This window comes from Streptomyces sp. NPDC086077 (assembly GCF_040686175.1).
Lineage (GTDB): Bacteria > Actinomycetota > Actinomycetes > Streptomycetales > Streptomycetaceae > Streptomyces.
Window position 1 is genome coordinate 1 of record NZ_JBFBJT010000006.1, and the last position, 55,492, is coordinate 55,492.

Sequence of the window (55,492 nt, forward strand, 5' to 3'; positions counted from 1 at the left end):
CCTTGCCGGCGAAGGCGTTGCCGAAGAAGTTCAGACGGGGTTCCATGGCGATCTCCTGGTCGGGTTCCGGATACGCACTTCAGACCGGACAGCCCCGCCCCCTGTGACACCGAGAGGTGTGGCCTACGTCACTCGTGGCCCCCTGGGTGACGCCGGGCGAGGGATGCGGGCCCAGTGATCGGCCCGCCGAGCCCGCACCCCCGTGCTCACTGGGTCTGATCGGTCGGCCGGACCAGGATCTCGTTGACGGCGACGTGCTCGGGCTGGGTGACCGCGTACAGAACCGCGGCGGCGATGTCCTCGGACTGGAGCGTGCGCATGGACCCGGCCATGTTCTTGGCCGCGGCCTGCATCGCCTCATCGGTGATGTGGCTGGTCAGCTCCGTCGAGACGAATCCGGGCTCGACGACGACGACGCGCACGCCCTGGGTCGTGACCTCCTGCCGCAACGCCTCGGAGAAGGCGTTGATGCCGAATTTCGTGGCCGCGTACGCGCCGCTCGCGGGAGATGCCGTACGTCCCGACGTCGAGGAGATCTGCACCACCGCGCCCTTGGAGCGGAGCAGGTGGGGCAGCGCCGCGTGGACCACGTACATCGAGCCGAGCAGGTTGGTCTCGACCATGCGCGTCCACTCCCTGGTGTCCGCGCCGAGGATCATGCCGCTGAGCATGACGCCCGCGTTGTTCACCACGATGTCGAGTGCGCCGAAATGCCCGACGGTCGCCGCGACCGCGTCCTGCACCGACCGCTGGTCGGTGACGTCGAGCGCGAGGGGCAGTATCTCGCCGGGGGCGTCCTTCGCCAGCGCTTCGAGCCGGTCGGTCCTGCGTGCGCCGGCGACCACCTTGGCCCCCGCCTCCGACAGGGCGAGTGCCGTCGCCTGGCCGATGCCTGAGGACGCGCCGGTGACCAGGGCGACTTTTCCTGCAAGGGTGCTCACTTTTTCCTCCGGGGTGAGTGGATGCGGCGGGCGACCGAATGGGTGGCCGAAGCGGCGCATCGGAAGATGACCGATGGGTCATGTTGAGCGTAGCACCCAACATGACCAGCTGGTCATATTGCTGGTAGGCTGCTCTTCACGGAGGAGGAAGACATGACCGAGACGACGACGCCTTCGAGTCCCAGGGCGGACATGGTGCGCAACCGCCGTCTCCTGCTGGCGGCCGCCACCTCGGCGTTCGCCGAGCGCGGGATGGAGGTGTCGATGGGTGAGATCGCCCAGCGCGCCGGCGTCGCCAAGGGCACCGTGTTCCGGCACTTCGCCTCCAAGGAGGAACTGCTCGCGGCGATCATGCTCCAGGTGCTCGATCAGCTGCTCGACACGGCGGACCGGCTCAAGGCGGCCGACGACGCGGGCGAGGCACTACGGGAGTTCATGACGGCCGGTGTCGAGGCGCTCGCCGCCGACCGCGCGTTCTGCGAGGTGATCGGACGGCCTTCGCTGCAGCATGCCGAGGTGCGGGATGCCATCGACCGTCTCTGCGGCATCGTGGAGACACTCACCGTCCGCGCCCAGGACCAGGGTGCGATCCGCGGCGACATCACGGGAACGGACATCGTCCTGCTCCTCGGCGGTATTCACCAGACGGCGGAGCCTTTGCTGGCCACGCAACCACAGGCCTGGCGCCGCTACCTGGAGCTGGCCTTCGACGGCCTGTTCGCTGCCGGCGCCCGTACCCTGCCCCATCCGCCTCCGTCGCGCCTGAACCTCACCGACTCTCCGGCCGGCCCTTCGGTCGGCTCTTCGGCCTGACGCACGGCGGGCGCCGGAGCGCGCCGCGTCGCCTCATTGCCGTCGATCAGAGAGCGAGGACGACTTCGGTGGCCGGTTCGCTGCAGCAGACGAGGACGGTCCCCGGCTCGGGGAGTTCGAGCGGTGGGGTGGTGTAGGCGACGTCGCCTGCCACAAGGGTCTCACGCAGGTGTGGCAGACGCCGGTGCGACAGGACCAGCGGGTGGGGATGTCGCAGGCTTCGGCGAGGTCGAGAAGTCAGGCGTGGGCGGCTGACCAGGGGGTGGTGATGCCGCTGCGGGCGAAGGTGATGAGGGGCCGGTCCCCGTGGGCCCCGAGCGGCTGGTGCGGCCGCACCGCGGCAGTGGCGGTGACGCCGGGGTTGATGGCGGTGAGGGCGCTGAACTGTTCCGCATGGATCCGCTCGGGGCGCAGGCCGTGCTCGTGCAGGAGGCCGCTGAGACCGTCCATGAAGGACGTCGGCCCGCAGAGGTACGCGTCGACGTCGGCCGGAATGCCGATGGCCTTGAGCGAGGGGTGGTTGGGCGACCGTAGCTGATGTGTGATTCCCCGTCATGCGGGGTCTCGGCGGTGTAGAAGGTGTCCTCGTGCGCGTCGGGGGACCCCCTGTGGGACGGCCGGCCGAGGCAGCTCCACTGGCGCGGTGATCTGTGCGCTCGGCCCGATCCTGGTTCCGGGACCGGTGAGACGGCGGCGGGAGCCGCTATGCGGACGTGGCGCCCTTGGTGCGCTGATAGTGGCGCCTTGCTTTCATGCGGTTGCCGCAGACCGCCATGGAGCACCAGCGGGCCATGTTCGTCTTGCTGCGGTCGATGAGGAAAAGGCGGCATTCGGGGTTGGCGCACGGTCGCAGCCGGCCCGGGAGCGCCTGTTGCGCCTCGCTCCACGCCAGCACGGCTTCCACGGCCAGCCGTCGCTCCGCGGGGGCGTCCAGCTCCCACGAGACCCCCTCGGAAGAGAGGCGCGGACGCGAAGTCACGCCCTTCAGCACCGGCGCCAGCGACGTCGCGGGGCGAGTGCCGCGCACCACGTCCTGGAGGGCCTCGCGTGCCTGCATGAGGTTGCGGAGCTCGTCCAAGGTTCCGGTGCCGCCGTGCGCGTGCTGCCAGCGCTCGGCCGCTTCCGGGTCCGCCAGCTCGTCCTGCACGGCACCGCTGACCAATGGTGTGCTGTTCAGGAGTGCCAACAGCGTCTCCTGCGGTTCTCGGTCGGCCACCGCCATACCTCCTAACCGACTCGATCTGCTTCGCAGGTTACATGAACGGTCCCACCCTGGACGGCTCCCGTCACTATCTAACCGTCGATACTGTCTTGACAGGTTAGGTCACGCGTGCTCGACTGGCGATGGAACCAGTGAAGGGCGAGAGAAAGGTTAGAAAGATGGCTGCCGCAGTCCACCACCGCACCGCCACCGTCGACGGCCTCGTTGTCTTCTACCGGGAGGCCGGCGATCCACAATCGCCGGTCGTGGTACTTCTGCACGGCTTCCCGACCAGCTCACACATGTTCCGCGGGCTCATCCCGGCCCTCGCCGACCGCTACCGCGTGATCGCTCCCGACCACATCGGGTTCGGCCAGTCCGCGATGCCCACGCCGCAGGACTTCCCGTACACCTTCGACGCCCTCACCGACGTCACCGCCGGCCTGCTCCAGCAGCTGGGCGTCGACCGGTTCGCGATGTACGTACAGGACTACGGCGCCCCCATCGGCTGGCGTCTGGCCCTCCAGTCCCCGGACCGTGTCACGGCGATCATCACCCAGAACGGAAACGCCTACGAGGCGGGCTTCGTCAAGCCCTTCTGGGACGGCGCCTTCGCCTACGCCCAGGCCCCGGGGCCGGACACCGAAGGTCCCATGCGGGCCGCGCTGACCCTCGAGATCACCCGCTGGCAGTACGTGAACGGTGTCGCCGATCCCAGTCTGGTCAGCCCCGACAACTGGGTGCACGACCAGGCGCTGCTGGACCGCCCGGGCAACGACGAGATCCAGCTCAAGCTCTTCCGCGACTACCCGACCAACGTGGACCTCTACCCGCAGGTCCACCAGTACTTCCGCGACTCCCAGGTCCCGCTGCTGGCGGTATGGGGCGCCAACGACGAGATCTTCGGCCCTGCCGGCGCGGAGGCGTTCCGCGACGATCTGCCCGATGCCGAGGTCCACCTGCTCGAGTCCGGGCACTTCGCCCTGGAGAGCCACCTCGAGACCATCACCGAGCACATCCGCGACTTCCTCGCACGGGTCCTCGCATGACGTCAAGCGCGTGCGTGAGAGCGGCTGCGGCGGCCGCGGACCATCGCCTCGGCCGCCGCTGCCGGCACATGGCCCGGCAACACCAGAAGGCCGGGCCTCGCGCACCCTGCCCCCCTCACACACCCGAGGGAGCACGCCATGGGACTGTCCTGGCAACAAGGCCCCCTCGCCCCAGGCGCCGTCGGACACTTCCTCACCCCGGCGTCTCTCCCCGAACGTCTGCTGTTCGCCGAGCGGTTGCGCCGCCGTATGCGCGTGAGGTTTCACGACACCTGGATCGCCGACAGCGAGCAGGTGACGCTGCTTCACGAACCGGGCCGCTACCCCGTCGCCTACTTCCCCCGCGAGGACATCGACGAGCAGGCCCTGGTCGAGAGCGGCAAGGTCACCCGGCACAAGGACCTCGGCGACACCGCCTGGTACGCGGTGCGGGCCGACGGCCGTAGCGCCGAGCGGGCCGCCTGGGAGTTCACCGCGCTGCCCCCGCACGCGGCCGCTCTCCAGGGGCACATCGCCTTCGCCTGGCGGGCGATGGACGCCTTCTACGAGGAGGACGACCGCATCCTCGGCCACGCCGCGGACCCCTACCACCGCATCGACTTCCGCCACACCTCCCGCATCCTCGAGGTCCGCCTCGGCGACAGCGTGATCGCTCGCTCCGATCACCCCCTGGTCCTCTTCGAGTCCGGATTCGCCCCGCGCTGGTACGTCCCGCGCGCCGACATCGACGAGACGCGGCTGCGCGCTGCCGACGGCCAGACCTTCTGCCCCTACAAGGGCCTGTGCGACTACTACGTCATCGGCGAGGCACGTCGCGCCGCGTGGGCGTACCGCGACGCGTACCAGGAGGTCGGCCTGGTCAGCGATCTGGTGTCCTTCGAACCGGACAAGGTGGAGGTCTCCCTCGACGGCGTGCCGCTGCGCCTCGAACCCGGTCAGAACGTCGTCCCCCACGGCATCGACCGAGGCCTGGACGCCCACGAGGCCGCCTGAGACGCACCGCCCCGGCAGCCCGGCGAACACCCGCAACGTACGACGTCCCGCCGCCCCGCCCGGCCCGGTCCTCCGGTGTCACGTCACCCCCCATGCGCCTTTCGTGCAACGGCACGCCCCGAACGTGCAGGAGTTCACACGCCCGTAACCCGCACACTCGGTGGCCAGGCACAACCGTGATTGGACCGACACGCGGAGGCGATGGACCCATGCGGACGTTCGTGCACACTTCCCATCCGGCACGGGTGATCTTCGGTCCCGGCACCGTCGGGGAACTCGCCGAAGAAGTACGGCGGCTCGGCGGTTCCCGGGTGCTGCTGCTCTCCAGCCCACCGCTCGCGGACGCGTCGGCGCGGGTCCGGGACGCTCTCGGCGGCCTGCTGGCGGCGGAGTTCGACGGCGCCGCCATGCACACGCCGTCCGAGGTGACGGAAGCGGCGCTCGCCGTACTGAGGGAGGCGGGCGCCGACTGCCTCGTGTCCGTAGGCGGCGGCTCGACCACGGGTCTGTCCAAGGCGCTCGCGCTGCGCACGGACCTGCCCCAGGTCGTCGTACCGACCACGTACGCCGGATCCGAGGTGACCCCCGTGCTGGGGGAGACGCGTGACGGGCACAAGGTCACCCGGTCCTCGGCCGCGATCCTGCCCGAGACCGTCGTCTACGACGTCGACCTCACTCTCTCGCTTCCGCTGCCGATGTCGATCACCAGCGGTGTGAACGCCATGGCGCATGCCGTGGAGGCCCTGTACTCCGCCGACGCCGACCCGGTCACCGACCGGCGGGCCCTCGACGCGATCTCCCTCATCGCCCGGGCGCTGCCCAGGCTGGCGGCCGACCCCGCGGACCAGGAGGCCAGGACCGACCTGCTGCAGGCAGCATGGCTCGCCGGCACGTGCCTCGCGACGGTGGGCATGGGCCTGCACCACAAGCTCTGCCACACCCTCGGCGGCAGCTTCGGCCTGCCGCACGCCGAGACACACACCGTGATCCTTCCGCACGCGATGGCCTTCAACGCGCCCGCCGCCCCGGACGCCATGCGCCGCATCGCCCGGGCACTGGACGTGCCCGACGCACCGAGCGGCGTGTACGACCTGATCACCTCGCTGGGCGGGCCGACCTCGCTGCGGGATCTGCGCATGCCCGAGTCCGAGCTGGCCCGCGCGGCCGGGTTGGCCGTGGCGACGCCGTACCCGAACCCCCGGGAACTCACCGCCGAAAATGTCGAAGGCCTGCTGGCCGACGCCTGGCACGGCCGCCGCCCCCGGGAGTCCGACACCACCGACGCCACGACGGCCCGGCTCACCCATCAGGTCGTGGCGAGCTTCGCGCAGGCATCCGACGCCCGTGTCCGCACCCTGCTCACCGCCCTCGTACGGCACCTGCACACCTTCGTGTCCGAGCAGGACGTCACCGAGACGGAATGGCAGTACGCGATCGACTTCCTCACCCGGACGGGAGAGGTGTGCGGCCCCACCCGGCAGGAGTTCGTGCTGCTCTCGGACGTGCTGGGCGTCTCCAGCGCCGTGGACCTGCTGACCAACTCCCGCACCCCCGACACCACCCCGTCCGCCGTCCTCGGCCCCTTCTACGTGGAGGGACCGCCCGAGGCGGAGCACGGCAGCGACATCTCCGGCGGCCTGCCCGGCACCCCCCTGTGGGTGGACGTCCGCATCACCGACACGGCCGGCGCGCCGGTCAAGGACGCCGTCGTCGACGTATGGCAGTCCAACGAGGACGGCTTCTACGACGTGCAGCTGCCGGAGCTGGACGGCCCCGTCCTGCGGGCGCGGCTGCGCAGCGACGCCGAGGGACGGCTCACCTTCTGGTCGATCCTGCCCTCGGAGTACCCGATTCCGCAGGACGGCCCCGTGGGACAGATGCTCGCGGCAGTCGGCCGCCACCCCTACCGGGCGCCGCACCTGCACTTCATGATCGCCGCGCTCGGCCACCGCCGGCTCGTCACGCAGCTGTTCGTGGCCGGCGGCTCCTACCTCGACAGCGACACCGTGTTCGGCGTGAAGGACCAGCTCGTCGTCGACTTCGCCCCGCAGGCAGGCCCCACCCCGGACGGCCGGAGCCTTGACGGGGAGTGGCGCCGCCTGGACCACGTCTTCCGCATCGCCCCCCTGACAGACTGACCGAGGAGAAGGCCACTCATGACCCGCACGGACACCTACGACACCGACGTCCTCGTCGTCGGCAGCGGCCCCGCCGGGGGCTCGGCCGCCCTGTTGCTGGCCACCTACGGCATCCGCACCCTCCTCGTCACCAAGTACGGCTGGCTCGCCAACACCCCCCGGGCGCACATCACCAACCAGCGCACGATGGAGGTCCTGCGGGATCTCGGCGTCGAAGCCGAGGCCCTGGCGCAGGGCAGCCCGTCCCAGGTCATGGGGGACACGGTGCTGTGCACCGCGCTCACGGGCGAGGAGATAGGCCGGATCCGCAGCTGGGGCACGGGGCCCGGCTCCCTGACCGAGTACGCGTCGACCAGTCCCTGCGAGATGATCGACCTGCCGCAGACCTACCTCGAGCCGATCCTCACCACCAACGCCGCGGCCCGGGGCGCCAAGGTCCGCTTCGACACCGAGTTCCTGAGCCTCACGCAGGACGAGGACGGGGTCACCGCCCTGCTGCGCGACCGGATCCGCGGCGACGAGTTCACCGTACGGGCCCGCTACCTGATCGGCGCCGACGGCGGACGCAGTGCCGTCGCCGAGCAGATCGGCCTCCCCATGGACGGGCGCATGGGCAAGGCCGGCAGCATGAACATCGTCTTCAAGGCCGACCTCGCCCGGTACTGCGCCCACCGCCCCAGCGTCCTGTACTGGGTGCTGCGGCCCGGCGCGGCGACCGGCGGCATCGGCATGGGCCTGGTCCGTATGGTCCGGCCGTGGAACGAGTGGCTGCTGGTGTGGGGCTACGACATCGAGCAGCCGCCGCCCTCGGTGGACGAGGAGGAGGCGCGCCGGATCGTACGGGATCTGATCGGCGCTCCGGACCTGCCCGTGGAGATCACGTCCACCTCGCTGTGGACCGTCAACCACACCTACGCATCGGACTATTCGTCCGGGCGGGTGTTCTGCATGGGCGACGCCGTGCACCGCCACCCGCCGTCCAACGGGCTCGGCTCCAACACCTCGGTCCAGGACGCGTACAACCTGGCCTGGAAGCTCGCCATGGTCGTGCGCGGTGAGGCCGAACCGGAGCTGCTGGACAGCTACTCGGCCGAACGCGCCCCCGTGGGGCGGCAGATCGTCGAACGCGCGAACCTCAGCCGCGACCAGTTCGGACCGGTCTTCGAGACGCTCGGCGTCGGCGCGGACAGCGACGAGCGGACCATCGCCGAGGGACTCGCCGCACTGCGGGCCGGCACCGCCGAGGGCGCCAAGCGCCGCCGGCTGCTGGAGGACGCGATCCAGCTCAAGAACTACGAGTTCAACGCGCACGGCGTCGAGATGAACCAGCGCTACGTCTCCGGCGCGGTCCTCGCCGACGACTCTCCCGCCGAGCACTGGCTGGACGACCAAGAGCTGGTGTCGCGTCCCACGACCCGCCCGGGCGCCAAGCTGCCGCACGCCTGGCTCGTGGACAGCGCGGGGCAGCGGCTCTCCACGCTCGACGTCGTCGGCAAGGGCGAGTTCACTGTGCTGACCGGACTGTCGGGCGGGGTCTGGGAGGCGGCGGCGGAAGCCTGCCGCGACGAACTCGGCATACAGCTGCGCCTGGTGCGCATCGGCGACGACGACTCCCGTGACGCCTACGGCGAATGGAGCAGGGTGAGCGAGACGCCCGAGGAGGGGGTGCTCCTGGTGCGCCCGGACGGCTACGTGGCCTGGCGCCACGGCACCGCACCGGAGACCGCCGCGGAGGCACGGGACGAGCTGCGTGCCGCACTGCGCCGGATCCTGGGGCGGTGACCATGGACAAGCAAGTGGCCACGGCCGCGCAGGCCCTGGCAGACGTCATGGACGGACAGTCCTTCGCCGTCGGCGGGTTCGGACTGAGCGGTGTCCCCGAGGTGCTCATCGGCGCGCTGTACGAGTCCGGCGCGGGCGACCTCACCGTCGTGTCGAACAACTGCGGCGTCGACGGACGCGGTCTCGGCGTGCTGCTGGCGGCAGGCCGCATCAGCCGGGTCACCGGCTCCTACATCGGTGACAACAAGGAGTTCGCCCGCCAGTACCTGGGAGGTGAGCTCGAGGTCGAGCTGATTCCCCAGGGCACGCTCGCCGAGCGCATGCGGGCGGGCGGCAGTGGCATCCCGGCGTTCTTCACACCCGCCGGTGTCGGAACCGCGGTGGCGGAGGGAGGCCTGCCGTGGCGGTACGCCCCCGACGGCTCGGTCGCGGTCGCCTCACCACCCAAGGAGGTGCGGGTGTTCCACGGCGTCGAGCACGTTCTGGAACACGCCGTCACCACCGACTACGCCCTCGTCCGTGCCGCCCGCGGCGACCGGCACGGCAACCTCGTCTTCCACCGGGCGGCCCGCAATTTCAACCCGCTGGCCGCCATGGCCGGCCGCATCACCGTGGCCGAGGTGGAGGAACTCGTCGAGCCGGGCGAACTCGACCCCGACGAGGTCCACCTGCCCGGCGTGTTCGTCCAGCGGGTCGTGGCACTGACCCCGGAGCAGGCGGCCGACAAGGGCATCGAGAAGAGGACGGTACGCGAGCGATGAGCTGGAGCAGACAGGAGATGGCGGCACGCGCCGCACATGAACTGCGCGACGGCGACTACGTGAACCTCGGCATCGGGCTGCCCACGCTGGTGGCTGACTTCCTGCCGGCCGGCGTGGACGTCGTCCTGCACTCCGAGAACGGCCTGCTCGGTGTCGGACCGTACCCGGCGCCGGACGAGGTCGACCCCGACCTGATCAACGCCGGCAAGGAGACCGTGACGGTGGTGCCCGGGGCGGCGTTCTTCGACTCCGCGCTGTCCTTCGGCATGATCCGCGGCGGCCACATCGACACCGCCGTACTCGGTGCGCTGCAGGTCTCGGCACGTGGCGACCTGGCCAACTGGGCCGTCCCCGGAAAGATGATCAGAGGCATGGGCGGCGCCATGGACCTCGTGCACGGCGTGGGGCGGGTCATCGTGCTGATGGAGCACACCGCGAGGGACGGCAGCTCCAAGATCGTCGAGGAGTGCACGCTCCCGCTGACGGGACGGGCCTGCGTCGATCGCGTCATCACCGACCTGTGCGTGCTCGACGTCACCCCGCGGGGACTCGCGCTCGTCGAGACAGCGCCGGGCGTGACGGCGGAGCAGGTCGTCGACCGCACGTCCGCATCTCTCATCGTGAGGAGCCCCCGATGATCGAACAATCGCGTGACGTCTACATCGTCGACGCCGTACGCACCCCCTTCGGCCGATACGGCGGCGCGCTGTCCGGCGTACGCCCCGACGACCTGGCCGCCGGCGTGCTGCGCGCCCTCGTGGAACGCAGTCCCGGCCTCGACCCGGCCCGCATCGACGACGTGCTGTTCGGCAACGCCAACGGAGCCGGCGAGGACAACCGGAACGTGGCGCGGATGGCCGTCCTGCTGGCAGGCCTGCCGGTCAGCGTGCCCGGCGCCACCGTCAACCGGCTCTGCGGCTCCGGCATGGAGGCCGTCGTCCAGGCGGCCCGCGCCATCGCCCTGGGCGACGCCTCCGTCGCCGTGGCCGGCGGCGTGGAGTCCATGAGCCGCGCCCCGTGGGTGCTGCAGAAGCCGGACCGGCCCTACCCGGCGAGGGACCAGCAGCTCCACTCCACCACCCTGGGCTGGCGGATGGTCAACCCGCGGATGCCGGGGGAGTGGACGATCCCCCTCGGCGAGAGCGCGGAGCTCGTGGGCGCCAAGTACGGCGTGACGCGCGCCGAGCAGGACGCCTTCGCGCTGGCCAGCCACACCAATGCCGCCGCCGCGTGGCGCGACGGCCTCTACGGCGGCGAGGTCGTCGCCGTCGACGGCGTGGACCTGCCGCGCGACGAGGGCATCCGCGACACCACCTCCCTGGACGCCCTGGCGAAGCTGAAGCCGGCATTCCTGCCCGACGGCACCATCACGGCCGGCAACGCCTCACCGCTGAGCGACGGCGCGTCCGCGCTGCTCCTGGCCGACGAGGAGGGGCTCGCGGCGATCGGCCGCGAACCGCTGGCCCGGGTGCGGGCGGCGGCGGTCACGGGCATCGAGCCGCAGTACTTCGGACTGGGCCCGGTGGACGCCATCCGCAAGGTCCTGACGAAGGCGCGGGTCGACGCGGCCGACCTGCGCACCATCGAGCTCAACGAGGCCTACGCGGCCCAGGTGCTGTCCTGTCTGGCGGCGCTGCCCGAACTCGACCGGTCCGTCGTGAACCCGCGAGGTGGCGCCATCGCCATCGGACACCCGCTGGGCGCCTCTGGGGCCCGCGTCGCGGGTGCGGTCGCCCACCAGTTGGCCGCGGCCGGCACGGGAACGGGTCTGGCGGCGCTCTGCATCGGCGTGGGACAGGCGCTGGCGCTGGTGCTGGAACGCTGAGCGGGAGAGGGGAGGAAAGGGGAGAGGGGGCGGTCGCCGCTCCCTCTCATCCCTCGCGGCGTACGACGGCCGGGGTGGTGCCCAGGCGGGCGCGCATCACCCGGGTCAGGTGCTCCTGATGGGAGAACCCGCACGCGATGGCCACCTGCCCGATGGGCGCCGACCCGGTGCGCAGCAGCCGGGACGCGTGTTCCAGGCGAAGGCGCAACACGTACTGGTGCGGGGACTGGCCCGTACTCGCGCGGAACTGGCGCGTGAACTGACTGACACTGAGCGAGGCGGCGGCGGCCAGATCCGCGATCGGCAGCGGCTCGGCCAGGCGTTCCCCGATGAGGTCCCGCACCGCGGTGAGCTGCCGGTCGGAGAGTCCGGAGCGGACCGGCACCCGCATTGCCGGTCGCGCGGCGTGCCGCCGGGCGAGCTGAGCGGCGAGCATGCCGGTCAGATGGTCCACGTACGTGCGGGCCGACGGTTCCCAGCGGCGCACCGCGGTATCCAGCGCGATCATGAGCTGCTCGGCGAGCGGATCGGTGGAACCCAGTTCCTCGGACAGCTGGACAGGCCGCCCCTCGTTGGCCTCGCACAGCGCCTGGTCCGTGAGGTAGGCGTGGACTGTCTCCAGGGGGCCACCCAGCTCGACGCTGAGCTCCCGGCCGACCGGCTGCAGGAACAGTCCACCGGCGGGAACGGTCCGCGACCGCGCCGCGCCGCCCTCACCCCGGCGCACGGTGACCGGTCCGCTGAGGTGCAGGATGAGCAGATGAGTCGGAGCGGGGTCGAACCTCGCCCGGTAGGACTGCTCCCTCTGCGCGGACAGATACAGGTGCTCCCACCCGAGCCCAGCGCTGCTGTACCGGGGCCGCACACCGGGCAGGCGAAGCATCCCCACCGTGTCGGCCAGTCCGAGCTCTGCCACGGTGCGACCTCCTCGGGCACCACCAAGCTGGTTGAATGCTCAATCATAGCCGACGGGCCCGGCGTCGATCGCGCATTGATCCCCATACTGGATCAAAATGGACGCAACATACGGCCACACTGCGGAGGCGCGGCGATGCACGGTGACGCCGAGAACGACGAGGAACTCATCGAAGAGCGTGACCGGAACGACGGCGAACCCGACGCCGAGGACGATGACGAGTACGACGAGTCCGGGCCGCACGACGAGGAGCAAGACAGCGGGTGGACCGGCGCCCGGGTGGCCGACGCGGACCCCGACGTCTTCCTCGACGTCCCCGTACTGAAGGTCGACGAGATCGACCTGGAGGTCGACGACCTGCGAGCGCGTGTCTCCCTGCAGGCCGAGGTGCTGGATCTGCTGAAGCTCAACGTGGGTGCCGACGTCTCGCTCGGCCGGGTGCACCTCGGCATCTCAGGGGTCGAGGCGCAGGCGCAGCTCCGGGTGCGTCTGGACAATGTCGCGACGATCATCAACCGGGTGCTCACCACGCTCGATCGCAACCCCGAGATCCTGCATGAGCTGGCGCGCGGGGTCGGGTCGGCCGTGCGGGACGTCGGTGGCGGGGCCCGTCAGGCTGTGGGCGAGCTGGGTACGGGTGCCGGAAGAGCCGTCCAGGATGTGGGGCAGGGTGCCGGGGCCGCCGTACAGGATGTGGGCCGGGGGGTCGGCTCCGTGGCGGAGGACGTCGGTCAGGGAGCTGGAAGAGCTCTGGGGGACGTCGGCAGTGGCGCCGGGCGCGCGGTGGAGGGCGTCGGTCACGAGGCAGGTCAGGCTGTCGGAAGGGTGGGGGAGGGGCTCGGCGGCACCACCGGAAGTGTGGTCGAGAAGGCCGCGGACGTGACGGACACCGCGGACGAGGTGGTAGGGGAGGCGGGCCGCGCCCCCGAGGACGCACCCGACGCGGCGGGCGGCAGCGCAGCCGGAACCGAGCCGGCCGAACGGAGCACGGCGCGCAGGCCCGCCGAAGGCCGGGGCCGGGCCGCCCGGAGCCAGGGCGCCACCCGCACGCGCAGGGTGCGCGGCGAGGACGGGAAGCTGCCGCCGCGGACCAGTCGCCGTCGCACCATCGACGAGCGTGAGGAGCCGCCCTGAACGACGAGCGGGGGAGATGAGCGCACGGCAGGAGACGTCTCGTTCCGGTCGACGGTCCACGCCGAACGGCTCCGCTTCACCGACGAACCCCGCACGGCGGTCCGCTTCCCGGGCGCGGGGGAGCGGGAGTCGATGAGCCACAGCGACCGGAGGCACCTTCCCGACAGGGTCGTTCCCGGTCAGGATTACCACGACGTCACCGTGGTTTACCGTCTCGCGACCCGGCTCACCGGTGAGCCAGGGACGGACGGGTAGCGCCGACGGCAAGGCCCGGCGCGGAGCCGGCTGGCCACATGCGCAACCCCGGTCCGATCCCGCCGTCGCCCTCTCGGTGTGCAGCCGTCGCGTACGTGCCCCCCTTGCACTCGGCCCACAGCTTTCACTTAAGGTTAGCCTCGCCTAATTGTTCAAAGCTGGACCACAGCAAGGAGCACCTCCCATGCCACTTCGGCGCCGCGGCTCAGCCGTAGTCACCCTCGCCCTCGCGGCCGCGCTCTCCCTCACGGCGTGCGGCAGCAGCGGTACGTCCGGGAAGGGCGACAGCGCGTCCACCGCGGCCGGGTCCGGTGCCAAGGACTCGAAGTCGGTCGCCATGGGTGGCGAGGACTTCGCCGACGCGGCGAAGAAGACAGCCGAGCTCGGCACGGACGCCAAGCCCGGCGAGTGGCCGCGCACGATCGAGCACGCGATGGGCAGCACCGAGATCAAGGCCCAGCCCAAGCGCGTGGTAGTGCTGGACGTCGGCGAGCTGGACAACGTTGTTTCCCTCGGCGTGAAGCCGGTCGGCCTGGCTCCGAGCGAGGGCTCGCCGGAACTGCCCTCGTACCTCAAGAAGGACGCGGGCACGCCGGCGAACATCGGCACCATCAACAGCCTCAACCTGGAGGCGATCGCGGCCCTCGAACCGGATCTGATCCTGGGCAGCCAGCTGCGCGCCGCCGCCTCGTACGACGAGCTGTCGCAGATCGCGCCGACCGTCTTCTCGATCCGCCCCGGCTTCACGTGGAAGGAGAACTACCTCCTCAACGCCGCCGCGCTGGACAAGACCGCGCAGGCCAAGGCGAACCTCACCGCGTACGACAAGCGCGTGAAGGCGCTCGGCGCCGAGCTGGGCGCCGACAAGCCCAGCGTGTCGATGGTCCGGTACATGCCCGACGGAGTCGTCCGGCTCTACGCCAACAACTCCTTCATCGGCACGATCCTGAAGGACCTCGGCATCCCGCGGCCGAAGAACCAGGACATCGCGGACCTGGCTGCCGAGGTCAGCGCCGAGAACATCGATCAGGCCGACGCCGACTGGATCTTCACGGGCGTCTACGGCGACCCGAAGGCCACGGACAAGAGCAAGGCCCAGGGCAACCCGCTGTGGAAGAACCTCGAGGCGGTCAAGGCGGGCCACGCCTACGACGTGCCGGACGAGACCTGGTACCTGGGGCTCGGCGTCGTCGCTGCCAACGCGGTGCTCGACGACCTCCAGAAGTACCTGGCCGCCTGACGAACCTCGTAGGAGAGAGTGAGCCCGGCGGATGCCGCCACCCACCCCAACCCGTCGCCGGGCCGCTTGGCTGCTGGCCGGCGCCGCGATGCTGCTGGTCGCCGTACTGCTGAGTCTCGCCGTGGGCAGTCGTCAGATCGCGCCCGGTGAGGTGATCCAGGCACTGCTGCACGGCGGCGACAGCGACGACGCCCAGGTGGTGCGGGCGTTGCGGACCCCGCGGACGGTCGTGGGCCTGCTGGCGGGCGTCGCGCTGGCGCTCGCCGGAACGGTGATGCAGGGCATCACCCGCAACCCCATCGCCGAACCGGGCATTCTCGGTGTCAGCCAGGGCGCGGCGGTGGGTGTGGTGTGCGCGATCGCCTTCTGTGGCGTGCACTCGATCAACGGCTACGTCTGGTTCGCCTTTGCGGGCGCGGCGCTGGCGGCGGTGGGCGTGTACGCCGTCGCCAGCGGTGGACGGGGCGGGGCCTCGCCGGTCAAGCTCGCACTCGCGGGTGCCGCGATGAACGCCTTCCTCGCCGCCCTCGTATCCGGTATCGCCACCACCAACGCCCGTGTCCTCGACGAGTTCCGCTTCTGGCAGGTCGGTTCGATCAGTGGGCGCGGCAGCGAGGTCATCGGCCAGATCTGGCCGTTCCTGCTGGCCGGACTGGTGCTGGTCGCGGCGATGGCTCGTGGCCTCGACGCACTCGCCCTGGGCGACGATGCCGCCAAGGCCCTTGGGCACAATGTCGGGCTGATGCGCCTGCTCGGCGCACTGGGCGCGACCGTGCTCACGGGCGCGGCGGTGGCCGCGGTCGGCCCGATCGCGTTCATCGGCCTCGCGGTACCGCACATCGCCCGCGCGCTGGTGGGAACCGCGCACCGCTGGGTGTTGCCACTGGCCGCGCTGCTGGGCCCCGTGATGATCCTGGGCTCGGATGTCCTCGGCCGCATCGTCTTCCCGCCTTCGGAGGTTCCGGTCGCCGTCATGACCGCCCTGATCGGCGTGCCGTTCCTCATCGCGCTCGTCCGGCGCCGGACGGTGGTGGCCGCATGAGCCCCATGAGCCGCGTGAACGGATCGAGCCGCGCCGAAGCCAACGCCGAAAGCCCCGGGCAACCCGTCGTCGCCGCCGAACGACCCGTGGCCCGCCCGGCCGGCCGCGCAGTTCGTCCCGCCGGGCACGCCGTGCTGCGCGGCGGGAGGGCCAGCTTCCTGGTCCACCGGCGGGCAGTCGTCGTCGCCGCGGCGCTGTCGGTGTTGCTCGCGTGCGCGGTGGTGGCGTACCTGTGCGTGGGCGAGTCCGTCGTCCCACCCGCGGAGGTGGTCCGTGTGCTGTTCGGGCGACCGAGTCCCGACGAGTTGGTGGTGGGTACGCTGCGCCTGCCCCGGCTGGTGGTCGGACTCCTCGCCGGAGCCGCGTTCGGCCTCGCGGGCGCACTCGTGCAGACCGTCGCACGCAATCCACTCGCCAGCCCCGACGTCATCGGTGTCACGCACGGCGCCGGAGCGGCCACGGTCGCCGCGCTGGCCTTCAACGCCGTCGCCGCCGACGCCCTTCCGTACGTATCCGTCGCGGGCGGCGTCGTGGCGGCGCTGCTGGTCTATGTCTTCGCGTGGCGGCGCGGACTCCATTCCTCCCGCTTCGTGCTCGTCGGCATCGGTGTCTCGGTCGCGCTCGGCTCGCTGACACAACTCTTCCTCACCAAGGGCGACTACTTGGTGGCCCAGCAGGCGAAGGTCTGGCTGACGGGCTCCCTCAACAGTCGCGGTTACGAGGAGGCCGCCCCGCTCGCGCTCGTGATGTTGCTCGGCGTCCCGGCAGCCTTGTGGGCGGCACGGGCACAGCGCGGCGCGGCGTTCGACGACGACACGGCGACCGCTCTCGGCGTGCGCCTGAACCGGGTACGGCTCGGGTTGACCGCGCTCGGTGTCGTCCTGGCGTCGGTGGCGACCGGAGCGGTGGGCCCGGTCGACTTCGTCGCCCTGCTCGCCCCGCAGATCGCGCGCCGGCTCACACGCACGGCCCAGATTCCACTGCTGTCCTCGGCGTTGACCGGCTCGCTGATCGTCGTGGTCGCCGACCTGCTCGGCCGCCGTATGTTCGCCCCGATCGAGCTGCCGGTCGGCGTCCTCACCGCCGCGGTGGGCGCTCCTTATCTGATGTGGCTCATCGTCCGCACCCGTAGCCGTTCCGGAGGCACCTCCTCATGAGTCGTCCGCCCGTCAGCCGCCTCGCGGCGCGCGATCTGACCCTGGCGTACGAGGACCGCACCGTAGTCGAGGGCCTCGACCTGGAGATACCCGACGGCAAGGTCACCGTCGTCGTCGGTCCCAACGCCTGCGGCAAGTCCACCGTCCTGCGCGCCCTGGGCCGCCTCCTGAAACCGCGTGAGGGCTCCGTGCTGCTGGACGGCACCGAACTCGCCCGCGTCCCGGGCAGGCAGATCGCGCGGACCATCGGTGTCCTGCCGCAGTCCCCGACCCCGCCGGACGGCATCACCGTCGCCGATCTCGTCGCCCGTGGCCGCCAGCCGCACCAGAAGTGGTGGCAGCAGTGGTCGGAGGCCGACGAGCGCGCCGTCGCCGAGGCGCTGGCGCACACCGACACGGCAGACCTCTCCGACCGCCCGGTGGACGAGCTCTCCGGCGGCCAGCGGCAGCGAGTGTGGATCGCGATGGCCCTGGCGCAGGACACTGAACTGCTGCTGCTGGACGAGCCCACCACCTACCTGGACATCGCTCATCAGGTAGAGGTGCTGGACCTGGTCCGGCGGCTCAACCACGAGCGTGGCCGCACCGTCGTCGCCGTCCTGCACGACCTCAACCAGGCCGCTCGCTACGCCGACCACCTCGTGGCCATGAAAGCCGGCCGCGTCGTCGCCCAAGGGGCGCCGGAGGAGATCGTCACCGCCGAGCTGGTCCAGGACGTCTTCGGCCTCTCCTCCGTCGTGGTCCCCGACCCCGTCACGGGTGGCCCCCTGGTCGTCCCCACCCGCTCCTGGCAGCCCGCGCTTGCGCACGAGTCCCAGGCTCGCTGATCGTCCCTCGCCGCTGGAGCGGGCTCGGCAGCACCCTCCCGCCTCACGGGAGGAGGGCGAGCTGCTCGCCGAGTTCCTCCGGCGCCCGGGCGCCGGAGGGACGGGCGAGGTCGGCGAGGGCGAACTCGGTTGTCCGCGTGGGTTGTGAACCCCCTCCCGCCGAGGGTTCCCACGGGCAGCAGATCGTCCTCGAGGCCGCTCAGGTAGGCGTGGACGAGGTCGTCCTTGTGGGCGCGGGGCTCGCAGGACGGTGACCGAATCGGCTGGAACCGACCCGTTGTCGTTGAGGGCGGGCGCTTCAGGCGCCGTCGCCGTCGTCGTCGCTGAAGAGCAACCCGAAGACACCCTCCAGACGCCGGGCGAGCGCCTCTTCATCGCCCTGCACCAGTGCCGCGTCGCCGATGACCTTGCGCATCAGCCAGGTGCCGGCGATCACCGAGAGGGCGAGCCCCGCGCGTTCCGGGACGTCGCTGCCCGTCAGTTGCTCGGTCAGCCGCCGCCCCACGTGACGCTCGATGCCCTGCCGCATGATCTCCGCGGCGCGCTGGTTGGGTGCGGACAGCAGCATCAGCAGGAACGGGTCGAGATGGTGGGCCTCGGGCGACGTTCGCTCCACCAGTGCCCGGGCCACGTCCTGGCTCAGCGTGCGCGGGTCGTCCGTGACGACGGTGGGCGGGGTGAAGGACGCTTCCACCACCTCGGCGAAGAGCTGCTCCTTCGAACCGAAGTAGCGGTTGACCAGCATGGCGGTCACACCCGCGGCTGCCGCGATCTCCCGCACGCCGACGCCGTCGTACCCGTTGCGGGAGAACGCCTCCATGGCGGACCGCAGAATCGCCTCACGGGTGGCCGCCGCGTTGCGGGGCCGCTTGGGAGCCGGGTCGCCGACGGCGGGCGTCCTGGGCGGTTCCTGTTCCATGCCGCGCAGTCTAACCAGGCGTTTCACCTAAAAATCTACATGCGTATACATGACCGACGCGCTCACACCGCGGAGCGGATCGTGCCGCCGTCCACCCGGATCGTGGCGCCGCTGATGTAGTCGGCGTACGGGCCGGCGAGGTAGGCGACGGCACCGGCGATCTCCTCGGGGCGGCCGAAGCGGCCGACGTCGTTGGGGACGAAGTCGCGGGAGGCGTTGCGTTCGATCTCCTCCCAGGACTCGCCCCAGCCGTGCTCCGGCGCGAGCGTGGTGATCAGTTCCTTCACCGTGTCGACGAGGATCGCTCCGGGAGCCACCACGTTGGAGGTCACCCCGGTGTCCTTCAGTTCCCGAGCCAGCGAGACGGCCAGGTTGTGCCGTGCGGCGAGCGTGGCGTTGTAGTGGGGCTGCATGGCGATCGGCTGGGTGGCGAGGCCCCCACCGATCTGGATCACCCGTCCCCAGCCGCGCTCGCGCATACCCGGCACCAGCCGCTGGATCATCCGGACCCCGGACACCACGTTCACCTCATACGTGCGGATCCAGTCCTGCGAGGTGGCCTCGGCCCAGCCGATGTGGTCGTACGCCCCGGCGTTGTTGACGAGGATGTCGACATCGCCCGCCACGGCGGCCACGGCGTCCGCGCCCGCGTCCGTGGCGAGATCGCCGATCGCCATGGCGACCGCGCCGACCTGCTCCGCGACCTTCCGGGTCCGGGCCTCGTCGCGTCCGTGCACCACTACGTCGGCGCCCTCGGCCGCCAGCAGCCGGGCGATCGCCTCTCCGAGCCCGGAGCTGGAACCCGTCACCAGAGCTCGGCGACCAGTCAGATTCAGAACCATCATCCTGCCCTTTCCTGCATATCTACGAGTGCATACCTCATAAGTCTACACTCGTATACATGGCGCCGCGCCGTACGGTAAGTCGCCTGAGACGGTGCGGCAGGGGGCCTGACCGGCGACGACCCGGACCGTTCGGCAAGGCCCCGCGGCATCTGCCGTCGACGCCGGGCGTCGATGTCCTTCAAGCGATGCCAGATCGGGCGAGGTCTGCTGCGGCCACGCTTGGTCGTTCGAGGACCTGGCCCTCCGACTCAGGGGCGCCCGGGCCCTGACGGCGACGGGCGGCCCCTCCAGAGTGGTCTTCGATGGCGCGAGCGAGGGGCTGAGCGCCGGGGACGTCGATCCCGGCCGCGATTCCCGCACAGGCAACGCTCACGCCGGCCCCGCAGACCTCCCCGGACGGTCCGTCACGCGGCCTTCCCCGGTTTCCTTCCCCAGACGGTGAGCATCCCGGCCGACAGTGCGGCGCATTCGTCGGAGCCCAGGTAGCGGATCGCGGCGTCGACGTCCGGGTCGTCGACCAGGCCCGTGGCGAACATCGCTGCCCTGCTCCGCTCCCATGTGTCCGCCCAGAAGCGGCTGATGGGACTGCCCGGCAGTAGCGGGGGCACATGGATCTCGGCGGCGACAGGCATGAGTCCCGCACCGCGCAGCAGGTGCGGATACGACGGCACCCAGGAGACATCGGTACCGACCGTGGCCCACAGCCCCTGCCACATCGCCCGCATCACCGCGGTGTACGGCGTGCCGGGCGTCCGGTCGCTCGTCAGGTCGACCGCGTCGCTGAGCACCAGCACTCCGCCCGGCTCGACGAGTTCGGCCAGTGCTGCGATCAGGCGCTGGTATTCAGGCAGGTGCATCAGCACGAAACGCGCGTGCACGAGCCGGAACCGGCCGGGGGCGAAGTCCGGGGCGGTGAGGTCGGCCTCCAGCACGTCGAGTCCGGGCACGGGGTGCTCGGTGACGAAACGTACGTCGCGGTCCACGGCGAGCACGCTCGACACCCCGAGCTCGTCCAGCATCCGGCGGGAGACCGTGCCCGTGCCGGCACCTACGTCGAGGCAGTGCCACCCCGGGCCGGCCCCGAGTGCCCGCAGTCGCGACGTGGTGATGTCGTCGTAGGCCAACGCGCCGAAGTCGATGCGCTCGCCCTCGCCCGCCTGCTCGGGACGGAAGACGGCCTCGCCGTAGCGACCGCCGCCCCGTGCGTCCCCACCCGGGGTGGCGGTCACGTCGCTGCCCGCGCGACGCGGAGGGCGTCATCGCACCCGACGAACCGGGACCGCGCGTCTGCGAGAAGCTTCATGGCCGGACCTCTTCACGGAGTGAGGCGGTGCCGTGCGGCCGTCCGGAGGCCGCCGCCCCACCGAATCCTGCACCGGCAGCAGCTGACACGGCCGAGACGCGCCGCGCCTGCGCCGATCGGCCCAATGGGCATGTCACCGCACCCGGTAACTGACCGCGCCGAAGCTGAACTCGCCGGTGTGCAGGCTACCGAGCCTGTAGGAGGTGTCGCCGTTGCTTCCCGGCAGTCCAGGCCTGCAGTCGGGGTTGTAGTAGACGTCGATGTCGTTCGGAGAGACGTTCACGCCGGACAGTGCTGCTTCAGCCAGGTCGTGGCAGGTACCCACGTCCGCGAGGTCCAGGGGGATCTCTGTTCCCGTCGAGCGCGGACCTGTGTACAGGGCGGCAGACGGGCTGTCGAGAGCCGCCGCCGAGGGAGACCCGGCCGACAGGGCCAAAAGTGCGGCGGCGAGTGAGGCAACGGCAGACGCGGTTCTCGTACGGCGCGTGTTCACAGGGCGTCCCTTCGCGAAGTGGGGCAGGCGGACGGCGGTGCTGGCCGGCGGCGATCGATCAGCCGCAAAGATGGTCACACCTTCAACAAGACGCCGGGAAGTGGAGAACTAGCCACCCGCATGGGCTTGCGAGCAGCGGCCCGGGGTGGACGGGGGAGGGGTGCGGCGCGGCGGTTCAGGCACCGGCGGGATGACGAGGACGGCCTCTTCGCCGCCGTGGAGAGGCAGCCCGAGAGTTTATTTGATTGACCAATCCAGAATCGGCTATGGTGATGCGTATGGCACGCAATCGGGAGTTCGACGTCGACACGGCAGTCGATCGAGCGATGGACCTGTTCTGGCGACGTGGTTATGCCGCGACATCGCTGCAGGACCTGCTCGGGGAGATGTCGATCGGCAGCGGAAGCCTGTACGCGGCGTTCGGCTCCAAGGAAAAACTCTATGCCCGCGCGCTGGAACGCTACTGCTCCGTGTACACGTACGGCTTCGCCGAGCGGCTGGAGAACGCCACCGACGTGCGGACCGCTGTGCGGAGCGTCCTGCTGGAGATGGTCGAGGCCGACCTTGCCGAGCCGGAGCGCGGATGCCTGGTGGTCAACGCGGCCACGGAGCGCAGCGATGATCCGACCACGGCCGACAGGGTGGCGGCCGCGTTGCGACTGCTGGAATCGGCTCTCGCCGGCGCATTGGAGCGAGCGAAAACCCGAGGCGAGCTGTCGCCCGACAAGGATCCGGCAGAGCTCGCCCGTTTCCTGACCACCTTCGTCCAGGGCCTGCGAGTGGTGGGTAAGGCCCGCCTGGGCCGGGCCTTCGTCGAAGATGCGGTGTCGACGGCCCTGCGCGCTCTGGACTGACCGAATCGATCAGCTCCACCGACCCGACCCGACCCGACCCGACCCGACCGGCTCGGCCGACTCGATCGGCTGGGTCGGCTCGCTCGGCCGGTCACGGTCACCGGTTCGGTAGCGCCCCGGTGGCGTGGTGCCTCGGCTTCGCCTACCGTCATTGTGTATTAACCAATCCAGAAAAAGGTCATCCATGGAGCTCCACCTCAAGGGCAAGGTCGCCGTCGTCACCGGAGCCAGCAAGGGCATCGGCCTGGCGACCGTCGAGGCGCTGGGACGCGAGGGCGTCCACGTCGTTGCCGGCAGCAGGAGCAGCACGCCCGAGCTCGCCGCCCTCCGCGACAAGTACGACGTCACCGTTGTCCCCGTGGACCTCGCGACGCCGGACGGCGCGGACCGGCTCGTCCAGCGTGCCGTCGACGAACGGGGCAGGCTGGACATCCTCGTCAACAATCTCGGTGCGACCGACTCTCGGCCCGGCTTCCTCGAGGTGGACGACACGGAGTGGCAGCGCGTCTTCGACATCACCTTCTTCAGTGCCGTACGGAGCAGCCGTGCGGCCCTGCCCCACCTGCTGGAGGCGGGGGACGCCGCCATCGTCAACATCAGTTCGATCAACGCCAGGCTGCCCTTTCCTGTCGTCGTGGACTACTCCGCGGCGAAGGCGGCACTGACCAACCTCACCAAGTCGCTCTCCGAGGAGTTCGCACCGCGTGGCGTGCGCGTCAACGCCATCGCCCCTGGTCCGGTCCGCACCCCCTTCTGGACCGCGCCGGGCGGCTTCGCCGACGTGACCGCGGCGGCCGCCGGCACCACCGCGCAGGAGGCCCTCGACGTGGTGGTCCCACAGACCATGGGGATCTCGACCGGCCGCGTCACCGAGCCGCAAGAGGTGGCCGACCTGGTCCTGTTCCTCGCCTCGCCCGTCGCGGGCAACGTCACCGGCGCCGAATTCCTCATCGACGGCGGCCAGAACAAGACCATCTGATCCGGCGGCCGTGCCTGTGCAGAGGTGTCGCTATGCCGGACCGGCCGACTCGAGGCTGGACCGGGCCGGACCACGTCTGGTGGCAGCCTGGCGGAGAGCTGACAGGAGTCGCACCCGCGGGCCTGTGCCAGCCCGGACCGGCCTGGTCGGCACCGCAGCGGCCGGCCGAAACAGGTCACCGACTCAGGCAGGCGAGGCAGTGGCCTGCCGGCCGGTGCCCCGCCGCCGGTAAGCGCCGGGGCTGACGCCGAACTCCCGCTTGAACGCGCGGTTGAAGGCGAACTCGGAGCTGTACCCGACCCTCTCCGCCACAGCCTGGAGCGGCGCGTCGTCGTCGCGGAGGATCCGTCCGGCCGTGGTCATCCGCCACCAGGTCAGGTACGCCATCGGCGGACGTCCGACGAGTTCGGTGAAGCGCCGGGAGAACGCGGACCGGGACACGCCCGCCCGTCGGCTCAGTCTCTCGACAGTCCAAGTAGCTGCGGGCTCGGCGTGCATGTGCTGGAGTGCGGAGCCGACCGTCGGGTCGGCCAGCGCCGCGGCCCAACCGCCAGTGCCGCGCGGAGCGTGGTCCTGGTACCAAGCGCGCAGGGTGTACAGCAACATCGTGTCGAGCAGCGCGGGAATCGCCGCATCGGTGCCAGGTCTGCGCTGGTCCAGTTCGTCCCCGAGCAGGTCGACGACCGAGTTGAGCGCCGTGCGACTGCCCACCCGTCGTGGGAGGTGCATGAATGCGGGGAGCTCGGCGAGCAACGGGTGCGCGCCCGCCCGGTCGAGATGGTACGAGCCGCACATCAGGAGCGTGAGGTCGCCGGCACCACCTGCGGTGTCGGGGGCCGACACCCATGTGTCGTCCATGTCGGGTGCGACGTCGACGAGTTCGCTGTCGGGCGAGTCGGCGAGGGCGATCTCATGGCCGTGCGGAACGAGTACGACGTCTCCGGCCCCCAGCGGTACCGGCTCCCGCCCCGTGAGCAGGAGCCAGCACCGGCCCTGCAGGACGACATGGAAGCCGACCTCGCGGGTGACCGGGAACCGCAGTCCCCACGGCGCCGTCCGGCGGGTGCGCGCGGCATGTGGACGACCGGTACGGATGACGGAGACCGCGTCGCTGACTACGTCCATGCCTCGATCGTACAGATGCCGCTGTGAATGAAGACGAATGGACAAAACATCGCCACTTCCAGTCATGGATCATCCACAATGATCTTCATAGGCTGCACTATGGCAAGCCCGTCAGACGAGTCCGACTGTGTGACCTGTCGACACGAAGAGGAGAAAGAAGCATGACAACCGCCGCGCCCCCGATCATCCGGCGCTACTTCGAGCTCGCTCCCGCACCCGAGACCGACAGGTACTTCGCCCTGTTCGCCGACGACGCTCTCGTCGAGGACGAAGGCAAGGAGTACGTAGGCATCGACGCCGTCCGAGCCTGGCGCACCGAGGTTCCCCTCGTCCAGTACACGATCACCGACCTTGAACCGGTCGGAGACGGGTTGATCGTGACCTGCACGGTCGCCGGGGACTTTCCGGGCAGCCCCGTCGTCGGTCTGAAGTTCCACTTCGAGGAGTTCGACGAGGACCACGTGAAGATCCTCCGCATCCGCCCGTGACCAAGCGGAACGGATCAAGGTGAACCTGTACACCTGCTCGCGGACCTGGCGCCCGACCAGTGCCGCAGGCCCGGAACGGGCTGGATCCACCCGGCTGCGTCAGAGTCGGACGAGATCGAGGGTGGGAAGCGAGCCGCCCGGGAACTGCTGGAGCGCACCTCCGGTGGCGAGTCCGCCGAGATCTATCACCGCGAACCCGGCGGATTCGAGGAGCCGGCTCACGGCCGCCCTGGCTTCCGGTGCGTCACCAGAGACGAACTGGACGCGCCTGCCGCCGTCGAGATGTGGCCTGCCGTGTAGGTCCGCGGGGACGAAGTCAGGAGCCAGCAAAGGGTTGTTCGTGTCGATGACGATCCGGTCGTTCCATGGTTCCAGCCCGGCGACCGCCTTGAGGATGGACCGCCAAGGGACAGAGAGCAGGACGATGCCAGCGAGGAGAGGGAATCCGGCCCCCTGCTGTTGCTGAAGACGACCTCGTGCCCACCGCGGAGGACGGCGGTGGCAGAAGCTTGGGCGATGGCGCCCGCGCCAATCAGGCCGATGCGCATATGACTTCCACCTTCTTCGAGTGATGCTGACTCCCGCGCCTGCCGAGCCCTCGGCGACGGGCAAGGGCATCAGGCCATGAAGCCCCCGTCGGCGCGCAGGGACGCGCCCGTCACGAATGTCGCGTCCGGGCCGACGAGGAAGGAGACCGCCCCCGCGATCTCCTCGGGCCGTCCGAAGCGGCCCAAGGCGTTCATCGATCGCTGGACGTCTGCGAACGGCCCGACGTCCGGATTCATGTCGGTGGCCACGGAGCTGATCTGCACCGCGTTGCCCGCACGTCGGCGTCCTCCGCGTCGATGGGTCCGGTCACGAACGCGGCGGCGTTGTTGACGAGGATGTCGAGCCGACCGAACGAGTCCATGACCAAGTCGACGAGGTGCGCGGCCTGTTCCTGACCGGACTGGTCCGAGACGAAGGCCGCGCCGCGTACTCCGGACTCCTCGATGGCCTTCACCACCTCCTGGGCCTTCTCGGCGGACGACTGGTAGCTGATGGCGACGTCGGCGCCTTCGCGGGCCAGCCGGACGGCCGTGGCCGCGCCGAGGCCGCGGGATCCGCCTCTGATCAGTGCGACCTTGCCGGCCAATGCCTTCTCGGTCATCAGTACTCCAGTCCCGGCCGTGCAGCGGGCCCGCTGTCGAGTTGCGTGGGTTCCGGCTGCGGCGCGGGGTGCCCTCGTGCTTCCCGGCTGATTATTGAGTACATGCTCAAGAAATGGAACCGTCCTGCGGTTCATGCCTCCCAGGGCAGGTGTCGCATGGCCAGATCGACAAGGCCGAGCAGTGTTTCGCGGTCGGCGCCGGAGGCTGCCTCGACGGCGATGCCTTCCTGGAGGGCGGTGACGTACCGTGCGGCGACGCGGGGATCGACGTCGGCGGTGAGTTCTCCCGCCTGCTGGGCCTGGGTCAGTCGCTCGGCGAGCATGACCTGGGCGGCCTTGCGTCGGTCGCACAGGTCCAGTGCGACGTCGCGGGACGCGTCACTGGTCGCGAGTGCGCCCTGTACCAGAAGGCACCCGGCCGGGGTCGTCTCTCCTGTGGTGCTTTGCGCGGCTCCGGTGAGCCAGCGGCGGATGACCTCCCGGATGTTGTCCGCCTCGACGCCCTGGGGGCCGTACGAGAAGACGGTGGCCACGTAACGGTCGGCGACCTGTTTGAACAGTCCGGCCTTCGAGCCGAAGGCGGCGTAGATGCTGCCGGGCTTGAGTCCGGTCGCCGCGGTGAGGTCGGCCATCGTCGCGCCTTCGTAGCCCTTGGCCCAGAAGACGTTCAGCGCCGCCTGCAGGACCTGGTCGGCGTCGAACTCGCGGGGGCGTCCCCTTGCCATGGCTCACCTCCGATTTGTGAAGTGTTCACTCAATATAGCCCTGCGAGGCGGGCGCCCGGCCTGTGTGATTGGCTACGACTCCTCCCTGCGGATTGGTCCGTGCGGGCCCGCAAGCCCGCGCATACGGTTCGAGTCATGATCGCCGCATTCCCCGCCCCCATGAGGCTGGTTCAGGGCGGCGACGGTGGCCCGTGCCGCATCGGACACGTGCCCGAACGACGTGACCGAGCGGTCCGCGTCCAGGTACGCCGACAGGCGTGCGCCGGGATCGCCCGTCAGGGCCGCGGCGACGGCACCGCCCGGGGCGTTCCACGTGCCGGGGCCGTACAGGATGCCGTACCGCAGGGCCACGGCGGTCTCCAGTTCCGCCGCGGTCTCCTCCAGCGCCCGAATGCCGTCGACCCTGCACGCGTTCCCTGGGGGCTCGGGCGTCACTTCAACCGTTCACCCGGCTGCGTACCACCTCGACGAGGAAACCTGAGGCTTCGCTGGACACGAGGCATCGCCGGCAAGTGGGAACACGACCACTTCGAGTTCGTACCCGCCGCCCCGGCCTCCGTGCTCGGCTTCATCGCCGACCGATCGGCGGAGAACTGGCCCCCGTGTGCGCCGGCCCTTTCTTCTGTCTCGCCCTACCGGGTGATCAGAGGCGGACCGTCGCGGTGAGGCGTCGCAGCGCGGCGTAGCCGGGTGGGCCCCAGCTGCGCTTGCCACCCGGACGGCCGTGGACGCCGGCGTCTCCGATGAAGATGCAGGCGAGGGCTTTCAGCACAGCCCAGCCACGAGCACGGCGACGGGTCGCCGGGTCCGCGGCCGGCTCGAATCCCTGGTCTGCAGGAACCGCGCGGTCGGGCCGGCCACCACGAAGCTCGCGCACAGGACCAGCGGCGCGTCCGCGACGGCCAGCGCGCCCACGGTTCCTGCCGTCGTCTTCTGCACCAGCGTGCGACCGGCGAAATCGCATGACCTGAGCAAGGCAGGTGAGTTCACCGCGTCGAAGCCCGCCGCCGGAGCCCCGTCCTTCAGAGCCAGCCAACCCGAGTGGCTCGCCTTCAAGGCCAGTGCCTCACTCTCGGTCGAGGCCAGGACGACCCTCTCGACTCCACGTGAGAAGGCCCAGGCAGCCACAGTGAAGGCGCGCATGACGTCGATGACGACTGCGACACGCGGAACGCCGGTCAACTCCGGGATGCCGACGAAGTGATGGTCCACCGCACCAGTGTGACGGCGCGGACCATCCGAAGGGCACGTTTGGCCCGGCCCAGCATGGGCTGCTGCCCGCTGTCGAGACGCGCCGCTGCGTCTACCGACCGCTGAGGAGACGTAGGCGCTCGTGGCTGGGCGAGTCCGGGTCGGCGTAGTAGACGATGATCAGCTGGCGGGCCTGTGGGCGCAGCATCTTCTCGTAGCGCATCTCCAGTTCGCCGACGAGTAGGTGCTGGAGGCGGGTGCGCCCCGTGTCACGGCGGCGCACGTCGCGACGGGCCCACAGCATGTGTGGCGGTACCTCGCCCGTCGCTACCAGATCAGACACCAGTAGGGCCCGGCCTGCCCGGTACCCACCGAGGTGAGGCCTCTTGGGAGCAGCGCCGGATCCGGTTGGCCGACGGCTGCCAGCGAGCAGGCGGGGTCACCGACGACCCCGGCGGCAGCCATCCGCCGAGCAGCGGCTGTTGCCGTCGTGCTCGTGTACCACCGTGTCGGCGACGGCGACGGCGCGACCGTGGAGGGCGGCGACGTGGGCGTGGGCGCGATCGTCGATGAAGATGAAGACGAAGATGGAGACGGATACGGCGTGGGTGTGGGGGACGGCGCGGGTGCCGATGAAGTCGGCGTCGGCGTGGGCGGCGGCGAGGGAGGCTTCGGTGCCGTCGTCGACGGCTTCGGTGTCGAGGGCCGCGTCAGGCTCGGCTCGGGCGTCGGTACGGGCGACGGGACGGCTGTCGTGCGTTGGGGCGTCGGCGGGGGCTGGTAGCTCGGCGTTGCCGGTCGGTGGGGACCGGCCGTCGCCGTCGGCGTGGACTCCGGTGTGTGTGTCGGCGTCGACGGTGCCGCGCTCGGCGTCTGCGATGTGGGCGTCCAGGACGGTAGTGGGTGCAACGTGGGCAGGGACAGGTCGCCCGAGGCAGACGGCCGCGGGCGGGGCGTGCCGCCGTCCGGCGCCACCAGCGCCCAGACGCCGATGCCACCGAGGACGAGCACAGCGGCACCGCCTGCGATCCACGGGGCCCGCCGGGGTGGGCGTCGGTGCCGGTTCATGTTTCTCACTGTCCGAAGGTCGCGGCGATGCCGCCACTCGGGTGACCGTTTCCGCCGGTCAGGGAGCCGGTGGCCGGGCCAGGAAACGGCCTGGTGGTGAGCAGTGACAAAAGTACGGAAAGAGGAACACGCGCACAGCGGGGCTGTGAACCGGCAGTCCGCCGACCGCGCGCTCGAAGTGGGTGACGGGCGGCTGACCTATGTCGTGGACGGTGCGATGGCAATGTTGCCGTCGGCCTTCTTCCCGGGCTTCCCGGAGGACCACGGGGACGCTCATCCGGAGGCTCGACGCACAGGGTCGTGTGGCCATGTCGGCGGGGGGTCTGTTGGCCGAACGGGACGGCCGGCTCCCGAGTGGCCCTCGCGGCACGACACGCACCGACGTCACATGATCACCGCGCGTGAGTGCCTCGCCGCGAAACTCGCGGAGCCGCGAACGTGGGCTTCGCGTCTCACTTCGGCGACCAGGCGTTCGGTCGCCTGACCGGCACCGACCGGTTGCCGGTCCCGGCTCCCGCGTCGCTTCCCGCACGGAGGACCGCCTGACGGTGCCGCGCTCGCAGTGCCTGACCTCAACGTGCCGCGCGTGCTCCGCGCGGTTTCCACCACCTGGGAATCTTGTCCCGATTGCCGACCCCGACCGCTGGTCTGCCTGACCTGGGCGTTCCTGGCGACTGCGGGGTCGGAGGGAGCGGCGTGACGGGGGCTTCAGTGATCGGCCGGGGGCCGGGGCAGGTCCAGCGGGTTGTCGGCCATCCTGGTCTGGAGTCCTGACCGCACGGCCCCGGCTGCGGAGCTGTCGGTCTTGCGCCTCGCCTGCTCCTGGAAGCACGTCAGGAATTCCGCCGCGAGACCGAGTCGAGGGTAGCGCCCGAGTACTTCGGCCATGAATTCGGGGGCGAAGTCGTCCGCGTCCCTGCCGACGATCTCGAGAGCTGTCGCCCGGCACAGTACGTGCCCTTCGGGATCCATGGAGACATCGACCTCGGGCCACATGTGGCGGACGATGACCTCTGCCAGCCGTTCTCGGCGTTCCGCCGGCCACCCGGCGCCGGCGGTGAACACCCGCGCCACGTGGCCGCCGGCCACCTCGAACGACACGGTGTGGCTGTCGAACTCGGCCACCAGCCCCATGTCATGAAACATGGCGGCTACGTAGAGGAGTTCGGAGTCGACATCGATTCCTTGCGCCCTGGCACGGGCGGCTGCCCACACATAGGCCCGGACGGAGTGGTTCAGCAGCGCGGGGGAGTGGTATGCGGACGCCAGCTCCAAGGCAGCGGCCGAGGCCGCGGTGTCCGGGACCACCAAATCGCCGAGGGTGATGCCGGACGTCGCCAGATGCGCACTGCTGTTCGGTGGCTTCACGGGCATGGCATGTTTTCCTTCTGCTGAACGGAACGCGGGGCCCTGGGTGGCCATGCGGTCAGACCGGACTCGCCGCGTGGCAAGGCGAAGCGGAAGAGGCCGGCAGTGGTGGTCACATCTCGACCCTAGCCCCGTGGTGGCCCAGCTGCCTGGGCCACTACAAGGAGAAGGTCTTGGGCCGTTCAGCAGTGGCGGAGTTCGCGGACGCCACCTCTCGGTGCGGAGCGCACCGAACGCCGACGGTCCGGCATGAGACGATCGACTCCTTGGCCCGGGAGCCCTGTCAGGATCAGTCCGCGTGGCCACAGGCTGAGCGGCTCGGTCACAGACGATGGACGACATCGCGCTGCGGCACCTGGGGGGCAAGGGCAATGGGGTACGGCGGGACACGGGAAGGGCGCCGGGAGCGCACGCGTGCTGAACGGCTGACCGAAGGACTGACCGTCGCCGTGGCGTCGGTCCTCTCGGTCGGCCTGCTGGCCGGACCGGCGGTCGTCTTCGGTTCGACCGCCCGGCACCTGGTCACCGACACCGGCACCACCCTCTTCGGCCGGCTCTCGGCGCCGGTGGTCTTTCTCGTCCTCATGGCGCTGCCGCTCGTCCTGGCCCATGTGGTGTTCCGCTCGGGCTGGCGCAAAGGCAGGGAGCCGCTGACGGCGGCGGTTTCGGGGGCACTGACGCTGCTCGGCGCGTCTGTCGTGCCGCTCGCCGCTCTCTGCCTGATTTTCCTGTACGCGGATTGACGACGACCGTCAGGCACCCTGTTCGAGGCCTTCTTCGGCAGAGCACATCAGCGGCTCCGCTTGCGGAGCACCATCGGTCACCTTCTCGCACCGCGCCGCAAGGAACTACCGTCGCGAGCATGGTCGATCCCGATTCCCTCCGCGCCACCAGCGAGGCCTACGACGCTGTTGCCCCCACCTATGCGCAGCTGTTCCGCCACACACTGCGCGACAGTCCCCTGGACCGCGCGATCTTGGGTGTCTTCGCCGAGGCCGTGCGGGAGAGCGGTGACGGCCAGGTCGCGGACCTGGGGTGCGGGCCTGGCCATGTGACCGCCCATCTCGACGGGTTGGGGCTGGCGGCGTTCGGTGTCGATGCCTCTGCTGCGATGATCGAGCTGGCTCGCCAGGCCCATCCGGACCTGAGGTTCGCCGTGGGCTCGATGGCCGCTTTGGACATCGCTGACGGGGCGCTGGACGGCGTACTCTCACGGTGGTCCATCATCCACATTCCGCCCCAGGAACTGCCCGTCGTCCTGGCTGAGTTCCATCGTGTGCTTGCACCTGGCGGTCACCTCCTGGTCGGCTTCTCGGCAACCGACGATCCGTCTCACCCGACGCAGGTCTTCGATCACACGGTCGCGCCGGCCTATCGGTGGTCGCCTGATCACCTCGCCGCGTTGCTGCGCGGGTCCGGACTGGCGGAGGTGGCCCGGACGGTTCGCGAGCCCCAGCCCACCGACAGACGGCAGTTCCGGGAGATTCACCTGCTCGCCCGCAAAGCCTCGACAGAGGCAGCCTGACCGATCGAAAACAGGTCCCGAGGCAGTGCGCGGCCTGTCGCCCTCGCCTGTCGTACCAGCCGGGCGAGGCACTGAAATCAGCTCGCCACTGCTCGCCTCGCCCGGTACGGTCGCGCGAGTGTCCTCACCGCCAGGAGCCCCAGCGATCTGCCCGCGGGCACCCCGGCAGTTCCCACCCCCAAATGAGGTTTCGTCAACAACCTGTCGTTTCAGTGAACTCGTGCTCGGTTGCGATCGAGCTCCACGGAGTCCAGGACCTCGATCGGGCCGCGCGAAGGTTTCGGCGGCCCGCAGCCGACGATCATCCTCAGCCGCAGAGACGAGCCGGAGCCCGGGAAGTCCCGGCTGCACATCGACGTCAACGCCACCGACCGCGATGAGGACGCCGAGCTCGAACGCCTGCTGAAGCTCGGTGCCCGCCCGGCCGACATCGGCCAGACCGGGCAGGCGGTCCGACCTGGCAGGCGGTCCGACCTGATTGATCCGGGATGTGGGCGCGGGCCGCCGGCACGCCGTCGAACGCGGCACCTAGCGGCTCGGACGTCCTCACACCGTCGCCACCACTCGGGACGACAAGCTCGCCGTCCGCCACGAGGCCACCCTCCACATCCCCGGCATCAACGACTCCACCGCCGCCGGCATCCGAGTCCCCGGCCACCGATTCGTCGTCCGCCGATTCGTCGTCCGCCGCGTCGCACGACGACGACACCTGCGAGATGACAACCTCCGGAGGGCATGCCCCGCACCGGCCGGGATTCGCCGTACCGACCCCACGCGCCACGCCTCCTTCCGGAAGGTGGCGACCGGTGCCTTGTCAGCGTGCCGATCGCGGATATATAACGTTGTAAAGATCACCCACAGGGACTCGGCGCACGGCTCACGGTGACGACACGGCACCCGCCCCGACCACCCGAGTCGGGGCCACTTCGAAGGGAATGCCGTGCGGGTCAGCCTCAAGGACGTCGCCGCGCACGCTGGGGTCTCCATCAAGACCGTCTCCAACGTGGTGAACAACTACCAGCACGTCACACCGGCCATGCGCGAACGCGTCCAGCGGTCCATCGACGCTCTCGGCTATCAGCCCAATCTGACGGCCCGGCACCTCCGCAAGGGTCGCACGGGCATCATCGCGCTCGCCCTGCCCGAACTGGGCAACCCGTACTTCGCCGAACTGACCGCCGCCGTCATCAACGCCGCCGCCGCGCACGACTACATCGTGCTGCTGGACCACACCGGGGGCCGTCGCGAGCAGGAGGTGCTGGTCAGTCAGGGCTTTCGGGCCCGCGTCATCGACGGGCTCATCCTCAGCCCCATCGAGCTGGAGACCGACGACCTTCGCGACCGTACGGAGCAGGTGCCGCTGGTGCTGCTCGGCGAGCGGGAGTACGACCTGCCCTACGACCACATCGCCATCGACAACGTCGCGGCGGCCCGCGCCGCCGTCCGGCATCTGGTCGGGCTCGGGCGCCGGGAGGTGGCCTTCATCGGCGCCCGGCGCGGGCGCAGCGAGCCGGCCCAACTGCGTGTGCGCGGCTGGCGTGAGGAGCTGACCGCGGCCGGACTCCCCGCCGATGACGGGCTCGTGGCCGAGACCGTGGGCTGGGGGCACGCGGACGGGGCCGCGGCCATGACCCGCATCCTGGACAGCGGGCGCCGCCCCGACGCGGTGTTCGCCTACAACGACCCGATGGCCATCGGTGCCATGCGGGCGCTGCACGAGCGAGGGCTGCGGATTCCCGGGGACATCGCCGTCGTCGGCTTCGACGACGTCGTCGAAGGACGTTTCGGCGCGGTGACCCTCACCTCCGTGTCGCCCGACAAGGAAGCCATCGGCAGGCTCGCCGTCGAGTCGGTGCTCGCCCGGCTCAACGGCGCGACTCCCGAACCCCGGCGGATCTGGGCCGACTACAGCCTGGTGGAGCGGGAGAGCACCGTGGGGCGTCGCTAGGGCGGCCGCCCCTGCGGCGGGTTCCGCTTTCCCGCAGTCCAAGTGCCCCCGTGCAGAGGGGGTTTACAGCATCCTTCCAACGATGTAAAAACCTCTTTGCGGCGGACCTGCCAACAATTTCCGCCAGAGGGAGAGCAGTGTTCGCGCACTGTGCCGCACCTCCCTAGTTCCCTTTCAGCGTCGCCCGGATCGGGGTCACCATGCAGCGCACAACTCACCGTCCTCGCCTCCTCGCCCGACCCACGGTCGTGGCCCTGGCCGCCGCGGTGGCCCTGACCGCCAGCGCATGCGCCAAGTCGGAGGACGACGCGTCGAAGGACACCAAGTCCCCGCCCGCCGCCGGCGCCGAGCAGAAGGTCGCCACGCCCAAGCCGGGGAGCAAGACCTGCACCGTCGACGCCTACGGCGGCGAGAAGCTGGACCTGAAGGGCGCGACCGTCGGCTTCTCGCAGTCGGAGAAGGAGGCCAACCCGTTCCGCATCGCCGAGACCCAGTCCATCAAGGACGAGGCCGAGAAGCGGGGCGTCAAGCTGCTGACGGCCAACGCCCAGTCGCAGTTCTCCAAGCAGATCAGCGACGTCCAGGACCTGCTCGCCAAGGGCGCCGACCTGCTGGTCATAGCCCCGCTCAACTCCGACGGCTGGGACCCGGTGCTGCAGGCGGCGGCCGCCAAGAAGGTCCCGATCGTCACGATCGACCGCAAGATCAACGCCACTGCCTGCAAGGACTACGTCTCCTTCATCGCCTCGGACTTCGTCGAGCAGGGCCGGCGCGCCGCCGACCAGATGATCGAGGCCACGGGCGGCAAGGGAGAGGTCGCGATCCTGCTCGGTTCGGCCGGCAACAACGTCACCACCGAGCGCACCAAGGGCTTCAAGGACCGGATCGCCGAGAAGGCACCCGACCTCGAGGTGGTGTTCGAGCAGACCGGTGACTTCGCCCGGGAGAAGGGCCAGCAGGTCACCGAGCAGCTCATCCAGTCCAAGCCCGGCATCAAGGGCATCTACGCCGAGAACGACGAGATGGGCCTGGGCGCGGTGGCCGCGCTCAAGGGTGCCGGGAAGAAGCCGGGCGCCGTCAAGATCGTCACGGTGGACGGCACCCGCAACGCCGTCCAGGGCATCGTCGACGGCTGGATCAGCGGCGTCATCGAGTCCAACCCGCGCTTCGGCCCGCTGGCGTTCCAGACGCTGGACACCTTCACCAAGGGCGAGGAAGTCGCGCAGGACATCGTCATCGAGGACGGCGCCTACACCGAGGACAACGCGAAGACGGACATCGGCAAGGCCTACTGAACCTGCACGGGGCCCGGACCCGCTGCCCGGGCCCCCACCGTCCTTCCTCGATCACTTCTTCCTGGAGGCACAGGTGGCGGCACCACCCGCCGAAGTCCTCGCCGTCCGCGGCCTGAGCAAGACCTTCCCCGGCGTCCGGGCCCTGGACGACGTGGACCTCACCCTGCACGCGGGTGAGGTGCACGCCCTCATCGGCGAGAACGGCGCCGGAAAGTCCACCCTCATCAAGCTCCTGACCGGCGTGTACCGGCCCGACGCCGGAGAGATCACCTTCCAGGGCCGCGAGGTCTCCTTCGCCACCCCCCTGGAGGCGCAGAAGGCGGGGATCTCGACGATCTACCAAGAGGTCAATCTGATCCCGCTGCTCAGCGTCGCCCGCAACCTCTTCCTGGGCCGGGAGCCACGCAACCGCCTCGGCGTGCTGGACGTCGCCCGCATGAACCGCGAGGCCGAGCAGGCTTTGCGCACCTACGGCGTCCGGGTGGACGTCCGCAGGCCGCTGCGCACCCTCGGCGTCGGTGCCCAGCAGATGGTGGCACTGGCCCGTGCCGTGGCCACCGACGCGCGGATCGTCGTCATGGACGAACCGACCTCCTCCCTCGAACCGCGTGAGGTGGAGACCCTGTTCTCGGTGATCCGGCGCCTGCGCGACGCGGGCATCGCGGTCGTCTACGTCAGCCACCGCCTGGACGAGCTGTACGCCGTCTGCAGCACCGTCACCGTGCTGCGCGACGGCCGTCGCGTCCACCACGGCCGGCTGGCCGACCTCGACCGGCTCACCCTGGTGTCGACCATGCTCGGCCGGGACATGGGGGAGGTCCGCGAGGAGGGCCTGACGAAGTTCACCGGCGACCACGGCGCGACCGGCGCACAACCGGTGCTCCAAGCGGAGGAACTGACGGTCCCGCACCAGCTGCACGGCGTCTCCCTCAGCATCCGGCCCGGCGAGGTCGTCGGACTGGGCGGCCTGCTCGGCTCCGGACGTACCGAGACGGCGAAGGCCATCTCCGGCGCCCTGCCGCTGCGTTCGGGCCGCGTGACCGTGGCCGGTGTCCCGCTGCGCGGCGGTTCCACGCCGGCCGCGATCCGGGCGGGCGTGAGCCTGCTCCCCGAGGACCGCAAGAGCGAGGGCATCGTCCCCGGCCTGTCGGTCCGCGAGAACATCGCACTCGCCGTCCTGCCCCGCCTGTCCCGCTTCGGCCTGGTCTCCGAGGCCCGCGTCGACGGCATCGTGGACACCTTCATGAAGCGACTGCGCATCAAGGCGTCCTCGCCGCAGCAGAAGGTAGGCGAACTGTCCGGCGGCAACCAGCAGAAGGTGCTGCTCGCCCGCTGGCTGGCGATGAACCCCAAGGTGCTGCTCCTGGACGAGCCCACCCGCGGCATCGACGTCGGCGCCAAGGCAGAGGTGCAGAAACTCGTCGACGAACTCGCCGCCGACGGCCTGGGCGTCCTGCTCATCTCCTCCGACCTGGAGGAACTGATCGAAGGGTCCGACCGCGTGGTCGTACTGAAGGACGGTGCCGTCGTCGGCGAGCTGACCGGCGACGACGTCACCGAGGACAAGCTGATGCGGACCATCGCCGGGGAAGCCCCCGCGCCCGACCTGACCGAGGAGGCGGCGATCGATGGCTGAGGCCGCCCTGCGCACCGCTCCCTTGGACAAGACGCGCGTGCTGCGGTGGCTGCAGACCTACGGCGTCTACGCCGGGGTGGCGGTCCTGCTCGTCGTCAACATCGTCATCACCCCGCACTTCCTGTCCGCGGAGAACTTCCGCACCCAGGCCGTGCAGGTCGCGCCGGTCATCATCGTCGCGCTCGGCATGGCGCTGGTCATCGGAACCGAGGGCGTCGACCTGTCGGTCGGTGCCGTGATGGCGCTGGCGGCCTCCGTCACCGCGCTCTACCTCGGCTACGGCCTGCTGCCCGCGCTGCTGGTGGTGGCGGTGTTCGCGGCCGGTGTCGGCCTGGCCAACGGCGCACTGGTCGCGTTCGTCGGGGTGCAGCCGATCGTCGCGACCCTGGCGCTGATGGTCGGCGGCCGGGGCCTCGCACTGGTCCTGCTGCCGCAACTTGAGGACCTGCGCAACCCCGCACTGGCCTCCCTCGGCTCCGGCGACCTCCTCGGCATCCCGTACCTGATCCTGATCGCCGCCGCCCTGGCGCTGCTGCTGGCCTTCGTGGTCCGCCGCACGACCTTCGGCCGCCAACTGCTCGCGATCGGCGACAGCCGCCCCGCGGCGCAGCTCGCCGGACTGCCCGTACGCCGCGTACTGATCATCGTGTACGTCGTCTGCGCCCTGCTCGCCGCCGTCGCCGGAGTACTCGCCACCGCCCGCCTCCAGGCGAGCGACCCGACCTCCCTCGGCAATCTGATGGAGCTCTCCGCCATCACCGCGGTCGTCGTCGGCGGCACCCCGCTGACCGGCGGCCGGGTCAACATCGCCGGCACCGTGGCGGGGGCCGTCCTGATCCAGTTGCTCACAGCCACCCTCATCAAGCACGATCTGCCGCCCTCCTGGACCCAGATCGCCCAGGCCATAGTGATCGTCGCCGCCGTGTACGCGGCACGGGGACGGGGGAAGCGATGACCGCCACGAGGACGGACGCACCCGTGACCACCGCGAGCAAGCAGCCCTCGGAGGAGACCGAACCGGTCGGCTCCGCCCGCTCCGAGCGTCTGAGCGCCCTGATCCAGCAGCACGGCGCGCTGGCCGTGCTGGTGCTCGTCTGCCTGGTGGCGTCGTTCAGTTTCGACTCCTTCGCCACCGGCGACAACGTCGGCAACATGGCGACCAGTTCGGCGTTCCTCGCGATCGTCGCCCTCGGCATGACTTTCGTGATCATCACCGGCGGCATCGACCTGTCGGTCGGCTCCCTGTTCGCGCTCGGCGGGGTCCTGGCCTCCTGGGGGTCGCGCCACGGCACCCTGGTGGCGCTGCTGCTGCCGCTCGCGGTGTGCGGACTGATCGGGGTCGTCAACGGGCTGCTCGTGGCCCGTTCCCGACTGGCCCCCTTCATCGTCACGCTGGCCGCCATGCTCGGCGCACGCGGCCTGATGCTCGCCATCACGGACGAGGGCGCGGACACCTTCCTGATCGGCAAGGGCTCGTTCCTCGCCGAACTGGGTCAGGGCAGCACCCTCGGCCTCGGCAACCCGGTGTGGATCACGCTGGGCCTGTTCGCCGCCGGAGCGGTGGTACTGCGCCGCACCCGTTTCGGACAGCACGTCTACGCGGTCGGTGGCAACGAGGACGCGGCGGCCCTGATGGGCGCCCCGGTCGCCAGGACCAAGATCCTCGTCTACACCCTCTCCGGACTGCTGGCCGGGCTGGCCGGAGCACTCAACGCCGCCTGGCTCGCCTCCGGCGTGACCATCCTCGGCAACGGCATGGAACTGGAGGCCATCTCCGCCGTCGTCATCGGCGGCACCCTGCTCACCGGCGGCCTCGGCTACGTCAGCGGCTCGCTGGTCGGCGTCCTGCTGCTCAAGGTCATCCAGAACGTCATCAACCAGATCGGCTCCCTCGACTCCTCCTACCAGCAGGTCGTCAGCGGCGCCTTCCTGGCGGTGGTCGTCGTCGCCCAGACCTGGCTGGGCCGCAGACGGCAACTGATGTGAAAGCCCCGGACGCGGCAGCCGCGCGATGCGCGATCCCGGCCGCCGCGTCCGGATCCAGGCGGCCGGTACCCCCGTGCCCGGCCGCCTTCCGCACACGCACGTCTCCGCACCCCCACTAGTGAAGGAGTCACGATGCGTCCCATGTCATCCGCACTGCGCCGACCGGGTGCCTGGCTCAGACGGCGGGCGCGGTGGGCCACCACCGCGCTGGCCGCGCTGACCCTCGTCGGCGGTACGGCCCTCACCGCCACCGGGACCGCCGCGGCCGCGCCCCAGGCGTGGACCCCCAAACCGGCTCCGATGACCACCCCCTGGACCAACCAGGTCCCCACCACCAACCCACTCCCGGAATACCCGCGCCCCCAGCTCACCCGCCCCGACTGGGCCAACCTCAACGGCATCTGGGACTTCGCCGTCACCCCGGCGGACGCCGCCCAGCCCACGTCCTTCACCGAGCAGATCCGCGTCCCGTTCGTCGCCGAGTCCGCCCTGTCCGGCATCCAGCGCAGGATCACCCAGAACGACAAGCTCTGGTACAAGCGCACCTTCACGGTCCCGGCAGGCTGGAACGGCCGCCGCGTCCAGCTCAACTTCGGTGCCAGTGACTGGCGTACCACGGTGTGGGTCAACGGCCGCCAGGCGGGCGCCCAGCACAACGGCGGCTTCGACGCCTTCTCCTACGACATCACCGACCTCCTGAACGGCGGCACCAACACGCTCGTCGTCTCCGTGTGGGACCCCACCGAGACCGGTGGCCAGGCCGTCGGCAAGCAGCGGATCCGCGACGTCGCCCCGCATCCCGGCGGCGGCATCTTCTACACGGCGGCGTCCGGCATCTGGCAGACGGTGTGGCTCGAACCCACGGCGCCCGCGCACATCGCGCGCCTCGACATGGTCCCGGACCTGGCGAACAACCGCCTCAAGGTCACCGTCCGCGGTGCCGGCACGAGCGGCCATCAGGCCCGCGTCACCGTCTCCACCGGCGGCACGACGGTCGGTACGGCCACCGGCGCGGTGGGCACCGAGTTCACCGTCCCGGTCCCCAGCCCACGCCTGTGGACGCCCGACGACCCGTTCCTCTACGACGTGCGCGCCGACCTGCTCTCGGGCGGCACGACCGTCGACACCGTCGGCAGCTACACCGGCATGCGCTCCGTAGGCCTCGCCCGCGTCGACGGCCTGCTGCGACCCGTCCTCAACGGGCAGTTCCTCTTCCAGACCGGCACCCTGGACCAGGGGTACTGGCCGGACGGCATCTACACCGCGCCCACGGACGCGGCCCTCCGCCACGACCTCCAGAAGCACAAGGACCTGGGATTCAACATGGTCCGCAAGCACATCAAGGTGGAGCCGCAGAGGTGGTTCTACTGGGCCGACCGGCTCGGCCTGCTGGTCTGGCAGGACATGCCCTCGATGGACCTGCGCACCCCCGACGCCGCCGCCCGCACCCAGTGGGAGGCCGAGTACGACCGCGTCATCGACCAGCACCGCAGCTCACCCTCACTGATCATGTGGGTCAACCAGAACGAGGGCTGGGGCCAGTACGACCAGGCCCGCATCGCGGGCGAGGTGAAGGCGTACGACCCCTCCCGGCTGGTGAACAACATGAGCGGCGTCAACTGCTGCGGTGCCGTCGACGGCGGCAACGGCGACGTCGTCGACCACCATGTCTACGTCGGGCCGGGCACCACCGTGCCCAGCGCCACGCGGGCCGCCGTCCTCGGGGAGTTCGGCGGCCTCGGCTTCGAGGTCGCCGGTCACGAGTGGTATCCCGGCGGCGGCTTCAGCTACGAGGACCAGCCGAGCCTGGCCCACCTGAACAACCGTCTGGTCGGCCTGCTGGACGCGATCCGCGAGGTACGCATGCCGCGCGGCCTGTCCGCTTCGGTCTACACCGAGATCACCGACGTCGAGAACGAGGCCAACGGACTGCTCACCTACGACCGTCAGGTGGTCAAGGTCGACGAGGCCAGGGTCAGGGCCGCCAACCGCGCGCTCATCGACGCCTCCCGGGGACCGACGGCTCCCCTCACCCTGCCCACGGGCCAGTACCGTTCGCTGCGTGTGACCACACCCGGCCACACCGACCGCTATGTACGGCACAAGGACGGCGCGGCCTTCACGGACGTCGTCGGCAGCGGCAGCGACGCCCTGCTGAAGAACGACGCCACCTGGAAGATCGTGACAGGGCTCGCCAACAGCTCCTGCTACAGCTTCGAGTCGCGCAACTACCCCGGCGAGTACCTGCGTCACCGCGAGTACCGCGTCCACAAGGAGGCGGGCAGCGGCGAGCTCTTCCGGGCCGACGCCACCTTCTGCCCGGTCCGGGGCGCGAACGGGGGAGTGCGGCTGTCGGCGTACAACTTCCCGGAACAGTACCTGCGTCACTACGACTCCCAGTTGTGGCTCGCCACCCCGGGCGGCACGCACACCTGGGACAGCCCCGCACTCTTCACGGAAGACACCACGTGGACCGTGGAGGCCCCGTGGGCGCCGTGATCCGGGCGTAACGCACGGAACCGAGCGGGCGGCGGCGCGTCACAGGACGCGCCGCCGCTTCGGCTCGACCCCGACCCCCCTCTTCGGCCTCACGCCATCCTGGAGCCCCCCATGACTGTCCGAACGGCAGGCCTCCTGTCCAAGTCCTGCGCCGTGCTGCTGGCCGGCGGCCTCCTCGCGACACTGTCGCTCTCCACGGCCGCCGCCGCTCCCGAGTACACGACGGCGGAGTCCGGCAATCCCTTCGTCGACGGCTGGTACGCCGACCCCGACACCGTCGTCCACGACGGTCGGTACTGGATCTACCCCACCACCTCGAAGAGTTACGCCGAGCAGACCTACCTGGACGCCTTCTCCTCGACCGACCTCGTCCACTGGACCAAGCACGCGAACGTCCTGTCCACGGCGGACATCTCCTGGGCCGAGTACGCCCTCTGGGCACCCGCACCGGTCGAGCGCGACGGCAGGTACTACCTCTACTTCGCCGCCAACGACATACAGAACGACTCCCAGCCCGGCGGCATCGGCGTCGCCGTCGCCGACCGCCCCGAAGGTCCCTACAAGGACGCCCTCGGCAAACCGCTCGTCTCCCGGTTCCACAACGGCGCCCAGCCCATCGACCAGGACGTCTTCATCGACGACGACGGCCAGGCGTACATGTACTACGGCGGCTGGCACCACGCCAACGTCGTCAAGCTCAACCCCGACATGACCAGCCTGGGCACCTTCGCCGACGGCACCACCTACAAGGAGACCACCCCGGAGAACTACACCGAGGGCTCCTTCATGTTCAAACGCGGCGGCAAGTACTACTTCATGTGGTCCGAGGGAGGCTGGACCGGTCCGGACTACTCCGTCTCCTACGCCATGTCCGATTCGCCGACCGGGCCCTTCCAGAAGATCGACAAGGTGCTCGCGCAGGATCCAGCCGTCGCCCGCGGCTCCGGTCACCACTCGGTCGTCAACGTGCCCGGCACCGACATCTGGTACATCGTCTACCATCGCCGGCCGCTCAGCGAGACCGACGGCAATCACCGCCAACTCGCCTACGACCGGCTGCACTTCAATGCCGACGGCACCATCCGTCGCGTCGAGATGCGGGTGCGGGACAACTTCGCCGACGGCAACGCGCTGGGCTGGAAGACCCACGGCGGAACCTGGTCGGCCGCGGGCGGGCGCTACCGGGCCGGTCACTCCCTGGGCGGCAAGGCCCTGCTCGACACGGACTTCGCCGACTTCACCTATGACGCCGACGTGACCCCGGACGCGCGCGACGGCGACGCCGGCCTGGTCTTCCGGGTGACCGGTCCGTCGGTCGGCTGGGACAGCTACTCCGGGTACTACGCGGGCATCGGCGCGAGCGGCAAGGTCGTGCTCGGACGTGCCGACGGCGGCTGGACCCAGCTGGGGACAGGCCGGCTGGCCATCGCCCCGGGATCGACCCATCGGCTGCGCGTCACCGCCGTCGGCACCTCGATCAAGGTGTACGTCGACGACATGAGCACACCGAAGATCTCCGTCACGGACGGTACCTACCGCAGCGGCGCCACCGGGTTCCGGGTCTTCGGCACCCCCGCCTCGTTCGACAACCTCGCGGTCTCGCCGGTGCAATGACCCCGCGGAAGGGCCCCGACGGGAGTGCTTCCCGCCGGGGCCCTTTCACCGCTGCCGTGCTACGGCTTCTCGGCGGTGTGGAGCGCGCCCACCTCCTCGGCGGTCAGCGCCGTGTCGTAGGCGTGCACCTCGTCGACCGAACCGTTCCAGTAGTCGGTGTTGTTCCCCTCCCACTGGGCGCGGCCCAGCGTGAGAGCACCGGTGCTGGGGTAGGCCGCACCGCCGGTGGCGGTCGCCGCCGGCTTCCCGTCGACGTACAGCGTGATCGTGTTGTTCGTGCTGTCGCGGACGCCGACGAGGTGGTACCAGCGTCCCGTCTCCGGGGTGGTCACGAGCCGGGCGCGGTTGCCGCCCGGAGTGCTGAAGGCGAACGCGCCCTGTCCGTACTGGAGGTAGAACGGGCTGGCCTGGCGCCGGGTGTCCTGGCTGACCGCGGTGGCGTAGTTGCCGGGAAGCTCGTCCAGCCGCACCCAGGCGGACACGGAGTAGCTTCCGGTGGTGTCGAGCACCGGCCCGTCGGTCTCGGCGTACTGGCCCTGGCCGTCGAACCTCAGCGCGCTGCCGCTGACGCCGGGCGTCCAGGTGGTGCCCTCGGTGAGCGTCAGGGACCTGGCGTTCGGGCCGTCGTCCTTCGCGGTCGTCCCGGTGCCCTCGTCGAGGGCCCAGTGCCCACCGCCCTTGAGCGGCTGCCGCTCACCGGCGGCGGCACCGGCGGCGACGACCTGGCGGTTGATCTCCCGGACCCTGACCGGGTCGACCTTGATCTCCCGGCGGTCGTACGTGTACAGGCCGTTGAGCTCGTTCTCCAGGTCGGTGATCTGGGTGTAGACCGAACCGGACAGCTCGGCCCCGGCCTGGTCGAGGTAGAACTGCTCGGTGTTCTCCAGGTACTTGCGGGTCAGCGCCTCCTTGTCGGCGACGCCGCTGTAGATCACCGTCGGGGCGCCCGGCCACATGTGGCCCGGGGTGCGCAGGACGAAGCCGCCGTGCTCGCCGTCCATCGCGGCCCGGTGGTCGGGGAACGGCGGGTCCTCGTTGTTGTAGTCGTGGTGGTCGATGATGTCGCCCTTGCCCGAATCACCCTTCGAGTTGCAGCAGTTGACCCCGCTGTGGGCGTTGACGACACGGGACGGGTCGGCCTCCTTCACGGACTCGGCGATACGGCCGGTCTCCTCGCGGTCCCACTCGCCCCAGCCCTCGTTGAAGACGATCCAACTGATCACGGAGGGCGCGTTGTGATGCTCCCGCATCACCTCCCTGCCCTGGTCGACGAAGGCACGCCGCCCGGTCTCGTTCGTGATGTTCCCGGAGACGAAGTCCTGCCAGACCAGCAGGCCGAGTCGGTCCGCGTGGTAGAACCAGCGCGGAGACTCCACCTTGATGTGCTTGCGGACGGCGTTGAAGCCCAGCTGCTTGTGTGCCTCGAGGTCGAACGCGAGGGCCTCGTCGCTCGGTGCCGTGTACAGCCCGTCGGGCCAGAAGCCCTGGTCCAGCGTGGCCAGGGAGAAGATCGGCTTGCCGTTCAGCACCAGCTTCTGGAAACCGCCCACCTTCTCGATGCCTATCTCGCGCATCCCGAAGTAGCTGCCGACCTTGTCGCTCGACCTGCCGTCGGTGAGCGTGACGTCGAGGTCGTAGAGGTAGGGGTCGTCCGGGCTCCACAGGTGCTGGTCGGCCACCGGCAGCCGCAGCTGCTTGTTGGCCGGCCCGCTGACCTTGCCGACGACCCTGCCCCGCTTGTCGCGGGCGACGGCCTCGACGCGGGCGCCCGCGGACGCCTGGTCCGACTCCACCGTCACGGCGAGGCTGCCCGTGTCGATGTCCGGGGTGGTGACAACGTTATCGATGGCAGCCTCGGCCACCGGCTCCATCCACACGGTCTGCCAGATGCCCGACGACTGGGTGTAGAAGATGCCGCCGGGATTGACGGACTGCTTGCCCATCGGCTGGTTGGCGCCACCGGTGTCGGTGACAGCGACGACGACCTCCTGCGGGCCGGTGCCCTTCAGCGCGTCGGTGATGTCGGCGCTGAAGGCGTCGTAACCGCCGGTGTGTTCGGCGACCTGCGTGCCGTTGACCCATACCCGCGCCTGGTAGTCGACGGCGCCGAAGTTGAGCTTCAGCCGGTTGCTCCTGCCGTCCTTGCCCACCTTCCAGTCCTTCGGCACGTCCACCAGCTTGCGGTAGAACATGTGGTCCTCGTGCCGCTCCAGCCCGGAGAGCTGCGACTCGACCGGGAACGGCACGACGATCTTCTCGTCGAGGTTCCTGCCGAACACCGGCTGCTCGCCCGCCTCGGCGCCGCTGAACTGCCAGGGGCCGTTCAGATTCTTCCACTTGGCGCGCACCTGCTGCGGGCGCGGGTACTCCGGCAGCGGGTGCTTCTCGTCGAGCCGGTCGCCCCACTTGGTGGTGAGGCGGTGGGTGGAGGCGTTGTCGGCGTAGCGGATGACCTTCGGGACGGTTTCGCCGCCCGAGGTCAGGCCGCCCTCGCCGTCGTAGGTGACCCGCACCTGCTGGTTCTTCTGTACGGGCTCGGCGAGCGTCACGAGCAGGGAGTTGCGGTCACCAGGAGCGGCGGTGACCGACCTGAGGGGCATGGCCGTGGTGTCGACCTCGACCTTCAGGTGGTCCTTCACCGTCCGCAGATCACCGACCCGGCCCTCGAACCGGGCCCGCAGTCGGCGTCCGTCCGCGGCCACGGACATCTCCACCGGGTAGACCTCGAAGCCCTCGGGTGGGGTGAACGCGGACATCGGCACCAGTTGTTTGGGCTGGTCCGGGGTGGACCAGCGCAGGAACATGTTGGCGCCGCCGAAGTCCTGGAACATCTCCAGGCGGAAGTCGTGCTTCTCCCCGGCCGCCAGTTTGATCGGCGCGCTGGTCTGTTCCCGGTCCCAGTCCGGCTCCCAGTGGTCGATGACCGGCTCGCCGTCGATGAAGAGGCGGAAGCCGTTGTCGCCGATGGCGTAGAAGGTGTAGTCACCGGTGGCCGGCGCCTCGATCTGCCCCGTCCAGCGGGCCGTCGTGTGCTCCGTCCTGCCGTTGAGTTCCTGGAACGTGCTGGTCAGGCCGGAGAAGTTGATCTGCGGCTCGAGCAGCGTGCCACCGAGCTCGGCGAAGTCCCGTGCACCGGGCGCCGACATGCTGAAGTACTCGCCCTTCAGGCCGTGCACTTCGACGTCGGACTGTTCGGCGGCGGGGAGCGCCGACGCACGGCCGGCGGGCTCCGCGGCCGAGGCGGTGGCAGCCAGGCCGCCGGGAGGCAGCACCAGGGCCGCGGCGGTCAGCAGCGCCCAGGCTCTGACGCGTGGGCGGATGTGTTGTCTTGTCATCGAACCTTTCCTCGCACGAAGGCCCTCGACCGGGACCGGTCACAGGCGAACGCCGGTACGGGTGCGGTCAGGCGGCTCTTTCAACGTTGGAAATCCTGCGACAGCGGAATGACAACACGCCCTCGGGTGGCTGTCCAGACCTCGCGCATCACAGGCCGACGTGACGTCACGGGCGGGCGGCGTGCGGCCAGTTGGCTGCCACGCCTGCCCATGGACGTATCTCCGCAGGACCGCACCATTGACATGTTCAGCGCCGCTCAAGATGCTGGGAGCGCTGATTGCATCGATGTAAAGGCGATCTCCGCCGACCGCAACGGGAAGCGGAGGCCAACGATGGGCGGGACATGAGGCTTTCTCGTCATCTCTCCGGCGCAGCCGCCTTCGTGCTGTCCGGCGTGCTCGCCGCCGTGCTGGCGCTGACGTCCGCCGAACCCGCGCGAGCCGGGCAGACCGCTCTGCGGGCCGCTGACCCGAGCGTCCTCAGAGTCGGCGGCACCTACGTCTCGGTGCAGTCCACCGGCGCCGGCATCGCCGTGCGGCAGGCCCCGTCGACAAGTGCCCTGGCGTCGGCGCCCGCGCGGCAGGTCTGGTCGGACACCAGGAACCTCGGCGAGGTCTGGGCCCCGGAGATCGTGCGGGACGCCGGCCGCTACTACATCTACTTCACGGCCGGCCGCGGAGCCGCCCACCGGATGTACGTGATCAGCTCGGCGAGCCCGGACAGCGGGTACACCGCCGAGACGAGACTGGCCCTGCCGGACGACAAGTGGGCGATCGACGGCACCCTGTTCACCTTCAACGGACAGCGCTGGTTCGTCTGGTCGGGCTGGGCCGGTGACACCAACGTCGAGCAGAACCTCTACATCGCGCGGATGAGCGGCCCGACCACGCCGACCGGCGGGCGCCACGTCATCTCGCAGCCGCGGGAGAGCTGGGAGCGGGTGGTCGGCAACCCGTACATCAACGAGGCACCCGAGGCCATCAAGGACCCCAACGGGCAGCTCCACGTCGTGTACTCCGCCAACGGCAGCTGGAGCGACCAGTACTGCCTGGCCGACCTGCGGCTGCGGGCCGGCGGCGACCCCACGTACGTGTGGGACTGGTACAAGTCCAACGGCTGCCTGTTCGGCTCCCACCGCGCCACGATGATGGCCGGCTGGGACCCGACCCTGCACGTCAACGGCCCCGGCCACCACACCTTCGTCCTGCTCGACGGCGACATCGGCACCAGCCCGCCCGCCGGGCCGACGTTCCCGCTGATGTTCCACGCGGTGCCGAAGGGGACGCCGTACTCCTGGGAGAACCGCTACTGGTACACCGGCACGTTCTGCTGGTGGGGTGACACCACGTACAGTCGCGCCGACGTCCCGGGCCCGAACGCGGACGCCGGCTGGAGCCTGAAGTTCTTCGAGTAGGAGCAGAGCGGGGACGCCCACGTCGACCGTCGGCTGCTTCCTGACCATTCGTGCCGGGAGGCCTCGGCGTGTCCAACAGGCTCCTGACCGGTCGGTCGCTCAGGTCCTGTGAACCTTTCCGCCCCCCATCCCGACTGTCTCGGTGACACCTGGCGCGGGACAGGGGAGGTGCGGTGAGCGGCGACGGGCGACGCGACGGGCTGCTGGTGGTGCGCTGCCAGCTCGGGGAGCGGGAGGCGTTCCGCGAACTGGTGCGTGTCTGGCATGCTCCGCTCTGGCGCTACGTGCGGGGCATGGTCGGCTCTCCGCACCTCGCGGACGATCTCGCACAGGAGGCGTGGGTCGCCGTGGTCCGCGGACTGCCGCGGCTGCGGCAGCCGGAGCGGTTCGCCCCGTGGCTGTTCACCATCGCTCGGCGCACGGTCGCCGACCACCTGCGGCAGGCGTACCAAACTGCGGAGACGTCCGTGGAGGAGGCGGGCGCCGTCGTCGATGACGACGACTCTCTCGGCGGTGTGCTGAACACGATGCAGGTGGAAGCCGGCCTCAATGGGCTGCCACCCCTGGAGCGTGAGGTGCTGATCCTGTTCCACCTGCAGGATCTGCCCCTGGCTGCCTGCGCGGAGGTGCTCGGCGTACCGCCCGGCACGGTCAAGAGCAGGCTGCACCGCGCGCGCCGCATGTTGCGAAGAGTCCTTGCCGAGAGGGGATACGAGGCATGAGCGAGCAGAACCCCGCAGCTCGGCGGGATGTGCCTGAGGAACTCGAGCGCGCGCTGGCTGCGGAGGTCTCGCTGGGCTCCCGGATGCGCCACGTGGCCGTGGGGCTGGCGGGAGGGTGTGCGGCGGCGCTGATCGCGATGCTGTGGGCCACCGAGCCGCATCCGCTCCCCGCGCGTACCCAAGCCGCCTTCGCCGGCCTGATCGCCATCGGGCTGGCCTGGAGTGCCTTCGCCGTCCGGGTGCTGAGCAGGCGGCGACCGCTGTTCGCCCGGGACCGGGTGCTGGGAGCGCGGCTCGCGCTCGTGGCCACCGTGGTGACCGCCGTGTCCGGCACGGTGCTGGCCGCGGCCCGCGCCACCACGGCCGGGGCGCTGGCAACCGCACTGGCCGGTGCCGCCCTCGTCGCCGCGGCCGGACTCATCTTGGTCCGGGCGCAGTCCCGCCGTCGCGAGCTGCTGCGGCTACGGGACGCTCTGCGACAGGAAGCCCCCTGAATTCCGGAGCGCATCCGGCCGGATCCATGTCGTCCGGACGTCAAGGAGCCCGCGAGGAACAACAAGAACGCCCCGATTGGCCCGCCGGCCCTCGCGCCACGCCTCCGCGGCGCGACCAAGCGCACCGTCCAGCCGGCCACCGCGCTGGCGTGCACAGCGCTGCTGATCGGGAACGGCCCGCTCCTGACCTGAACCTTCGAGCGGGTCCGCGACGAGGCCCCGACGTCGTCACCCGCAGTCACCCGTCCTAGGACTCGGTGGCCAGACGCACCCCGAGTCCGACCAGCAGCGCCCCGGAGAGCTGATCCATCCGGCGCCGGACGGACCGCCGCTGGAGCACTCCTGCGACACGTCCGGCCAGCCAGACCAACGGGATGTACCAGATCAGGTCGACCACGGCCCAGATCACGGAGAGGGCGAGCAGCGTAGGAAGGGCAGGGGCTCCATCCGGCACGAACTGCGGCAGGAAGGAGACCGCGAACACGCCTGCCTTCGGGTTGGCGAAGTTGGTGACCAGGCCCTGCCGGTACGCCCGCCGAAGCGACACCGCGGCTGTTCCCCCCGGTACCCCGTCCGCCACCGGGCCCGGCCGCCTCGCCTGCCACAAGGCACGCGCTCCCATCCACACCAATACCGCGGCGCCGACGATCCGGATGACGTCGTAGGCGACCTGCGAGGCCAGCAGCAGGGCGGAGAGACCGAACGCGGCGGCGAGGCCCCACAACAGCACCCCGCATTCGTTACCCACCATGGTGGCCATACCGGTCCTGCGGCCGTTCACCACCGTTCGGCGCAGTATCACCACCGTGCTCGGCCCCGGGACCATGGCGATCAGGAGGGCCGCGCCGACGAACGCAACGACGGAAGTCATCATCCAGGCAGCATCGCCAGGCTCGTCGACGCCCCACAAGGCTCTTGCCGGTCCGGCTGCGGACCGCCTTCCGCGGATCGCCCGTCCACGGCGTGGCCCGCGGTCGGTTCACGCCACTCATGGGCGCGGAACCGGATGGACACGGCTCGCTACCTTGGCCAATGATCTTCGGCATGATCCGAGCCGCCACTGTGGACGACATCGCGGAGATCCGGGCGATGATCCGCGAACTCGCCGAGTACGAACGGGCCGCTGAGCAGGCGCGAGCAACCGAGGAGCAGCTTCGCGAGGCGCTGTTCGGAGAACATCCGGCTGCGTTCGCGCTGATCGCCGAGGACGAGGAGACGGGGCAGGCCCTGGGCTTCGCCCTGTGGTTCCCCCGCTTCTCGACCTGGACCGGCACGCGCGGCATGCACCTGGAGGACCTCTACGTACGGCCGCACGCCCGAGGTGGAGGACACGGCAAGGCTCTGCTGGCCTCCCTGGCCGCGATCTGTCACCAGAACGGCTACGAGCGCTTCGAGTGGTGGGTCCTGGCCTGGAACGAGCCCACGATCGACTTCTACAAGTCGCTCGGCGTGGAGCTCCTGAACGAATGGACGGTGTGCCGGCTCAGCGGTGAACCACTCGTGGAACTCGCTGCCCAGGCTCCGCCAGTCCTCACCCCGGTCCGGGCCCTGTAGGGGCGCAGGGGCATGCAACCTCCTGTCGCGGCCGTCATCGAGGCCCACCGGACCCTGGAATGTCTCGTGGCGGAGCTGAACGACCAGCAGGTCGCGCAGGCCTCCGCTCTTCCGGGCTGGTCACGCGGCCACGTCCTCGCGCATCTCACCGACAACGCGAGAATGTTCGCCCGTCTCGCGGAACATGCCCTGCGCGGTGAACTCGTCGCGGGCTACGACGGCGGGCGCGACGAGCGTGACGCCATCATCGAGGCCACGGCAGACCGCGGCGCGGCCGAGCACCGCGAGCAACTCGCCGCGCACACGGCTGGGCTGGAGACCTCCTGGGCGCGCGCCACCGACGTGGACTGGCGTCGGCCAGTCACGTTCCGCAATGCGGACCTCGCCGCCACCGTCTTCGCGCGCTGGCGCGAGACATGGATCCACATGGTCGACCTGGAACTCGGCGTGCGGCCGGACGACTGGCCCGAAGACCTGGCCGCACACGCCATCGACTTCCTCCTCGGCCGCCTTCCGGCAGGCACCCGCATCCATGCCGAGGATGTCGGCCGCCACTGGTCCGCCGGCGACGGGCCGCCGGGCCCGGTGGTCACCGGAGGCGTACGCGACCTGGCGGCCTGGCTGGCCGGTCGTACGCCCGTGGTCGCTCCGGTGGCGGCAGTGGAGCTCCCTGCCCTCGGCCCCTGGCCACCCCACCCTTTACCGCGCCTGGAGCGCGTGTGAAGCCTGAAGCGGCCCCTGCCGAAGACCGGTCATGAATTCAACTACGGCCAGGAGTAGCCTGTTTGAGCCAACGAAAGATCATTAATCTGCTGTGCGACGGCATGCGTCTACTTCGAGGAGTTCCGTGTCCACGGCCCAGCAAGCGCCCGACATTCTCTCGCCCGAGTTCGCTGCGAATCCCTACCCCGCGTACGCGGTGATGCGGGAGAAAGAACCGCTGATCTGGCACGAAGCCACCCAGAGCTACATCATCTCCCGCTACGACGACGTCGAACGCGTCTTCAAGGACAAGAGGTCCGAGTTCACGACCGACAACTACAACTGGCAGCTGGAGCCCGTCCACGGCAAGACGATCCTCCAGCTCAGTGGCCGGGAACATGCGGTGCGGCGAGCGCTCGTCGCACCGGCGTTCCGGGGCAGCGACCTCCAGGAGAAGTTCCTGCCGGTCATCGAGCGGAACTCCCGTGAGCTCATCGACGCCTTCCGGCAGTCGGGCACCGCGGACATCGTCAGCGACTACGCCACCCGGTTCCCGGTCAACGTGATCGCGGACATGCTGGGCCTGGACAAGGCCGACCACGCGCGCTTCCACCGCTGGTACACCGCGGTGATCGCGTTCCTGGGCAACCTGTCCGGTGATGCCGAGGTGACCGCCGCCGGCGAGCGTACGCGCGTGGAGTTCGCCGAGTACATGATTCCGATCATCCAGGAGCGGCGCGACAACCTCGGCGACGACCTGCTGTCCACACTCTGCGCCGCCGAGGTCGACGGTGTGCGGATGAGCGACGAGGACATCAAGGCGTTCTGCAGCCTCCTGCTGGCCGCCGGCGGCGAGACCACCGACAAGGCGATCGCCAGCATCCTGGCCAACCTGCTGCTGAACCCGGACCAGTTGACCGCCGTCCGGGAGGACCGCAGCCTCATATCGGCCGCCTTCGCGGAGACCCTGCGCTTCACCCCTCCGGTGCACATGATCATGCGTCAGGCGGCCAGCGACGTCGAGGTCTCGGGCGGCACCATCCCGCGGGGCGCCACGGTGACCTGTCTGATCGGGGCGGCGAACCGGGACGAGCGCCGCTTCCGCGAGCCCGACCGGTTCGACATCTTCCGTGACGACCTCACCACGACGTCCGCGTTCTCGGCCGCGGCCGACCACCTCGCCTTCGCGCTCGGCCGGCATTTCTGCGTCGGTGCGCTGCTGGCCAAGGCGGAAGTGGAGATCGGCGTGAACCAACTGCTCGACGCCATGCCCGACCTCCGCCTCGCCGACGGGTTCGACCCGGCCGAGCAGGGAGTCTTCACCCGCGGACCGCAGTCACTGCCGGTGCGTTTCACCCCGGTCACGGGCTGACCACGGGTCCGGCAGCCGCACCGTGCCCTCCGCGGGCCGGGGATCTTCCAGGATCCCGCCGACCCGCGGAGGGTGCGATCACAGCGCCGGCGTGAACTGCACAGGCAGGGACGTCAGCCCGCGCATCCAGATCGACGGCCGCCAGGTCAACTGCTCCGGCTCCACCGCCAGCACCAGGTCGGGCAGGCGTTCCAGCAGTGTCTCCACCGCCGTGCGGGCCATCACGTCCGCCAGGAGCGGCGCCGGATAGGGGCAGCGGTGCTCACCGTTGCTGAAGGACAGGTGTGCGGAGTTCTCCGCACCGACATGCGCCTCCGGCCAGATCTGCGGGTCCGTGTTGGCCGCCGCGAGCCCGAGGACGAGGCAGTCACCCTCTCGGATGAGCCGCCCGCCGAGCTGTGTGTCGCGCACCGCCCACCGGCCGATGAAGTTCTGCGTCGGGGTGTCCAGCCACAGCACCTCGTTGAGCGCGTCGCCGACGCTGACCCGGCCTCCGGAGACGTTGACCGCGAAACGCTCGTCGGTCAGCAGCAGCCGCAGGGTGTTGCAGATCCAGTTGGCCGTCGGCTGCTGCGCCGCCGCGATGACCGAGATGAGGTCCTGGACGATCTCCTCGTCGGTGAGCCCGGCCGGGTCGAGGAGCATCCGCGAAGTGACGTCGGGGCCGGGGTTCTCCCGCTTCTCCTTGACGAGCTGTGTGATGCGTGCCCCGACGCGCATGTACGCCGCGACCGGGTCGTCGCCCTCACCGGCGTCGAGCGAGATTCTGAGATCGTCGACGAGCTTGTCGGTGTCCGCGCCGCCCTGCGGAACTCCGCACATCCACAGCACCGCGCGGGCCGGCAGGGCGTGCGCGTACGCGCTCATGAGCTCGGCCTGCCCGCTGCCGGCGAACACCGTGATCAACTGCTCGGCGATCGCCTGGCACTCGCGGGCCAGTTCGAACTGGTCGATGCCCTCCAGCGCCTGGGTGATCACACCGGCACGGCGCTGGTGCTCCTGGGCCTCGGTGAACAGCACCGACGGCTGGTAGCCGACGAACGGAAGCAGGGGCCAGTCGTCGGGGATGTGGGGCCACTGGTTCCAGCGCCTGGAGTCCCGGGCGAACAGCTCGTCGTGGCTGGTGACATAGCTGACCTCGGGATACCCCAGCACGAGCCAGGCGGGGATGCCGCCGTCCAGGAGCACCGGCGCGACCGCGCCGTGTTCCCGGCGCATGGCCCGATACAGCTGGGAGGGCGTCTGCTGGTACTCCAGACCGCCCAGTTGAACGGCGGAGTCGTGCGCCGGGCAACCCGGTGGCGGTGTGTTCGTGGACGGGGCGCCGGTGTCGTCGCTCACGATGTCCCCTCACGGGAGAGTGCCAGTGTGTAGAGGTGGTCGACGAGGGTGATCAGGACTTCCTTGCCCGAGGATCTGACCCGTGCGTCGCAGTCGACCATGGGGACGTGGTCACCGAGGGCGAGAGCCTGGCGTATCTCGTCGAGCGAGAACCGGCTGGCGTCGTTGTCGAACCTGTTGACGGCCACCACGAAGGGCGTCTTGTGGTGCTCCAGCCGGTCGATCGCGTACCAGGAGTCCGCCATGCGCCGCGTGTCGACCAGGACCACCGCGCCCAGCGTGCCGGAGAACAGCCGGTCCCACAGGAACCAGAAGCGTTCCTGGCCCGGCGCGCCGAACAGGTACAGCACCATCCGCTCGTTCAGGGTGATGCGCCCGAAGTCGAACGCGACGGTCGTCGTGGTCTTGCGCTCCACACCGGCCGTCTCGTCCACGTCCTGACCCGCCTGCGTCATCACCTCCTCGGTGTTCAGCGGCCGGATCTCGCTCACCGAGCGGACCAGGGTCGTCTTCCCGACGCCGAAACCACCCACGACGACGATCTTCAGTCCGGTCTCGGCCGCATCGGCGAGCGGCGTGCGCTGCGAGGGCAGCTCAGAGGTTGCGGAGCCCATGGAGCACCTCCTGGAGCAGGGCGGTTTCGGGGAGACCCGCGACGGACTCGGCCGCGCGGGGGTGACGGGCACTCACCTTGCCCATGTCATGCAGGTCACCGAGCAGGATCCGTACGACGGTGATGGGCAGCTTCAGCTCGGCGGCGAGCTCCACCAGCGCCGTCGGGTGCCGGCACAGCTCGAGGATCCGCGTGTGCTCGGACTGCATCCCCTGTGTGGGCTCGCACTCACTCACGATCAGCGTCACCAGGTCGAACGAGTCGTCGGCCTCGCTGCGACCGCCCGTGACCGTGTGGAGCCGGTCCGGGACGCCGATGTCCACGGGCTTGCGGGTCACGCGGAGGCACTCCGTGTGACGGTTGTGCGCGGCTCGGCCCTCAGATGGTCGCCGATCTGGTCCACGAGCTCCGTCATCTGGTGGCCGACCACGCCCGGGTCCGCACCGTCGTCCGCGAGGACGGCGAGATGCGCGCCCTCGCCGGCGTCCACGATGAAGAGCAGACCTCCGTGGAACTCGGTCATGGAGTGCCGCACGCCGCCCGAACCGTCGCCGAACTCCACGGAGGCACCCTGGGCGAGGGCCTGCATACCGGAACAGATGGCCGCCAGTTGGTCGGCCTGGTCCATGGTCAGATGCTCCGTCCAGCACAGTTTCAGACCGTCCCGGGACAGCACGAGGGCGTGACGAGTGCCCGGCGTGCGCTCCAAGAGGTTCATCAAGAGCCAGGTCAGGCTGTTGTCAGTGGTCTCCATGATGGGCGGGGCGGGACATGACCGATCGACGGTCACCCGACCCGTTCCTCCAATCAAACGGGGTGCGGCGAATCAGTGCGGGGAAGGCGGGCTGAGGTGCCCTGG

General features: G+C 70.1%; 55 protein-coding genes and 3 pseudogenes. 33 read left to right on the plus strand and 25 right to left on the minus strand.

The genetic code is table 11. The features are described 5' to 3' along the window. Positions 1–206: 206 nt before the first annotated feature. A complete protein-coding gene (locus AB0O67_RS02940) occupies positions 207–941 on the minus strand; it encodes an SDR family NAD(P)-dependent oxidoreductase (RefSeq protein ID WP_365445091.1) in 735 nt (244 codons plus the stop codon). Positions 942–1,094: 153 nt separating this feature from the next. On the opposite strand from AB0O67_RS02940, the gene AB0O67_RS02945 reads away from it, so the two are divergent. Next, entirely contained in the window at positions 1,095–1,754 is a 660-nt protein-coding gene (locus AB0O67_RS02945; RefSeq protein WP_365445094.1) for a helix-turn-helix domain-containing protein, read from the plus strand. Positions 1,755–1,991: 237 nt separating this feature from the next. Here AB0O67_RS02945 and AB0O67_RS02950 read toward each other — a convergent pair whose 3' ends face one another. Further along, entirely contained in the window at positions 1,992–2,204 is a 213-nt protein-coding gene (locus AB0O67_RS02950) for a hypothetical protein (protein ID WP_365445097.1), read from the minus strand. Positions 2,205–2,457: 253 nt separating this feature from the next. After that, complete coding sequence (locus AB0O67_RS02955) at positions 2,458–2,976, minus strand: CGNR zinc finger domain-containing protein (protein ID WP_365445100.1); 519 nt, start codon at positions 2,974–2,976, stop codon at positions 2,458–2,460. A gap of 158 nt (positions 2,977–3,134) precedes the next feature. On the opposite strand from AB0O67_RS02955, the gene AB0O67_RS02960 reads away from it, so the two are divergent. The 7 genes from AB0O67_RS02960 (at position 3,135) to AB0O67_RS02990 (ending at position 11,503) form a co-directional block, all read left to right on the plus strand. After that, positions 3,135–4,004 carry an alpha/beta hydrolase gene (locus AB0O67_RS02960; RefSeq protein WP_365445103.1) on the plus strand — a complete coding sequence of 290 codons (870 nt, stop codon included), beginning with the start codon at positions 3,135–3,137 and terminating at the stop codon, positions 4,002–4,004. A gap of 138 nt (positions 4,005–4,142) precedes the next feature. Further along, entirely contained in the window at positions 4,143–4,997 is an 855-nt protein-coding gene (locus AB0O67_RS02965) for a DUF427 domain-containing protein (RefSeq protein ID WP_365445106.1), read from the plus strand. A gap of 209 nt (positions 4,998–5,206) precedes the next feature. Continuing rightward, entirely contained in the window at positions 5,207–7,135 is a 1,929-nt protein-coding gene (locus AB0O67_RS02970) for a maleylacetate reductase and hydroxyquinol 1,2-dioxygenase domain-containing protein (RefSeq protein ID WP_365445109.1), read from the plus strand. Between the two features lie 18 nt (positions 7,136–7,153). Beyond that, positions 7,154–8,917, plus strand: coding sequence for an FAD-dependent monooxygenase (locus AB0O67_RS02975; protein WP_365445112.1), 1,764 nt, complete (start codon positions 7,154–7,156; stop codon positions 8,915–8,917). 2 nt (positions 8,918–8,919) lie between these two features. Next, on the plus strand, positions 8,920–9,678 hold the full coding sequence (locus tag AB0O67_RS02980; RefSeq protein WP_365445374.1) for a CoA transferase subunit A: 759 nt from the start codon (positions 8,920–8,922) through the stop codon (positions 9,676–9,678). Next, positions 9,675–10,316, plus strand: a complete 642-nt coding sequence (locus tag AB0O67_RS02985; RefSeq protein WP_365445115.1) for a CoA transferase subunit B — start codon at positions 9,675–9,677, stop codon at positions 10,314–10,316. The genes AB0O67_RS02980 and AB0O67_RS02985 overlap by 4 nt, the downstream gene beginning before the upstream one ends. Further along, entirely contained in the window at positions 10,313–11,503 is a 1,191-nt protein-coding gene (locus AB0O67_RS02990) for an acetyl-CoA C-acyltransferase (RefSeq protein WP_365445118.1), read from the plus strand. Before AB0O67_RS02985 ends, AB0O67_RS02990 begins: the two co-directional genes overlap by 4 nt. A gap of 46 nt (positions 11,504–11,549) precedes the next feature. Here AB0O67_RS02990 and AB0O67_RS02995 read toward each other — a convergent pair whose 3' ends face one another. Then, on the minus strand, positions 11,550–12,419 hold the full coding sequence (locus AB0O67_RS02995) for a helix-turn-helix domain-containing protein (protein WP_365445121.1): 870 nt from the start codon (positions 12,417–12,419) through the stop codon (positions 11,550–11,552). A gap of 135 nt (positions 12,420–12,554) precedes the next feature. Between AB0O67_RS02995 and AB0O67_RS03000 the strand changes: the two genes are divergently transcribed. The 5 genes from AB0O67_RS03000 (at position 12,555) to AB0O67_RS03020 (ending at position 18,074) form a co-directional block, all read left to right on the plus strand. Next, positions 12,555–13,553 (plus strand): hypothetical protein, encoded by a 999-nt coding sequence (locus tag AB0O67_RS03000; RefSeq protein ID WP_365445124.1) that lies wholly within the window; start codon positions 12,555–12,557, stop codon positions 13,551–13,553. A gap of 439 nt (positions 13,554–13,992) precedes the next feature. Next, complete coding sequence (locus tag AB0O67_RS03005; RefSeq protein WP_365445127.1) at positions 13,993–15,048, plus strand: iron-siderophore ABC transporter substrate-binding protein; 1,056 nt, start codon at positions 13,993–13,995, stop codon at positions 15,046–15,048. Positions 15,049–15,079: 31 nt separating this feature from the next. After that, the gene (locus tag AB0O67_RS03010) at positions 15,080–16,090 is read left to right on the plus strand and encodes an iron ABC transporter permease (RefSeq protein WP_365445130.1); all 1,011 of its coding nucleotides are present in this window, start codon (positions 15,080–15,082) and stop codon (positions 16,088–16,090) included. Positions 16,091–16,095: 5 nt separating this feature from the next. Then, positions 16,096–17,247 (plus strand): iron chelate uptake ABC transporter family permease subunit, encoded by a 1,152-nt coding sequence (locus AB0O67_RS03015; protein WP_365445133.1) that lies wholly within the window; start codon positions 16,096–16,098, stop codon positions 17,245–17,247. Then, the gene (locus AB0O67_RS03020; RefSeq protein WP_365445136.1) at positions 17,244–18,074 is read left to right on the plus strand and encodes an ABC transporter ATP-binding protein; all 831 of its coding nucleotides are present in this window, start codon (positions 17,244–17,246) and stop codon (positions 18,072–18,074) included. The genes AB0O67_RS03015 and AB0O67_RS03020 overlap by 4 nt, the downstream gene beginning before the upstream one ends. A gap of 298 nt (positions 18,075–18,372) precedes the next feature. Here AB0O67_RS03020 and AB0O67_RS03025 read toward each other — a convergent pair whose 3' ends face one another. From AB0O67_RS03025 to AB0O67_RS03040, 4 genes are all read right to left on the minus strand, one after another. Then, positions 18,373–18,993, minus strand: coding sequence for a TetR family transcriptional regulator (locus tag AB0O67_RS03025; RefSeq protein WP_365445139.1), 621 nt, complete (start codon positions 18,991–18,993; stop codon positions 18,373–18,375). Between the two features lie 62 nt (positions 18,994–19,055). Next, positions 19,056–19,802, minus strand: coding sequence for an SDR family NAD(P)-dependent oxidoreductase (locus AB0O67_RS03030; RefSeq protein WP_365445142.1), 747 nt, complete (start codon positions 19,800–19,802; stop codon positions 19,056–19,058). A 440-nt stretch (positions 19,803–20,242) separates the two neighbouring features. Beyond that, the gene (locus AB0O67_RS03035; protein WP_365445145.1) at positions 20,243–21,067 is read right to left on the minus strand and encodes a methyltransferase domain-containing protein; all 825 of its coding nucleotides are present in this window, start codon (positions 21,065–21,067) and stop codon (positions 20,243–20,245) included. Positions 21,068–21,274: 207 nt separating this feature from the next. After that, positions 21,275–21,424 (minus strand): hypothetical protein, encoded by a 150-nt coding sequence (locus tag AB0O67_RS03040; protein WP_365445148.1) that lies wholly within the window; start codon positions 21,422–21,424, stop codon positions 21,275–21,277. A gap of 488 nt (positions 21,425–21,912) precedes the next feature. On the opposite strand from AB0O67_RS03040, the gene AB0O67_RS03045 reads away from it, so the two are divergent. Beyond that, positions 21,913–22,488 (plus strand): TetR/AcrR family transcriptional regulator, encoded by a 576-nt coding sequence (locus AB0O67_RS03045; RefSeq protein WP_365445151.1) that lies wholly within the window; start codon positions 21,913–21,915, stop codon positions 22,486–22,488. A 184-nt stretch (positions 22,489–22,672) separates the two neighbouring features. Then, positions 22,673–23,467, plus strand: coding sequence for an oxidoreductase (locus AB0O67_RS03050; RefSeq protein WP_365445154.1), 795 nt, complete (start codon positions 22,673–22,675; stop codon positions 23,465–23,467). Between the two features lie 183 nt (positions 23,468–23,650). On the opposite strand, the gene AB0O67_RS03055 is transcribed toward AB0O67_RS03050, so the two are convergent. Then, positions 23,651–24,592: an AraC family transcriptional regulator gene (locus AB0O67_RS03055; RefSeq protein ID WP_365445157.1), complete on the minus strand. Its 942-nt coding sequence runs from the start codon at positions 24,590–24,592 to the stop codon at positions 23,651–23,653. 161 nt (positions 24,593–24,753) lie between these two features. Here AB0O67_RS03055 and AB0O67_RS03060 point away from each other — a divergent pair, with 161 nt between their 5' ends. Next, positions 24,754–25,080, plus strand: a complete 327-nt coding sequence (locus AB0O67_RS03060) for a nuclear transport factor 2 family protein (RefSeq protein WP_365445160.1) — start codon at positions 24,754–24,756, stop codon at positions 25,078–25,080. A 99-nt stretch (positions 25,081–25,179) separates the two neighbouring features. On the opposite strand, the gene AB0O67_RS03065 is transcribed toward AB0O67_RS03060, so the two are convergent. From AB0O67_RS03065 to AB0O67_RS03105, 9 genes and pseudogenes are all read right to left on the minus strand, one after another. Next, positions 25,180–25,302, minus strand: a complete 123-nt coding sequence (locus tag AB0O67_RS03065; RefSeq protein ID WP_365445163.1) for a hypothetical protein — start codon at positions 25,300–25,302, stop codon at positions 25,180–25,182. Beyond that, positions 25,299–25,628: an NAD(P)-binding domain-containing protein gene (locus AB0O67_RS03070; RefSeq protein WP_365445165.1), complete on the minus strand. Its 330-nt coding sequence runs from the start codon at positions 25,626–25,628 to the stop codon at positions 25,299–25,301. The genes AB0O67_RS03065 and AB0O67_RS03070 overlap by 4 nt, the downstream gene beginning before the upstream one ends. Positions 25,629–25,697: 69 nt before the next feature. Further along, entirely contained in the window at positions 25,698–25,877 is a 180-nt protein-coding gene (locus AB0O67_RS03075; RefSeq protein ID WP_365445168.1) for an SDR family oxidoreductase, read from the minus strand. Next, positions 25,862–26,230: an SDR family NAD(P)-dependent oxidoreductase gene (locus AB0O67_RS03080; protein WP_365445171.1), complete on the minus strand. Its 369-nt coding sequence runs from the start codon at positions 26,228–26,230 to the stop codon at positions 25,862–25,864. Before AB0O67_RS03080 ends, AB0O67_RS03075 begins: the two co-directional genes overlap by 16 nt. 131 nt (positions 26,231–26,361) lie before the next feature. Beyond that, positions 26,362–26,955, minus strand: a complete 594-nt coding sequence (locus AB0O67_RS03085; RefSeq protein ID WP_365445174.1) for a TetR/AcrR family transcriptional regulator — start codon at positions 26,953–26,955, stop codon at positions 26,362–26,364. A gap of 72 nt (positions 26,956–27,027) precedes the next feature. Further along, positions 27,028–27,390, minus strand: a complete 363-nt coding sequence (locus AB0O67_RS03090) for a hypothetical protein (protein ID WP_365445177.1) — start codon at positions 27,388–27,390, stop codon at positions 27,028–27,030. Between the two features lie 208 nt (positions 27,391–27,598). Next, positions 27,599–27,778: pseudogene (locus AB0O67_RS03095) on the minus strand (aminoglycoside phosphotransferase); the annotation flags it as partial. Between the two features lie 2 nt (positions 27,779–27,780). Then, positions 27,781–28,167: pseudogene (locus AB0O67_RS03100) on the minus strand (2-phosphosulfolactate phosphatase); the annotation flags it as partial. A 91-nt stretch (positions 28,168–28,258) separates the two neighbouring features. After that, positions 28,259–28,450, minus strand: coding sequence for a hypothetical protein (locus AB0O67_RS03105; protein ID WP_365445180.1), 192 nt, complete (start codon positions 28,448–28,450; stop codon positions 28,259–28,261). Positions 28,451–28,642: 192 nt separating this feature from the next. Between AB0O67_RS03105 and AB0O67_RS03110 the strand changes: the two genes are divergently transcribed. Further along, a complete protein-coding gene (locus tag AB0O67_RS03110) occupies positions 28,643–28,930 on the plus strand; it encodes a hypothetical protein (RefSeq protein WP_365445183.1) in 288 nt (95 codons plus the stop codon). 992 nt (positions 28,931–29,922) lie between these two features. On the opposite strand, the gene AB0O67_RS03115 is transcribed toward AB0O67_RS03110, so the two are convergent. Then, positions 29,923–30,588, minus strand: coding sequence for an HD domain-containing protein (locus tag AB0O67_RS03115; protein ID WP_365445184.1), 666 nt, complete (start codon positions 30,586–30,588; stop codon positions 29,923–29,925). A gap of 443 nt (positions 30,589–31,031) precedes the next feature. Here AB0O67_RS03115 and AB0O67_RS03120 point away from each other — a divergent pair, with 443 nt between their 5' ends. The 10 genes and pseudogenes from AB0O67_RS03120 (at position 31,032) to AB0O67_RS03165 (ending at position 43,085) form a co-directional block, all read left to right on the plus strand. Beyond that, entirely contained in the window at positions 31,032–31,325 is a 294-nt protein-coding gene (locus AB0O67_RS03120; RefSeq protein WP_365445186.1) for a hypothetical protein, read from the plus strand. A 119-nt stretch (positions 31,326–31,444) separates the two neighbouring features. Further along, positions 31,445–32,107 carry a methyltransferase domain-containing protein gene (locus AB0O67_RS03125; RefSeq protein WP_365445189.1) on the plus strand — a complete coding sequence of 221 codons (663 nt, stop codon included), beginning with the start codon at positions 31,445–31,447 and terminating at the stop codon, positions 32,105–32,107. A 220-nt stretch (positions 32,108–32,327) separates the two neighbouring features. Continuing rightward, positions 32,328–32,554: pseudogene (locus AB0O67_RS03130) on the plus strand (VOC family protein); the annotation flags it as partial. A 493-nt stretch (positions 32,555–33,047) separates the two neighbouring features. After that, positions 33,048–34,055, plus strand: coding sequence for a LacI family DNA-binding transcriptional regulator (locus tag AB0O67_RS03135; RefSeq protein ID WP_365445192.1), 1,008 nt, complete (start codon positions 33,048–33,050; stop codon positions 34,053–34,055). Positions 34,056–34,255: 200 nt separating this feature from the next. Continuing rightward, entirely contained in the window at positions 34,256–35,350 is a 1,095-nt protein-coding gene (locus AB0O67_RS03140) for an ABC transporter substrate-binding protein (protein WP_365445195.1), read from the plus strand. Between the two features lie 73 nt (positions 35,351–35,423). Continuing rightward, positions 35,424–36,986 (plus strand): sugar ABC transporter ATP-binding protein, encoded by a 1,563-nt coding sequence (locus AB0O67_RS03145; protein WP_365445198.1) that lies wholly within the window; start codon positions 35,424–35,426, stop codon positions 36,984–36,986. Beyond that, complete coding sequence (locus AB0O67_RS03150) at positions 36,979–37,941, plus strand: ABC transporter permease (RefSeq protein ID WP_365445201.1); 963 nt, start codon at positions 36,979–36,981, stop codon at positions 37,939–37,941. Before AB0O67_RS03145 ends, AB0O67_RS03150 begins: the two co-directional genes overlap by 8 nt. Continuing rightward, complete coding sequence (locus AB0O67_RS03155; RefSeq protein ID WP_365445204.1) at positions 37,938–38,972, plus strand: ABC transporter permease; 1,035 nt, start codon at positions 37,938–37,940, stop codon at positions 38,970–38,972. Before AB0O67_RS03150 ends, AB0O67_RS03155 begins: the two co-directional genes overlap by 4 nt. 141 nt (positions 38,973–39,113) lie before the next feature. Next, positions 39,114–41,471: an AbfB domain-containing protein gene (locus tag AB0O67_RS03160; protein ID WP_365445207.1), complete on the plus strand. Its 2,358-nt coding sequence runs from the start codon at positions 39,114–39,116 to the stop codon at positions 41,469–41,471. 111 nt (positions 41,472–41,582) lie between these two features. Then, positions 41,583–43,085: a glycoside hydrolase family 43 protein gene (locus tag AB0O67_RS03165; RefSeq protein WP_365445210.1), complete on the plus strand. Its 1,503-nt coding sequence runs from the start codon at positions 41,583–41,585 to the stop codon at positions 43,083–43,085. A gap of 59 nt (positions 43,086–43,144) precedes the next feature. On the opposite strand, the gene AB0O67_RS03170 is transcribed toward AB0O67_RS03165, so the two are convergent. Continuing rightward, a complete protein-coding gene (locus tag AB0O67_RS03170; RefSeq protein WP_365445213.1) occupies positions 43,145–46,420 on the minus strand; it encodes a LamG-like jellyroll fold domain-containing protein in 3,276 nt (1,091 codons plus the stop codon). Positions 46,421–46,764: 344 nt separating this feature from the next. Between AB0O67_RS03170 and AB0O67_RS03175 the strand changes: the two genes are divergently transcribed. The 3 genes from AB0O67_RS03175 (at position 46,765) to AB0O67_RS03185 (ending at position 49,051) form a co-directional block, all read left to right on the plus strand. Then, the gene (locus AB0O67_RS03175; protein ID WP_365445216.1) at positions 46,765–47,835 is read left to right on the plus strand and encodes a glycoside hydrolase family 43 protein; all 1,071 of its coding nucleotides are present in this window, start codon (positions 46,765–46,767) and stop codon (positions 47,833–47,835) included. A 173-nt stretch (positions 47,836–48,008) separates the two neighbouring features. After that, positions 48,009–48,557, plus strand: a complete 549-nt coding sequence (locus AB0O67_RS03180) for an RNA polymerase sigma factor (protein WP_365445219.1) — start codon at positions 48,009–48,011, stop codon at positions 48,555–48,557. After that, positions 48,554–49,051 carry a transmembrane transport protein gene (locus AB0O67_RS03185; protein ID WP_365445222.1) on the plus strand — a complete coding sequence of 166 codons (498 nt, stop codon included), beginning with the start codon at positions 48,554–48,556 and terminating at the stop codon, positions 49,049–49,051. The genes AB0O67_RS03180 and AB0O67_RS03185 overlap by 4 nt, the downstream gene beginning before the upstream one ends. 247 nt (positions 49,052–49,298) lie before the next feature. On the opposite strand, the gene AB0O67_RS03190 is transcribed toward AB0O67_RS03185, so the two are convergent. Continuing rightward, positions 49,299–49,925: a LysE family translocator gene (locus AB0O67_RS03190; protein WP_365445225.1), complete on the minus strand. Its 627-nt coding sequence runs from the start codon at positions 49,923–49,925 to the stop codon at positions 49,299–49,301. Positions 49,926–50,095: 170 nt separating this feature from the next. Here AB0O67_RS03190 and AB0O67_RS03195 point away from each other — a divergent pair, with 170 nt between their 5' ends. From AB0O67_RS03195 to AB0O67_RS03205, 3 genes are all read left to right on the plus strand, one after another. Next, positions 50,096–50,605 carry a GNAT family N-acetyltransferase gene (locus AB0O67_RS03195; RefSeq protein WP_365445228.1) on the plus strand — a complete coding sequence of 170 codons (510 nt, stop codon included), beginning with the start codon at positions 50,096–50,098 and terminating at the stop codon, positions 50,603–50,605. Between the two features lie 12 nt (positions 50,606–50,617). Next, complete coding sequence (locus AB0O67_RS03200; protein ID WP_365445231.1) at positions 50,618–51,328, plus strand: maleylpyruvate isomerase family mycothiol-dependent enzyme; 711 nt, start codon at positions 50,618–50,620, stop codon at positions 51,326–51,328. Positions 51,329–51,452: 124 nt separating this feature from the next. Next, on the plus strand, positions 51,453–52,679 hold the full coding sequence (locus AB0O67_RS03205; RefSeq protein WP_365445234.1) for a cytochrome P450: 1,227 nt from the start codon (positions 51,453–51,455) through the stop codon (positions 52,677–52,679). A 78-nt stretch (positions 52,680–52,757) separates the two neighbouring features. Here AB0O67_RS03205 and AB0O67_RS03210 read toward each other — a convergent pair whose 3' ends face one another. From AB0O67_RS03210 to AB0O67_RS03225, 4 genes are read right to left on the minus strand one after another with little or no spacing between them, the layout of a single operon-like run. Then, positions 52,758–54,020, minus strand: a complete 1,263-nt coding sequence (locus AB0O67_RS03210; protein WP_365445237.1) for a cytochrome P450 — start codon at positions 54,018–54,020, stop codon at positions 52,758–52,760. After that, positions 54,017–54,634 (minus strand): ATP/GTP-binding protein, encoded by a 618-nt coding sequence (locus tag AB0O67_RS03215; RefSeq protein WP_365445240.1) that lies wholly within the window; start codon positions 54,632–54,634, stop codon positions 54,017–54,019. Before AB0O67_RS03215 ends, AB0O67_RS03210 begins: the two co-directional genes overlap by 4 nt. Next, a complete protein-coding gene (locus tag AB0O67_RS03220) occupies positions 54,615–54,971 on the minus strand; it encodes a DUF742 domain-containing protein (protein ID WP_365445243.1) in 357 nt (118 codons plus the stop codon). Before AB0O67_RS03220 ends, AB0O67_RS03215 begins: the two co-directional genes overlap by 20 nt. Then, a complete protein-coding gene (locus AB0O67_RS03225) occupies positions 54,968–55,387 on the minus strand; it encodes a roadblock/LC7 domain-containing protein (RefSeq protein ID WP_365445246.1) in 420 nt (139 codons plus the stop codon). Before AB0O67_RS03225 ends, AB0O67_RS03220 begins: the two co-directional genes overlap by 4 nt. Positions 55,388–55,492 lie beyond the last annotated feature (105 nt).

Excerpts from the sequence above, each read along its gene's own strand:
- AB0O67_RS02945 (WP_365445094.1), top strand. The coding sequence starts at position 1,095 with ATGACCGAGACGACGACGCCTTCGAGTCCCAGGGCGGACATGGTGCGC.
- AB0O67_RS02950 (WP_365445097.1), bottom strand. The coding sequence starts at position 2,204 with ATGGACGGTCTCAGCGGCCTCCTGCACGAGCACGGCCTGCGCCCCGAG.
- AB0O67_RS02955 (WP_365445100.1), bottom strand. The coding sequence starts at position 2,976 with ATGGCGGTGGCCGACCGAGAACCGCAGGAGACGCTGTTGGCACTCCTG.
- AB0O67_RS02960 (WP_365445103.1), top strand. The coding sequence starts at position 3,135 with ATGGCTGCCGCAGTCCACCACCGCACCGCCACCGTCGACGGCCTCGTT.
- AB0O67_RS02965 (WP_365445106.1), top strand. The coding sequence starts at position 4,143 with ATGGGACTGTCCTGGCAACAAGGCCCCCTCGCCCCAGGCGCCGTCGGA.
- AB0O67_RS02970 (WP_365445109.1), top strand. The coding sequence starts at position 5,207 with ATGCGGACGTTCGTGCACACTTCCCATCCGGCACGGGTGATCTTCGGT.
- AB0O67_RS02975 (WP_365445112.1), top strand. The coding sequence starts at position 7,154 with ATGACCCGCACGGACACCTACGACACCGACGTCCTCGTCGTCGGCAGC.
- AB0O67_RS02980 (WP_365445374.1), top strand. The coding sequence starts at position 8,920 with ATGGACAAGCAAGTGGCCACGGCCGCGCAGGCCCTGGCAGACGTCATG.
- AB0O67_RS02985 (WP_365445115.1), top strand. The coding sequence starts at position 9,675 with ATGAGCTGGAGCAGACAGGAGATGGCGGCACGCGCCGCACATGAACTG.
- AB0O67_RS02990 (WP_365445118.1), top strand. The coding sequence starts at position 10,313 with ATGATCGAACAATCGCGTGACGTCTACATCGTCGACGCCGTACGCACC.
- AB0O67_RS03000 (WP_365445124.1), top strand. The coding sequence starts at position 12,555 with ATGCACGGTGACGCCGAGAACGACGAGGAACTCATCGAAGAGCGTGAC.
- AB0O67_RS03005 (WP_365445127.1), top strand. The coding sequence starts at position 13,993 with ATGCCACTTCGGCGCCGCGGCTCAGCCGTAGTCACCCTCGCCCTCGCG.
- AB0O67_RS03010 (WP_365445130.1), top strand. The coding sequence starts at position 15,080 with ATGCCGCCACCCACCCCAACCCGTCGCCGGGCCGCTTGGCTGCTGGCC.
- AB0O67_RS03015 (WP_365445133.1), top strand. The coding sequence starts at position 16,096 with ATGAGCCGCGTGAACGGATCGAGCCGCGCCGAAGCCAACGCCGAAAGC.
- AB0O67_RS03020 (WP_365445136.1), top strand. The coding sequence starts at position 17,244 with ATGAGTCGTCCGCCCGTCAGCCGCCTCGCGGCGCGCGATCTGACCCTG.
- AB0O67_RS03025 (WP_365445139.1), bottom strand. The coding sequence starts at position 18,993 with ATGGAACAGGAACCGCCCAGGACGCCCGCCGTCGGCGACCCGGCTCCC.
- AB0O67_RS03045 (WP_365445151.1), top strand. The coding sequence starts at position 21,913 with ATGGCACGCAATCGGGAGTTCGACGTCGACACGGCAGTCGATCGAGCG.
- AB0O67_RS03050 (WP_365445154.1), top strand. The coding sequence starts at position 22,673 with ATGGAGCTCCACCTCAAGGGCAAGGTCGCCGTCGTCACCGGAGCCAGC.
- AB0O67_RS03055 (WP_365445157.1), bottom strand. The coding sequence starts at position 24,592 with ATGGACGTAGTCAGCGACGCGGTCTCCGTCATCCGTACCGGTCGTCCA.
- AB0O67_RS03060 (WP_365445160.1), top strand. The coding sequence starts at position 24,754 with ATGACAACCGCCGCGCCCCCGATCATCCGGCGCTACTTCGAGCTCGCT.
- AB0O67_RS03070 (WP_365445165.1), bottom strand. The coding sequence starts at position 25,628 with ATGCGCATCGGCCTGATTGGCGCGGGCGCCATCGCCCAAGCTTCTGCC.
- AB0O67_RS03080 (WP_365445171.1), bottom strand. The coding sequence starts at position 26,230 with ATGACCGAGAAGGCATTGGCCGGCAAGGTCGCACTGATCAGAGGCGGA.
- AB0O67_RS03085 (WP_365445174.1), bottom strand. The coding sequence starts at position 26,955 with ATGGCAAGGGGACGCCCCCGCGAGTTCGACGCCGACCAGGTCCTGCAG.
- AB0O67_RS03105 (WP_365445180.1), bottom strand. The coding sequence starts at position 28,450 with ATGCTGTGGGCCCGTCGCGACGTGCGCCGCCGTGACACGGGGCGCACC.
- AB0O67_RS03115 (WP_365445184.1), bottom strand. The coding sequence starts at position 30,588 with ATGCCCGTGAAGCCACCGAACAGCAGTGCGCATCTGGCGACGTCCGGC.
- AB0O67_RS03125 (WP_365445189.1), top strand. The coding sequence starts at position 31,445 with ATGGTCGATCCCGATTCCCTCCGCGCCACCAGCGAGGCCTACGACGCT.
- AB0O67_RS03140 (WP_365445195.1), top strand. The coding sequence starts at position 34,256 with ATGCAGCGCACAACTCACCGTCCTCGCCTCCTCGCCCGACCCACGGTC.
- AB0O67_RS03150 (WP_365445201.1), top strand. The coding sequence starts at position 36,979 with ATGGCTGAGGCCGCCCTGCGCACCGCTCCCTTGGACAAGACGCGCGTG.
- AB0O67_RS03155 (WP_365445204.1), top strand. The coding sequence starts at position 37,938 with ATGACCGCCACGAGGACGGACGCACCCGTGACCACCGCGAGCAAGCAG.
- AB0O67_RS03160 (WP_365445207.1), top strand. The coding sequence starts at position 39,114 with ATGTCATCCGCACTGCGCCGACCGGGTGCCTGGCTCAGACGGCGGGCG.
- AB0O67_RS03165 (WP_365445210.1), top strand. The coding sequence starts at position 41,583 with ATGACTGTCCGAACGGCAGGCCTCCTGTCCAAGTCCTGCGCCGTGCTG.
- AB0O67_RS03170 (WP_365445213.1), bottom strand. The coding sequence starts at position 46,420 with ATGACAAGACAACACATCCGCCCACGCGTCAGAGCCTGGGCGCTGCTG.
- AB0O67_RS03175 (WP_365445216.1), top strand. The coding sequence starts at position 46,765 with ATGAGGCTTTCTCGTCATCTCTCCGGCGCAGCCGCCTTCGTGCTGTCC.
- AB0O67_RS03185 (WP_365445222.1), top strand. The coding sequence starts at position 48,554 with ATGAGCGAGCAGAACCCCGCAGCTCGGCGGGATGTGCCTGAGGAACTC.
- AB0O67_RS03190 (WP_365445225.1), bottom strand. The coding sequence starts at position 49,925 with ATGATGACTTCCGTCGTTGCGTTCGTCGGCGCGGCCCTCCTGATCGCC.
- AB0O67_RS03195 (WP_365445228.1), top strand. The coding sequence starts at position 50,096 with ATGATCCGAGCCGCCACTGTGGACGACATCGCGGAGATCCGGGCGATG.
- AB0O67_RS03200 (WP_365445231.1), top strand. The coding sequence starts at position 50,618 with ATGCAACCTCCTGTCGCGGCCGTCATCGAGGCCCACCGGACCCTGGAA.
- AB0O67_RS03215 (WP_365445240.1), bottom strand. The coding sequence starts at position 54,634 with ATGGGCTCCGCAACCTCTGAGCTGCCCTCGCAGCGCACGCCGCTCGCC.
- AB0O67_RS03225 (WP_365445246.1), bottom strand. The coding sequence starts at position 55,387 with ATGGAGACCACTGACAACAGCCTGACCTGGCTCTTGATGAACCTCTTG.